The organism is Chryseobacterium sp. YIM B08800, from assembly GCF_026163565.1.
In the GTDB taxonomy this organism is placed as follows: Bacteria; Bacteroidota; Bacteroidia; order Flavobacteriales; family Weeksellaceae; genus Chryseobacterium.
This window is the reverse complement of sequence record NZ_JAPDKN010000051.1, coordinates 1-41470: the sequence shown is the minus strand read 5'-3', so window position 1 is coordinate 41470 and position 41470 is coordinate 1. Positions and strand designations below refer to the sequence as shown.

Annotated in this window: 38 protein-coding genes, 1 tRNA gene and 1 pseudogene; 20 read left to right on the top strand and 20 right to left on the bottom strand. The window is 33.8% G+C overall.

Translation table 11 applies throughout. From position 1 onward, the window contains the following. Together OEW74_RS16870 and OEW74_RS16865 are read left to right on the top strand one after the other, a co-directional pair. Positions 1-262: pseudogene (locus tag OEW74_RS16870) on the top strand (hypothetical protein); the annotation flags it as partial. 77 nt (positions 263-339) lie between these two features. Next, the gene (locus tag OEW74_RS16865; RefSeq protein ID WP_265429585.1) at positions 340-873 is read left to right on the top strand and encodes a hypothetical protein; all 534 of its coding nucleotides are present in this window, start codon (positions 340-342) and stop codon (positions 871-873) included. Between the two features lie 316 nt (positions 874-1189). On the opposite strand, the gene OEW74_RS16860 is transcribed toward OEW74_RS16865, so the two are convergent. Beyond that, a tRNA-Gln gene (locus OEW74_RS16860) sits at positions 1190-1260 on the bottom strand. 99 nt (positions 1261-1359) lie between these two features. On the opposite strand from OEW74_RS16860, the gene OEW74_RS16855 reads away from it, so the two are divergent. From OEW74_RS16855 to OEW74_RS16835, 5 genes are all read left to right on the top strand, one after another. Then, a complete protein-coding gene (locus tag OEW74_RS16855; RefSeq protein WP_265429584.1) occupies positions 1360-2388 on the top strand; it encodes an AMP-binding protein in 1029 nt (342 codons plus the stop codon). Between the two features lie 97 nt (positions 2389-2485). Next, a complete protein-coding gene (gene arfB / locus OEW74_RS16850; RefSeq protein WP_265429583.1) occupies positions 2486-2878 on the top strand; it encodes an alternative ribosome rescue aminoacyl-tRNA hydrolase ArfB in 393 nt (130 codons plus the stop codon). 56 nt (positions 2879-2934) lie between these two features. Beyond that, positions 2935-3579 (top strand): hypothetical protein, encoded by a 645-nt coding sequence (locus OEW74_RS16845; protein ID WP_265429582.1) that lies wholly within the window; start codon positions 2935-2937, stop codon positions 3577-3579. Positions 3580-3605: 26 nt separating this feature from the next. Next, positions 3606-4577 carry a deoxyhypusine synthase family protein gene (locus OEW74_RS16840; RefSeq protein ID WP_066680555.1) on the top strand — a complete coding sequence of 324 codons (972 nt, stop codon included), beginning with the start codon at positions 3606-3608 and terminating at the stop codon, positions 4575-4577. A gap of 242 nt (positions 4578-4819) precedes the next feature. Beyond that, positions 4820-5911, top strand: coding sequence for an acyltransferase family protein (locus OEW74_RS16835; protein WP_265429581.1), 1092 nt, complete (start codon positions 4820-4822; stop codon positions 5909-5911). Between the two features lie 279 nt (positions 5912-6190). Here OEW74_RS16835 and OEW74_RS16830 read toward each other — a convergent pair whose 3' ends face one another. After that, on the bottom strand, positions 6191-6337 hold the full coding sequence (locus OEW74_RS16830; protein WP_265429580.1) for a hypothetical protein: 147 nt from the start codon (positions 6335-6337) through the stop codon (positions 6191-6193). Between the two features lie 193 nt (positions 6338-6530). After that, the gene (locus OEW74_RS16825; protein WP_265429579.1) at positions 6531-7343 is read right to left on the bottom strand and encodes a glucose 1-dehydrogenase; all 813 of its coding nucleotides are present in this window, start codon (positions 7341-7343) and stop codon (positions 6531-6533) included. Between the two features lie 146 nt (positions 7344-7489). Between OEW74_RS16825 and OEW74_RS16820 the strand changes: the two genes are divergently transcribed. Both OEW74_RS16820 and OEW74_RS16815 read left to right on the top strand, forming a co-directional pair. Further along, complete coding sequence (locus OEW74_RS16820; protein WP_265429586.1) at positions 7490-7786, top strand: MGMT family protein; 297 nt, start codon at positions 7490-7492, stop codon at positions 7784-7786. A 139-nt stretch (positions 7787-7925) separates the two neighbouring features. Continuing rightward, complete coding sequence (locus tag OEW74_RS16815) at positions 7926-8723, top strand: alpha/beta hydrolase (RefSeq protein WP_265429578.1); 798 nt, start codon at positions 7926-7928, stop codon at positions 8721-8723. A 109-nt stretch (positions 8724-8832) separates the two neighbouring features. On the opposite strand, the gene htpG is transcribed toward OEW74_RS16815, so the two are convergent. Together htpG and recA are read right to left on the bottom strand one after the other, a co-directional pair. Beyond that, entirely contained in the window at positions 8833-10725 is a 1893-nt protein-coding gene (gene htpG / locus OEW74_RS16810; protein WP_265429577.1) for a molecular chaperone HtpG, read from the bottom strand. A 189-nt stretch (positions 10726-10914) separates the two neighbouring features. Continuing rightward, positions 10915-11919, bottom strand: a complete 1005-nt coding sequence (gene recA, locus OEW74_RS16805; protein ID WP_265429576.1) for a recombinase RecA — start codon at positions 11917-11919, stop codon at positions 10915-10917. Positions 11920-12057: 138 nt separating this feature from the next. Here recA and OEW74_RS16800 point away from each other — a divergent pair, with 138 nt between their 5' ends. After that, complete coding sequence (locus tag OEW74_RS16800) at positions 12058-12210, top strand: hypothetical protein (protein WP_265429575.1); 153 nt, start codon at positions 12058-12060, stop codon at positions 12208-12210. Positions 12211-12244: 34 nt separating this feature from the next. Here the strand turns inward: OEW74_RS16800 and OEW74_RS16795 are convergent, their stop codons facing one another. Continuing rightward, complete coding sequence (locus tag OEW74_RS16795; RefSeq protein ID WP_265429574.1) at positions 12245-13441, bottom strand: oxygenase MpaB family protein; 1197 nt, start codon at positions 13439-13441, stop codon at positions 12245-12247. Positions 13442-13578: 137 nt separating this feature from the next. Further along, positions 13579-14769: an ADP-forming succinate--CoA ligase subunit beta gene (gene sucC, locus OEW74_RS16790; protein ID WP_074230142.1), complete on the bottom strand. Its 1191-nt coding sequence runs from the start codon at positions 14767-14769 to the stop codon at positions 13579-13581. Positions 14770-15157: 388 nt separating this feature from the next. Between sucC and OEW74_RS16785 the strand changes: the two genes are divergently transcribed. Genes OEW74_RS16785 through OEW74_RS16775 form a run of 3 tightly spaced genes read left to right on the top strand, consistent with a single transcriptional unit; the run spans position 15158 to position 19534 of the window. Then, entirely contained in the window at positions 15158-16822 is a 1665-nt protein-coding gene (locus tag OEW74_RS16785; RefSeq protein ID WP_265429573.1) for a peptidase domain-containing ABC transporter, read from the top strand. 11 nt (positions 16823-16833) lie between these two features. After that, complete coding sequence (locus tag OEW74_RS16780) at positions 16834-18147, top strand: HlyD family secretion protein (protein WP_265429572.1); 1314 nt, start codon at positions 16834-16836, stop codon at positions 18145-18147. Next, a complete protein-coding gene (locus tag OEW74_RS16775) occupies positions 18131-19534 on the top strand; it encodes a TolC family protein (RefSeq protein ID WP_265429571.1) in 1404 nt (467 codons plus the stop codon). The genes OEW74_RS16780 and OEW74_RS16775 overlap by 17 nt, the downstream gene beginning before the upstream one ends. A gap of 254 nt (positions 19535-19788) precedes the next feature. Here OEW74_RS16775 and OEW74_RS16770 read toward each other — a convergent pair whose 3' ends face one another. The 4 genes from OEW74_RS16770 to OEW74_RS16755 form a co-directional block, all read right to left on the bottom strand. Beyond that, the gene (locus OEW74_RS16770) at positions 19789-21066 is read right to left on the bottom strand and encodes a chloride channel protein (RefSeq protein ID WP_265429570.1); all 1278 of its coding nucleotides are present in this window, start codon (positions 21064-21066) and stop codon (positions 19789-19791) included. A gap of 367 nt (positions 21067-21433) precedes the next feature. Next, positions 21434-21820, bottom strand: coding sequence for a DUF423 domain-containing protein (locus tag OEW74_RS16765; RefSeq protein ID WP_265429569.1), 387 nt, complete (start codon positions 21818-21820; stop codon positions 21434-21436). A gap of 1 nt (position 21821) precedes the next feature. Next, positions 21822-22892: a hypothetical protein gene (locus OEW74_RS16760; protein WP_265429568.1), complete on the bottom strand. Its 1071-nt coding sequence runs from the start codon at positions 22890-22892 to the stop codon at positions 21822-21824. Between the two features lie 166 nt (positions 22893-23058). Then, positions 23059-24387, bottom strand: a complete 1329-nt coding sequence (locus tag OEW74_RS16755) for a hydroxymethylglutaryl-CoA reductase, degradative (RefSeq protein ID WP_265429567.1) — start codon at positions 24385-24387, stop codon at positions 23059-23061. A 198-nt stretch (positions 24388-24585) separates the two neighbouring features. Here OEW74_RS16755 and OEW74_RS16750 point away from each other — a divergent pair, with 198 nt between their 5' ends. Then, complete coding sequence (locus OEW74_RS16750) at positions 24586-25842, top strand: putative DNA modification/repair radical SAM protein (protein WP_265429566.1); 1257 nt, start codon at positions 24586-24588, stop codon at positions 25840-25842. A 7-nt stretch (positions 25843-25849) separates the two neighbouring features. Here OEW74_RS16750 and OEW74_RS16745 read toward each other — a convergent pair whose 3' ends face one another. After that, positions 25850-26974 carry a P1 family peptidase gene (locus OEW74_RS16745; protein WP_265429565.1) on the bottom strand — a complete coding sequence of 375 codons (1125 nt, stop codon included), beginning with the start codon at positions 26972-26974 and terminating at the stop codon, positions 25850-25852. Between the two features lie 110 nt (positions 26975-27084). Here OEW74_RS16745 and OEW74_RS16740 point away from each other — a divergent pair, with 110 nt between their 5' ends. Then, positions 27085-27843, top strand: a complete 759-nt coding sequence (locus OEW74_RS16740; protein WP_265429564.1) for a TIGR03915 family putative DNA repair protein — start codon at positions 27085-27087, stop codon at positions 27841-27843. Between the two features lie 189 nt (positions 27844-28032). On the opposite strand, the gene OEW74_RS16735 is transcribed toward OEW74_RS16740, so the two are convergent. The 3 genes from OEW74_RS16735 to hutH are packed head-to-tail and all read right to left on the bottom strand — an operon-like array spanning position 28033 to position 30464. Next, positions 28033-28479, bottom strand: a complete 447-nt coding sequence (locus OEW74_RS16735) for a GNAT family N-acetyltransferase (protein ID WP_265429563.1) — start codon at positions 28477-28479, stop codon at positions 28033-28035. Positions 28480-28481: 2 nt separating this feature from the next. Continuing rightward, positions 28482-28964: a DUF2059 domain-containing protein gene (locus OEW74_RS16730; RefSeq protein WP_265429562.1), complete on the bottom strand. Its 483-nt coding sequence runs from the start codon at positions 28962-28964 to the stop codon at positions 28482-28484. Between the two features lie 9 nt (positions 28965-28973). After that, positions 28974-30464: a histidine ammonia-lyase gene (gene hutH, locus OEW74_RS16725; protein ID WP_265429561.1), complete on the bottom strand. Its 1491-nt coding sequence runs from the start codon at positions 30462-30464 to the stop codon at positions 28974-28976. Positions 30465-30646: 182 nt separating this feature from the next. Between hutH and OEW74_RS16720 the strand changes: the two genes are divergently transcribed. Beyond that, positions 30647-31408 (top strand): hypothetical protein, encoded by a 762-nt coding sequence (locus OEW74_RS16720; RefSeq protein WP_265429560.1) that lies wholly within the window; start codon positions 30647-30649, stop codon positions 31406-31408. Positions 31409-31496: 88 nt separating this feature from the next. Next, a complete protein-coding gene (uvrC, locus tag OEW74_RS16715) occupies positions 31497-33290 on the top strand; it encodes an excinuclease ABC subunit UvrC (protein WP_265429559.1) in 1794 nt (597 codons plus the stop codon). 57 nt (positions 33291-33347) lie between these two features. Here uvrC and OEW74_RS16710 read toward each other — a convergent pair whose 3' ends face one another. Beyond that, positions 33348-34172, bottom strand: a complete 825-nt coding sequence (locus tag OEW74_RS16710) for an anti-sigma factor (RefSeq protein ID WP_265429558.1) — start codon at positions 34170-34172, stop codon at positions 33348-33350. A 1-nt stretch (position 34173) separates the two neighbouring features. Then, entirely contained in the window at positions 34174-34647 is a 474-nt protein-coding gene (locus OEW74_RS16705; protein WP_265429557.1) for an RNA polymerase sigma factor, read from the bottom strand. 286 nt (positions 34648-34933) lie between these two features. On the opposite strand from OEW74_RS16705, the gene OEW74_RS16700 reads away from it, so the two are divergent. Beyond that, a complete protein-coding gene (locus tag OEW74_RS16700) occupies positions 34934-35503 on the top strand; it encodes a fasciclin domain-containing protein (protein WP_265429556.1) in 570 nt (189 codons plus the stop codon). Positions 35504-35590: 87 nt separating this feature from the next. Here OEW74_RS16700 and OEW74_RS16695 read toward each other — a convergent pair whose 3' ends face one another. Genes OEW74_RS16695 through OEW74_RS16685 form a run of 3 tightly spaced genes read right to left on the bottom strand, consistent with a single transcriptional unit; the run spans position 35591 to position 38349 of the window. After that, the gene (locus tag OEW74_RS16695; protein WP_265429555.1) at positions 35591-36349 is read right to left on the bottom strand and encodes a hypothetical protein; all 759 of its coding nucleotides are present in this window, start codon (positions 36347-36349) and stop codon (positions 35591-35593) included. Between the two features lie 25 nt (positions 36350-36374). Beyond that, positions 36375-37457: a PorV/PorQ family protein gene (locus tag OEW74_RS16690; protein ID WP_265429554.1), complete on the bottom strand. Its 1083-nt coding sequence runs from the start codon at positions 37455-37457 to the stop codon at positions 36375-36377. A gap of 13 nt (positions 37458-37470) precedes the next feature. Then, on the bottom strand, positions 37471-38349 hold the full coding sequence (locus OEW74_RS16685) for a DMT family transporter (protein ID WP_265429553.1): 879 nt from the start codon (positions 38347-38349) through the stop codon (positions 37471-37473). A gap of 453 nt (positions 38350-38802) precedes the next feature. Between OEW74_RS16685 and OEW74_RS16680 the strand changes: the two genes are divergently transcribed. Both OEW74_RS16680 and OEW74_RS16675 read left to right on the top strand, forming a co-directional pair. Continuing rightward, positions 38803-40431 carry an acyl-CoA carboxylase subunit beta gene (locus OEW74_RS16680; RefSeq protein WP_265429552.1) on the top strand — a complete coding sequence of 543 codons (1629 nt, stop codon included), beginning with the start codon at positions 38803-38805 and terminating at the stop codon, positions 40429-40431. A gap of 191 nt (positions 40432-40622) precedes the next feature. Next, a complete protein-coding gene (locus OEW74_RS16675; RefSeq protein ID WP_265429551.1) occupies positions 40623-41093 on the top strand; it encodes a VanZ family protein in 471 nt (156 codons plus the stop codon). The last annotated feature ends 377 nt before the right edge of the window (positions 41094-41470 follow it).

Here is a 41470-nt window from a genome sequence, read left to right as displayed (position 1 = left end):
ACAGGGGATCACTTCACTGCAAAGAGCAGGAGCAGATAACGAGAACTGGCCAATGGTAAGAAAAGGAGCATGGACTGCTTTGGAATCTAAAACCAAAGGATTTGTACCAAACAGATTAACAATTACGCAGATTAATGCAATTCCTGCGGCTAATCTGAGAGAGGGAATGATGGTGTACAATATCACTTCAGACTGTTTATACGTTAACACCGATGGAACACCAACAGGCTGGAAATGCTTTAATACCCAGACTTGTCCTTAAATAATAGAATAAGTAATTACAATCATTATAATCAATCATATATTTTGAAAAAAATGATCACACAAAACAACATAATCATGGCATCAGCAGTACTCTTTATGGGTACTCTGCTGATCCCCGCTCAGGTAGCAATAGGAAAAGAAGCTACGTTTAATACTTCAGTTTCTTTAGAATTTGGAAATGAAAACCGGGGAATAATTCTACCCTGGGTAACGAGTACAGGAGCTGTTGCTGGAGCAGTAAACGGTACGGTAGTTTACGATCTTTCAGATCATAAAGTGAAGACAAAATATGCATCAGGGTGGAAAGATCTATCTGTAGATAAAACAGGAACCACAGTAGACCCCATTACATTGGTAGATGGAGTATCGATTCAGGATCCGCATACAGAAAATACGAATGCTGAAGTTACCGTAGGAACTACCCAAACTTCAGATACCGGAATTTTGATTTTGGAAGACACAGATAAAGCAATGATCCTTCCTAAGGTGGCAAGTCCGCATCTTAATATCATCAATCCCGCACCGGGAATGATGGTGTATGATACCACAGCAAAACAGCTTGCTGTTTTTAATGGTAAAATGTGGAGCTTCTGGAAAGCTAGTAATTAAATATCTACATCAATCTTTTCATTAAAATTCCAAAATGTTTTTAAACATTTTGGAATTTATTTATTAAATATTTTAGAAATTATTCTTCCTCAAAATAGCAAAAAACATTGATTCAATTTTAAGATAAATAAAACTTCCAAAGTTTTCTGGTTATAGAAAAATTCAAAATGTAAATTCCGCTCTCCTCGTTATTAAAAAAAATAATCAAAAGTATGAGAACAAGTATTGCAATTATAAAAACAACAAAAAAGCAATAAAGCAATTAGGACAAAAAAAAGCAATCTTCTGATTTTCAGAAGATTGCTATAATTAAAAGTAGACCCACAGGGATTCGAACCCCGAATGACGGTACCAAAAACCGGAGTGTTACCGTTACACTATAGGTCTGTTTTATTTTGGTGATGCAAATTTAAAGCTTTTTTCTTTATTTGCAAATCATTTTTTAATTTTTCTTTAAATTTACACTTACAATTTAACCCTCTGAATATGCTGTTCGACTTCAATAATCTCGAAATTAATAATTTACATCCTCAAACTGATTTCGAGAAAAATGTGATTTTTTTTCTCAAAGAATGGTTCTCGGATTCAAAAACGGTAAAAGTGCAGACTTCAGGTTCTACAGGGGTTCCCAAGGTTATTGAGATCGAAAAAGAAAAAATGCTGAATTCGGCAAAAATGACTTGTGATTTTTTAAACTTAAAAAAAGGAAACACAGCTTTAATTTGCTTACCTATAGAATATATTTCAGGAAAAATGATGGTTGTACGCTCAATTTCCAGAAAGTTAAGACTTATCATTTCAGATCCATCTTTAAAGCCGTTAGAAAATTTAAATGAAAGCATTGACTTTTGTGCAATGACGCCATTACAAGTTGAAAATTCATTAGAAAAAATTCATTTCATAAAAAATTTAATTATTGGGGGAGCATCTGTTTCTGAAAGTTTAAAAAAGAAAATCTCTCAAACACTTCTACCCTCCCACTCTCCTACTCAAATTTACGAGACTTATGGAATGTCTGAAACCCTTTCTCATATCGCATTAAAGAAAATATATCCTAGTCAGGATGAATATTTCAGTATTTTTGATGGTATTGAAATTTCAACAGATGAAAGAAATTGTCTGAAAATTTCAGCTCCTCAACTTAATTCCGAGTTATTGCAAACGAATGATTTGGTTGAAATCAAAAACCAAAATCAGTTTAAATTTTTAGGAAGAATTGACAATGTAATCAATTCAGGAGGTGCCAAAATATTTCCTGAACAGCTTGAAGCTTTGGTAAAAAAGGAGATTCCGAATGAGGTAGTATTTTTAGGAATAAAAGATGAAAGTTTAGGGCAAAAATTAATTTTGGTTGTAGAAGGCAAAGAATCTGAATTATTAAACCATCAACTATCAACCATCAACTATCAGCAAAAATTCCATAAGCCGAAAGAAATTATTTTCATTGAAAAAATTCCAAGAACACCGAATGGAAAAGTAAATCGTTTGGAATTAAAAAGTATTTTTGAGGTTTAAGAATTATATTTTAATCCGTTTAAACCACCCCGTCAAAAATTCTTACTAATTTTTGCCCCCCAAGAAGGGGAATTTGAGTCATTAAAAAATATTATTTATGAAAAACTTTACCACAGAACTCACTTACAAAACTTCTCGCAGCAGCGGTGCAGGTGGACAAAACGTGAACAAAGTAGAAACTTCTGTAACGGTAATGTGGAAAGTCTCAGATTCTGATTTTTTTAATGATTTTCAAAAAAAATTAATTAGCGAAAAGCTTAAAAACCGAATTAATCTTGATGGAATTCTTCAACTGACTGTTTCAGAATCGCGAACGCAGTTACAGAATAAAAAAATCGCTACCGAAAAAATTTTGGAAATCGTCAATGATTCTATCATTATTCCTAAAACGAGATATAAAACAAAACCTTCTAAGGCTAAAGTTCAGAAGAGATTAGATACCAAAAAGAAGCTTTCAGACAAAAAAGAAAACAGACGTTTTAAATATTAATTAATTCTTAATTCTCTCATTAAGGAAAAACAGTATTTTTGCTAAAAATTTACTGAATGATTAAAAAAGTATTCGCATTAGGATTATTCTCAATATCTGTAATGTCATTTGCGCAAAAAATTTCTATAGCACCATCTTTTGGTTATGCATGGAGAGTTAATAAAATCGCATCCTCTTTATCTCCTGAAGAACGCAACTACATCAAAGGTCTTAAAAATGGAACCAATTTCGATATTGCCCTTCGATATGAAGTTAAAAATGGAATGCATATTGGGTTCAAATATTCCAATTACAGCGCTTCTCATACGGGAAGATTTAGCGCACGAGACAATATGGGAAATATCGTAAGCGCAGTAGTAAGTACTAAAGATGCAATTAATTTTTATGGTCCATCTTTTACAGTTACCAATTATGACCAGCCCACAAAGCATAAATTCATGATGGATGCAGCATTAGGAGCAATGAGCTATACTACCAAGACAGGAAATGTGAAAGGAAAAGGCAATACTTTGGGAGCTGAAGTCGATTTTGCTTACCAATATCAAATCAATAAACATCTTTTAATTGGTCCTAAAGTTGGGCTTTCCGGAGGAGCACTTAGAAAAATCTCTTATAACGGGCAGGTTGTTGATCTTGGGGAAGACAACAGAGAAGGTTTAAGCAGAGTTTCTTTAGCAGCATCCGCTACATTCCGTTTTTAAGTTTTATCTTTGCAAAAAATAAAAAAATGAGCAAACCGATTACTGAGTTCATAGAAAAATATTATCTGCACTTCAACGCAGCAGCTTTGGTAGACGCATCAAAAGGATATGTTGCCCACCTTAAAGAAGGCGGAAAAATGATGATTACTTTGGCTGGAGCAATGTCTACTGCTGAATTAGGAAAAATTTTGGCTGAAATGATTCGTCAGGATAAAGTTGATTTTATTTCTTGTACAGGGGCAAACCTTGAAGAAGATTTGATGAATCTTGTAGCGCACTCTCATTACGAAAGAGTTCCTCATTACAGAGACCTTACCGCTCAGGATGAGTGGGACTTGTTGGAAAGAGGTTTAAACAGAGTTACAGATACTTGCATCCCTGAAGAAGAAGCTTTCAGAAGATTACAGAAACACATCGTAGAGATCTGGAAAGATGCTGAAGCAAAAGGTGAGAGATATTTCCCGCACGAATTTATGTATAAAATGATCCTTTCTGGAGTTTTGGAGCAGTATTACGAGATTCCAAGAGAAAATTCTTGGATGATTGCTGCAGCTGAGAAAAACTTGCCAATTGTAGTTCCGGGATGGGAAGATTCTACAATGGGTAACATTTTCGCTTCTTACTGTATTAAAGGTGAATTAACGGCTACAACAATGAAATCTGGTATCGAATACATGACGTATTTAGCAGATTGGTATACTAAAAACTCTGCAGGAAAAGGTGTTGGTTTCTTCCAGATTGGTGGAGGTATCGCTGGAGATTTCCCAATTTGTGTTGTACCAATGTTGTATCAGGATATGGAAATGCACGATATTCCGTTCTGGTCTTATTTCTGTCAGATTTCAGATTCAACGACTTCTTACGGTTCTTATTCAGGAGCAGTTCCTAATGAGAAAATTACTTGGGGTAAATTAGACATCACAACACCGAAATATATCGTTGAAAGTGATGCTACAATCTGTGCACCATTGATGTTCTCTTACATTTTGGAAAACTAATTTTACAATTAAAATTAATTATATTTAAAAGGCTTATTTGTTAAGCCTTTTTTAATTTATAACAATTTCATTAACCGCAAAAGAGGCAAAAGAATTCATTGAAAAAATAGAAATTCAAAAGTTGACAAAATATGAATGCATTATTTGTGTGATGTTTTGTAAGCTATTGAAATACTTCTTACATAAAAATCTTTTGATTCTTTTGCGGTTAAAAAAAACTAAAAACTTTTATTGTTTATCCTTTGGAAGCTCTTCAGAAAAATAAATTCGATGCTTTAACTGGAATGCGCGCCATTGCCGCAATCATGGTTTTTGTCTATCACAACCGAAAATATTGGCGTTACGATTTACCTTTTGAAGTGATGCGTTTCATCAGCGAATGGCACATCGGCGTAACCGTATTTTTTGTTTTAAGTGGATTTTTATTGGCTTATCGCTATGAAGAGAAACCTTTAGAATCAAAAAAATCTTATTTAAAATATATCCTTCTCCGGATTGCAAGGATTTTTCCGTTGTACTGGATTTTACTGAGTTGTTATTTTATCGATACTTCATATTCCAAAGATGTTGATATTTATTTTCTGCAATACTCATTGTTTTATTCACTTTTTGAAAGATATTCGATTTCAGGAATTGTACAGGCTTGGTCGTTGACAGTTGAGTTTTTCTTTTACATTTTAGCTCCGCTTTTATTTCTATTATTAAAGAAAAGCTGGAAGTACTGCATTCTCTTTTTAATCGGATTTTTTCTTTTAGGATGGGGAATAGGTTTTGGGCTTAAAGAATTCAACGGAAATCCTAAAGGGTTTTTATATCCGCTACAATTTATGATTGGAAGTACATTCTTTGGCAGAAGTTTAGAATTTTTCTTCGGAATGTTGCTCGCTTATTTAATGAAAAAAGAAAAAGGAATTCAATTTTTAAACAAGATTAAAAAGCCAACACTTTGGGGTGGAATTGGTATTTTAATTTTAACGGTTTCTATTGCATTTTTTGCCAGAAATAATTTTGTACATGGCGTAGAACGTTGGGAAGGAAGACTCATTCATGAATTTTTTCTACCTGTTGCAATTGCTGTTTTCTTTTGGGGATTAATGCGCGAAAAGACCTGGGTTTCAAGAATACTTTCTACTAAATTTTTTATTCTTTTAGGAAACGCTTCTTTTGTTTTTTATTTGATTCACCTCAGCTATTTTAATATGAAGCTGAAATCCTATTTTTATTTACCCGACCGTAACTTTGTAGCGTTGTGGATTTGCTCAATTATTATTTATTTGTTGATTGAAAAGCCTTTGTATGAGGCTTGTAGAAAATTGATCGCTAAAATTAAATAGTTTTTTCTCTCGCTGATTTAGCTGATAATGCAGATTTTTTTTAAACCATTAAGAATTCATTCACTTAAATAAAATCTGTATAAAAATTTAAACACATAAGTCATTTAGTTTTTTTAATACCTTGAAAATATTTTAGAACACATAAGTTTTAAAAATCAAAGATTTTCTTTGCTTGTATGATTCATTTTATCTTTGATAAAATCATTGCGCCTTACAGTTTTAGGCTGAAAATAAATCTTGCGTCTTCGCAATAACCAAAATTTAAAACTGCCCCCTAATTCAGTCCAAAGAATTTATCAAAACAAAATATCTGTAAGCCAAAATTCCTTTCTGAAGTTTGGTCAGTTTCAATGGATCCTTATCACTCAATTTCGGTAAAATTTTCTTGTTGATTTTATTTAAAAATCTAAATACTGACTTTTTCATAGTTTAAGATTTAGTGATTTCCGAGATTAAATCAAAAATTGTGCGATTTAGAATTAAGGTAGAAGCTAGATGTTAGAAACTGGAAGTTTTTATCAGTCAACAAAAAGCAAAAAATTGCCTTCAAAAGAATGAAGACAATTTTTCTGCAATTTCTTGTAAAAATTACTTATTGCATATTACTCATTACCCATAATTATGGGTTTCCGTACATATTAGATTCCCCACCGTCGATGGCAATTACCTGTCCGGAAACGTATCCGTTTTCATCACTTAAAAGATAGGCAACCAAATTACCAACATCTTTCGGATCACCCAATTTTCTTGTGGGATTTCTAGAAGCATATTCTTTCTCTGCAGCTTTTGGATCAGAAGGATTTACCTGATTAAAAGCTTCGGCAACCATCGGTGTTAAAATAGCACCCGGAGCAATTGCATTCGTAAGAATATTATCTTTGCCATATTCTAAGGCTGCATTCTTCGTCATTCCGGCTACAGCGTGCTTTGTAGCAACATACGCAGTTTGGTTTAGCACTCCTCTGATTCCGCCAACTGAAGCGACGTTTACGATTCTTCCGCCTCCGTTTTTCTGCATTTCAGGAATTACATATTTCATTCCGTAATACACTCCCAAAAGATTGATATCAATTACTTTTTTGAAAACATTAATATCATAATCGATCAATGGAGCTTGCTTTCCTTCAATTCCGGCGTTGTTGTACAAACCATCAATTTTCCCGAATGCTTTTACGGTTTCGTCTACATAATTTTTCACATTTTCTTCAACAGAAACATCAGCAGTGATTGTAATAAACTTACTCTCAGTATATTTTGAGGATAATTCTGCTTTTGCTTTTTCCAAAGCCTCTGCATTATAATCTACTAAAGTAAGATCTGCACCTTTTGAAGCTAAAGCTTCTGCTGCAGCCAATCCTAATCCCATTGCAGCACCTGTTACGATTACTGCTTTTCCTTTAAAGTTTGACATAATATTTATAATTTGTTTCATTGCTTCAATTTACAACAATCATACCTTTCAGTCTCTTGATGTATGATAACATTTCATTAATTCAAAAAAAATTCACAAAATAAATACCCGTTTAATTTTAAAAAATATAACCAAATTTCTTATTTTTGATTGTAAATATTCAGGAAATGAATGAAGTTTTCAAGCAACAAGTCTGGGAAATTACCAAATTAGTTCCCAAAGGAAGGGTGACAAGTTATGGCGCAATAGCTAAAGCTGTAGGCTTTCCGAATCATTCACGTCATGTTGGGAAAGCAATGGGCGGTTGCCCTAAAGACGTTCCTGCTCATCGTGTAATTTCAAGCTCAGGAACATTATCTGTTCCGGAATTTCAGGAAAGATTGGAAGCTGAAGGAATTGAAGTGGAAAACTTCAGAATAAAAAATTTAAAAAAACTATTTTGGAATCCTATGGATGAATTATAAAATTTATCGCTTCAAAGAAAATGTAATATTCATTTATTTTTAAAACAACAGTTCAGCAATAAAAAGTAACAGTTCGGTGATTTAATATTGCATAAACCTCCTATCCTCTTTATATTTGCTTCATAATTAAAACAATTCTATGAAAGCAAAAACTACCCTCACATTTTTATTCATTATCCTTACTCAATTTTTCTATGCTCAAATTGATGACCAATTTTATCAGCCAAGCAAGACATTCAAACCTATCGATCTAAAGTTCGAAGACATTACCATTCCTGTTGAAAAAGACACAATCACTGCAATTTTATTTAAACCTAAAACTTCAAAACCCAAAGCTACAATCTTGTTTTTTCACGGTGCAGGCGGAAATGTTTCTACTTATTTTTTCATGGTAAAACCTTTGATTGAAAACGGATTTCAGGTTGCAATGGTCGATTTCAGAGGTTATGGAAAGTCAACAGGAACTCCTACTCACATTAATGTTGCAGCAGACGGACAAAAGTTTTTTGATTTGATGACGGAAAGAAAAGATGTAAAGAACACTAAAATCATTATTTATGGAGCTTCTCTGGGATCTCAGGTTTCTACACATTTAGCGAGAGCCAACAAAGATAAAATCTCAGGATTGGTAATTGATGGCGGAATGTCTTCATTCGCAGATATTGCTGCGGTTTTTGCTCCACAATTTAAAGATGCGCTTGCCAAAATGTTATCTTCTGTCTATGCTGCGAAAGAAGATATAAAATATACAGAAGGACTTCCAAAGCTTTTTATCTATAGCAAAAATGATAAGACCGTTCCTTTTTCTCAGGGAGAAGAAATTTATAAAAATGCTTCTGAACCGAAACAGTTTTTTGAATTTACAGCCGATCACTTGAGTGCCGTAACCGAAAAGCCTGCAGAAGTTGTAAAAGCAGTTGAAGCTTTAATTAAGTAAAACTTTAGATAGTTAATGTGTTTTCGGCGGCGGTTTTGCCGCCGCCGAAAACACAAAAAAATCGGGCACAGCTTTGCTGTGCCCGATTTACAATATAAATTAGTTAAAATTACTTCTCCAATTGCTTGTAACTTCTCTGAATAAAGTCTGTTAACTCCTTTCCTTTCAACAGATTTTGAGAAAGTTTAGCTAAGTCTAAAGCGTGTTTAATTTGAGAGCTTTTCTCCTCAGCGTTTTCATTAGCAAGAATTTTAGTTGCAAATTCGCTGTTAGAATTTACCACCAAATTATACATTTCCGGGAAACCACCCATTCCAAACATTCCACCACCTCCGGTTGCCTGCATATCTTTCATTCTACGCATAAATTCTAGCTGGGTAATGGTAAAAGGCGCATCAGTACTATCTAAATCTTCAAGCTGAACAGTGAATTTTTTATCATTAATAAACTCTTCCACATTTTTCTTTAATGATTCTTTCTCAGTTTCATTTAATTTAGAAATTGCCGGTTCGTCTTTTTTAATCAAATTATTGATGTGATCTGCATCAACTCTTGCAAAAGAGATTTTCTCTTTTGAAGTTTCCAGTTTTTGAATTAAATGCGGAACGATCGGCGAATCTAAAAGAATAACTTCATACCCTTTATCATTAGCAGACTGGATGTAAGAATGCTGTTCGTCTGCATTGGTAGCATAAAGAATAACTAAATTCCCGTCTTTATCGGTTTGACTAGGTTTGATTTTTTCTTCCAATTCATTCCAAAGGAAATATTTTCCGTCAGTTGTTGGATAAAGTGCAAATTTGTCAGATTTTTCAAAGAATTTATCTTCGGAGATCATTCCGTATTCAATAACGATTTTAATGTCGTTCCATTTTTTGTCGTAATCTTCACGGTTTTCATTGATTAATGAAACCATTTTATCAGCCACTTTTTTCGTGATGTAAGAAGAAATTTTCTTCACTGCTCCATCAGCTTGCAAATAAGAACGAGAAACGTTCAACGGAATATCCGGAGAATCAATAACCCCTCTCAACAACATCAAAAAGTCAGGTACAATTCCTTTCACCTCATCGGTTACGAAAACCTGATTTTGGTACAATTGAATTTTATCTTTTTCGATATTTAAATTATTCGCCAATTTCGGGAAATATAAAACTCCCGTCAGGTTGAACGGATAATCAACATTCAAATGAATATTAAATAGTGGCTCTTCAAACTGCATCGGGTACAACTCGTGGTAGAACGCTTTGTAATCTTCATCCTTTAATTCGCTTGGAGATTTCGTCCAAGCCGGAGTTGGATTATTAACAATATTATCAACCTCAACTGTTTCAGCAACTGCGTCTTCTGCAGCATCTTCTGGTAAAGGAAGCGTTTCAGTTCTTGTTCCGAACTTAATTGGAACCGGCATGAATTTATTGTATTTCGTCAACAATTCACGGATTTTTCCTTCTTCCAAGAATTCTAAAGAGTCTTCGGCGATGTGAAGAATAATTTCAGTTCCTCTGTCGGTTTTTTCAGTCGTTTCTTCTAAAGTAAATTCAGGACTTCCGTCGCAGATCCAGTGAACGGCTGGTTCGTCTTTGTAAGATTTCGTAATAATTTCCACTTTTTCTGCAACCATAAATGCAGAATAGAAACCAAGTCCGAAATGTCCTATAATTCCTGAATCTTTCGCAGAATCTTTATATTTTTCTAAAAATTCTTCAGCTCCGGAAAATGCAACCTGGTTGATGTATTTTTCTACCTCTTCTGCAGTCATTCCCAAACCTTGATCGATGATGTGAAGTTTCTTGTTTTCCTTATCGATTTTCACCTCGATTTTCGGATTTCCGTAATCTACTTTTGCTTCACCAATGTTGGTTAAATGTTTTAATTTTAAAGTAGCGTCTGTAGCGTTTGAAATTAATTCTCTTAAAAATATTTCATGGTCGCTGTAAAGAAATTTTTTAATCAACGGAAAAATATTTTCCACCGAAACATTGATATTTCCTTTTGTCATTGTATTTAATTTTTAAATTTGAATATCAATTCTCAAAAAAAATACCATTGAACGGAAAGTGACAGATTGGCATTTTTATTTAAAATAGTAATTCGTTTATAAAAAACCTAACAGGTTTTAAAACCTGTTAGGTTCAAACAAAAAAGACAGCCATTCAGCTGTCTTTCATATTTTACTTAGAACAAAAAATTACTTTTTGTTAGCAATTTCTTCTTTTACTTTATTTTCTAGTTCTTCTGCTAATTCAGGATTGTCTTTCAACAAATCTCTTACTCCATCACGACCCTGACCAAGCTTAGTTTCACCGTAACTAAACCAAGAACCGCTTTTCTTCACAATTCCCATATCAACAGCAGTATCCAAGATTTCTCCGGTTTTAGAAACTCCTTCACCGTACATAATGTCAAATTCAGCCATTTTGAAAGGTGGAGCTACTTTGTTTTTTACAATCTTCACTTTTACACGGCTACCAACAGCTTCGTCACCATTCTTAATTGGCGCACTTGCTTTTCTGATATCTACTCTTACAGAAGCGTAGAATTTCAAAGCATTTCCTCCAGTCGTCGTTTCCGGATTTCCGAACATTACACCGATTTTTTCTCTCAATTGGTTGATGAAAATCACTGTACATTTTGTTCTTGAAATTGTTGCCGTTAATTTTCTCAAAGCCTGAGACATCAATCTTGCGTGAAGACCCATTTTAGAATCTCCCATTTCACCTTCAATCTCTGCTTTTGGAGTTAATGCTGCTACAGAGTCGATTACCACAATATCGATTGCCCCTGAACGAATTAAGTTGTCAGCAATTTCCAAAGCTTGTTCACCGTTGTCTGGCTGAGAAATAATCAGGTTTTCTAAATCGATTCCTAATTTTGCAGCATACCCTCTGTCGAAAGCGTGCTCAGCATCAATAAAAGCTGCTATTCCGCCCGCTTTCTGAGCTTCAGCGATCGCATGAAGCGTTAACGTTGTTTTACCTGAAGATTCCGGTCCGTAGATCTCAATGATTCTTCCTCTTGGATAGCCACCAACTCCTAAAGCGATGTCTAATCCTAAAGAACCTGAAGGAATTACCTCGATAGTTGTATCTACTGCATCATCCCCTAAAGTCATTACAGTTCCCTTACCGTAGGTTTTATCTAATTTGTCAAGCACTAAAGCAAGCGCTTTTTTCTTATCGTCTATATTGCTCATTTCGGTTAATTATAATTTCTCAAAAGTACAGAAATTTAATCTCAAAAACCAATATTTTGATCATCGTGATTTGTAAAATTTGTTAAAGTTTTCATTAATGGTTTTGTTATTTTTAAAGAGTAGATCAAATTTTCAACAATGTCAACTTTTGAGAAACAGACAGATGTTTTAGCCCCGATTGCAGCTTTGTTTGAGCTCATTTCCGGGGATTTTGGCGGCGGCTTTGCCGCCGCCAAAATCCCCGGAAATAGCGAGTGCGGAAAGCGGGAAATAGCTACTGAATATTGGTAGTTGGTGACTAGTGACTAGTGGTAACTTGTAATTTTTAATGGAAATTGGAGTTTTGGGTAATTCTCAGGTAATCTTCCAAAACTTTCATCTGATCTTTATTTCCTTTTTTTATTCTGGCTTCACGGCTTACCGTAGAATCGTATATTTTATTGATGATTTTTTTTGTGATTGGGAAACCTTTTTTGAAAGGAACATCAGGAATTTGAAGCCTTTTGCAAACCTCATCATCCAGCAAAAACCAGGTGCAACAAATATGTAAATAGCGCAGATTTTTTCTTTGAAATTCATATTTCAAAATCGGATTTTCTAAAGATTCGTTTAATAAAGAATGCGCTAGCAAAATCGAATCTTTGTCTGAAGAGGGCTGAACGGAAGTCCATAAATAAAAATATTCTGTTGCCTGTTTTTTATCATTGGGAAGAAGATTCTCGGGAATTCCGAGTAGATATCCTACGTATTTCCAAAGGTGAAAAAGCCCTTTCTCTTCCTCTTCTGAAAAAGTATTACCAAATTTATGAAGGCTGTGCATGAAAACGAGACTAAAACCAATGTAGGTCGCCATCATATCCCAAGAATTGATGGGTTCTCCCCAGTTTTTAGTGTCCCAACTTTTATAATGTTTTTTGATTGAAAGTCTTGCGTAAGAATGAATGAGTCGGGTTTTTATCGCAAATTCATATCCTTTTTGATGAATTTTAAGCGCGTCGTATCTTGTTACATTCACCCAAAAATCCAGTGTTTCCGAAAGTCTTTTTACCGCTCCTTTTTTTAAAGCTTCGGTGGCAACCAACGGTTTGTTGAGATAAGCATAATCATAACCGCCAATTAAACAATAATCTCTGAGCGAAATTAAAGAATCGAGATTGCTTCGCATACAAAGCTCTGCTCCTGCTTTTATTAAATTATAATCTAACCAATATGGAAGTTTCTGCGTTTGAGCAAAAAGCTTTTTTACACTTTCCGGAACTTCTTCATTTTCTGCAACTCCATTTCTGATATGCTGCTCAATCTCTCGCGATGCTTCACTATATTTTTTAGTAAAATAAACCTCTTTTACAACTTCATCTCCTATTTCATCCACATGATAAAAGAAAGGAGCAAATTTGTCAAAATCTTTGAAGCTCACTTCCGCACCTGAAAAATCAATCAGTTGTTTTCCGTTTCCTTTCGTCCAAAAATCTTTGAAGTGAGGAGAATCTTTAAATCTTGGCTGTAAATTGTAGTCATCCATCAATGATAAAGGTACAAGTTTTACGCCGAAAACAGGTTGTGAGATTTGTCAGTTTAGATTTCCAAAATTCTAGTCTAAATAAAAAATCCGCTCTCATCAAATGAAAGCGGATTCGTATTATTTTAGATTAACTTAAATTAAGCTAAAACTTCTTTTACTTTGTTTGCAGCTTCTTCTAAAGTAATTGCAGAGTGTACCGGAAGACCAGACTCGTCAATTAATTTTTTAGCTTCTACAGCGTTAGTTCCTTGCAATCTTACGATCAATGGAACAGGAAGGCTTCCCATCGCTTTGTAAGCATCTACAACACCTTGAGCAACTCTGTCACATCTTACGATACCTCCGAAGATGTTGATCAAAATAGCTTTTACGTTTGGATCTCTCAAAACGATTTCGAAAGCAGTCTGTACTCTCGCTGCATCTGCAGTACCACCAACGTCTAAGAAGTTAGCCGGGTTACCACCAGATAATTTGATGATATCCATAGTCGCCATTGCAAGACCAGCTCCGTTTACCATACAAGCAACGTTACCGTCTAGTTTTACGAAGTTAAGACCTGCTTCACCAGCTTCAACATCCAAAGGATCTTCTTCTCTAGTGTCTCTCAACTCAGCAAGATCTTTGTGACGGAACAATGAGTTACCATCCAAAGTTACTTTAGCATCTACAGCGATAATTTTGTTATCAGAAGTTTTCAAAACCGGGTTGATCTCGAAAAGAGAAGCATCAATTCCTACATAAGCATTGTAAAGAGAAGAGATGAATTTTGTAAATTCTTTGAACGCATTTCCTTCAAGACCAAGGTTGAAAGCAATTTTTCTAGCCTGGAAACCTTGAAGACCCAAAGTAGGATCGATCAATTCGTTGTGGATTAAGTGAGGAGTTACTTCTGCAACGTGCTCAATATCCATACCACCTTCAGTAGAATATACGATTGTATTTTTACCTTCAGCTCTATCTAAAAGAATAGAAACATAAAATTCTTTAGTTTCAGATTCTCCAGGATAATAAACGTCTTCTGCAACCAAAACAGAGTGTACTTTTTTACCTTCAGCAGAAGTTTGTGGAGTTACCAACTGCATTCCGATGATGTTTTCAGCATTTTCTTTAAGCTTATCCATATTTGGAGAAAACTTTACACCACCACCTTTACCACGACCACCTGCGTGAATCTGCGCTTTTACAACCCAAGCCTGAGCTCCGGTTTCAGCAGTCAATTTTTCAGCAGCTGCTACAGCTTCTTCTACGTTGTTTGCAACGAAACCACGTTGGATAGCTACTCCATACTTTGATAAAATCTCTTTTGATTGATACTCGTGAAGATTCATATTATTTTTATTATTTTATTTTAATATTTAAAGGTTGACAAATTTAATAAAAATGAACAAGGTTAAAAAGAAAATTATCGAACTTTTAACTATTTCAATCACATTCACCTAGATCTGTACAAAATTTAACGCTGCGAATGTATGAATAATCTCTTTTACATTGATTCAATATTAAAAATCCTCCCATTATTCTAATCACATTTTAATATCATTCTAATTCTATATAAGAGCATTAGAAAATTGCATGATTTATCTTTGCAGCTTCTGATAAAATGTAGATTATCTCACGATTTTCAAGCATTTTACAATCTCATTTAATTGAGATCAATCACCAAATTTCACGAAAACCATCACCTATTTATAACATTTAAACTTAGGATAGTAAAAAATGGCTTTAATAACAGCAAGCGAGTACAGTAAAAAACTCTTTCGCTACATTACCAAAGAAAAAAAAGATGTTACCAATATCTACTTTTATGCGATCATCAACGGATTGGTTTCTTTAAGTATTCCATTGGGAATACAGTCTATCATCAGTTTTGTAATGGGTGCAACGATGGCAACCTCCATTTATATTCTTATATTTTTTGTGGTTTTGGGAACCTTTTTGGTTGGACATTTCAGGCTGAAAGTTTTACAGATCATCGAAAAAATTCAGCAGAAAATCTTTGTTGAATTTTCAATGGCATTTGCTGATAAACTTCCTAAAGTTGATCTATCCAATACAAGGAAATATTACCTTCCGGAATTGGTGAACCGTTTTTTTGACGTACAAAACCTTCAGAAAGGCATCTCAAAAATTCTTTTGGAAATTCCAACCGCATTGATTCAAATCCTTTTTGGGATCCTGTTGTTATCATTTTATCATCCGTGGTTTTTAGCTTTTGGTGCTTTAGTTATCGTTTTGGTTGTTTTAATTTTCATTTACAGCATGGAAAGTGGAATTAAATCAAGCCTGGAAGAAAGCGATAAAAAATACGAAACAGCAGCTTGGCTTGAAGATATTGCAGCTTCGGTAAAAACATTTAAAATGCATTCTGAAGAAGGAACTCATCTTCAGGGAACCGATTCTAGAGTTTTGGAATATCTTGACCATAGAACTCAGCATTTTAAGATCCTTGTTTTTCAATATAAAACGATCATCGCTTTTAAGGTCATTATTACATTGGCAATTTTAGCAATCGGAACGTATTTGATGATCGATCAGCAATTAAATATTGGTGCATTTATCGCGGCAGAAATTGTCGTTTTAACGATCATGTCGGCGGTTGAAAAACTGATCGTAAGTCTTGAAAGTTATTACGACCTCATCGCTTCGTATGCTAAACTGACAAAAGTAACCGAATTAAAAGAGGAAACTCAAGGCGACATCGAGCTTTCACAAAAAGAAAAAGGAATGGAAATAGAATTTAAGGAAGTCGATTTTGCATTCAGCGACACTCCTGCGATCTTATCTGATGTTAATTTTAAATTGAAAGAAAACAGCATCACCGTTGTAACCGGAAAAATGGGAACCGGAAAATCGCTTCTCCTCAATATGTTGGCTGGCTTTTACGAACCTAACTCCGGAACTATTTTATTTGATAAAATTCCTCTAAAAAATTTAGACAAAAAACATTTCAGAAATAATATCGGGTTATATCTTGAAAATATGAAGGTCATTCAGGGAAGTATTTTAGAAAATATTCTTTTGGGAAATGTGAACAGCAACACAGAAAATATTCTTCAATTGTCTGACAAATTAGGAATTGAAAGTATTTCCAGCTCATTCAGCCAAGGCTTTACCACAGAAATAAGCGAGACAGATTCTGAACTAACCTTTAGTTCAAAAAAGAAAATCTTAATGCTTCGTTCTCTTTTAGGCAAAAAAAGATTGATTTTACTTGAAAATCCTCTTGCCGGAATGTCTGAAACTTTTCAGAAAAAATTGCTTGAATATTTAATCGAACTTAAGAAAACGACAACCATTATTATTGTGTCTCCTGACAAAAATCTTATCTACAACGCCGACCACCACATTCATCTGGAAGACGGAACTTTAAGGATCATCTAAACTCTGTAAAAATGCAAGTACAATCATACGATAAAATATATCAAATTCATAAAAAGTCTAGGGTAAAGCGATGGTTTTTATTCATCTTCATTGCAGGAATTATTACGCTTTTTCTTCCCTGGACGCAGAATATCAAAGTAAAAGGAAATGTAACTTCCTTGTATCAATCTCAAAGACCACAGCAGCTAAATTCGCCAATTCCCGGAAGAATTATCAAATGGAATGTAAAAAATGGAGATTATGTAAAAAAAGGCGACACTCTTTTACAGCTTTCGGAAATTAAAGACGATTATCTTGATCCTTTATTGGTACAAAGAACTGAGCAGCAGGTTGATGCTAAAAAAGGCGTAAGAGATTATTACGAAGCTAAAGTTGAAACCACAAAAAACCAACTCGAAGCGCTAAATGCTTCACGAGATTTAAAATTAAATCAGGTTAAAATTAAGATTATTCAACTCAACAGTAAACTTATTGGTGAACAAGCAGAGTTGGAAGCTGCTAAAAATGAACTAAAACTTTCGGAAGACCAATTTGCAAGACAGAAAAAAATGTATGATGAAGGCCTAGTTTCTTTAACTCAGTTTCAACAGAGAAGTATTTCTTATCAAAATTCAATTGCCAAAAAAACTGCTTACGAAAATAAGGTAGCCCAAACTCAACAGGAAATACTCAATACTCAAATTGAGCAAAATTCTGTTACTCAGGATTACAACGAAAAACTGAGCAAAATTGAAGGCGAACGTTTTCAAAGCATGGGACAAATTGAAGGAAGTGATGGAGATATTGCCAAACTCCAAAATCAGGTGGCCAATTATAAAGCAAGACAAGGTTTGTACTTTATCATCGCTTCTCAGGACGGACAAATCGTTTCATTGAACAAAGCAGGGATCGGTGAAGTGTTGAAAGATGGTGAAAATATAGGAACGGTAGTTCCTACAAACGTTGATTATGCAGTAGAAATTTATATCAAGCCTGTCGATCTACCTTTGGTAAAAGAAGGACAGCGCGTAATGAGTATTTTTGACGGATTTCCCGCAATTGTTTTCTCAGGTTGGCCAGACTCCAGCTACGGAACTTTCGCAGGAAAGGTAGTCGCAGTTGAAAGCAACATCAGCGCAAACGGAATGTTTAAGGCGTTAATTATTGAAGATGAAAAGGAAAAAAAATGGCCGCCAAAGATCAAAATGGGAACCGGAGTTCAGGGAATTGCTATCTTAAATGATGTTCCGATCTGGTATGAATTATGGCGAAATATCAACGGTTTCCCTCCCGATTATTATGAAGTAACCAATGCAAAACCAGCCAAAGATGAAAAAACAAAATAGAATTTTCATTCTCGCTTTTCTGCTGTTGTCCAGTTTAAATTTTGCACAAGATTCATTAAAAATATCTGCTGCAGAATTTATCAATGTTGTTAAAAACTATCATCCTTTAGCTTTAAAATATCAGCTTCAAAACAAAATTGCTGAAGCAGAAATTACCAGAGCAAGAGGTGGTTTTGATCCTATTTTAGCAGGAAAATTAGGCGAGAAAAATATTGACGGAACAAATTATTACAGACAGAAAAATCTGGAACTCGGCATTCCAACATGGTACGGAATTGATGTACATGGAAGTTATAATCATCTTGACGGACAAAAACTGAACAACAGCGACACAAAAGGCGGTTTATACCAATTCGGAGTGACGGTTCCTTTAGCCAAAAATCTGTTGTATGACAAGAGAAGAGCGATGCTTGATCAGGCAAAATTCGGTTTAAAAATGACCGAAGCCGAACAGGCTGTTCTCACGAACGAACTTCTTTTGAAAGCCGAAAACACCTATTGGGAATGGGTTCAGAATTATGAAATTTATAAACTGAAATCTGAAATTGTTGACATCAATAAAGAGCGTTTAAAATTAACAAGAAAAACTTTTGAATTTGGTGAAAAACCAGCAATTGACACGATTGAAGCACTTTCCCAGCTTCAAAGTTTTGAATTGCAGCAACGTGACGCTTTTTTAAGTTTTGTAAAAAGCACACAGCAACTTCAATTGTTTCTTTGGAAAGATAATCAGCAGTTTTACGAACTTTCGGAAATGATCTATCCTTCAGAAAATCTAAATGAACATTTGGCGTATTCTGATTTTGAATTTCTCATTAATGATATCAATTCAAGACAAATCAATATGCATCGATCGATTTTATATTATAATCAAAAGCAAAATATTCTCGAAAGCGAAAGACGTGTTAAATGGCAAAGCTTTCTTCCGAAAGTAGATTTCACTTATAATTTTTTCAACAAAGAAAATTACTCCGCAGATTATCTTCCATTATTTGATCATAATTTTCAATATGGTTTAAAGCTTGAAATCCCTATTTTTCAAAGAGAAGCAAGAGCCAATTATCAGATGGCGAAGATCAAATTAGATCAAAATCAGCTAGACATCAATATGAAAATCAGAGAGCTCGATGTAAAAATTGAAACTTACAAAAACGAGATTCAAAACTATCATACTCAAATTGATCTGTCGAGAAATAATTTACTGAATTATAGAAAACTGCTTTACGCTGAAGAAACGAGATACAGCAATGGTGAAAGCTCGCTTTTCCTAATCAATTCAAGGGAAAATAAAGTGATTGAAGCGCAGGAAAAATTTATTTCAATCAGAACAAAGTTTCTGAAAAGCTTTAATAAGCTGAAGTGGATGAAGGAGAATTTCACACTGTAAAATATTTTTTTAACCATTAAGAAGATTTAAGCAGTTAAGGTTTATTAAGGAAAATCAAATAGATTTTTTAAGTGATGCGCTTAAAGTGAAGCTCAACTTAATTATTCTAAACTTCTTCATAAATCTTAATGTTAAATTTTCTCTCGCAGATTTTTCAAATTGAGCAGATAAAAAAACTACATAATCTCCGAAATTTGTGAGAAAACAAAAAGTTCAGGCATAACCTGAACTTTTTTAATGTATTTAATCTGTTTTTATTCTTCAGTCAATTCTTTAGCCTGTGAACCGATGAACGGAATTTTCGGAGCTAGAAAATAACCCGTTAAACTTGCAAAAAGTATCGGTACGAAATAGGTAAAGCCTGTTAAAGTTCCCAAAATAATAGTGGTACTCATCGGCGTTCTCGTAACACATGCATTGATCGCAGCCATACAGCTTACAATTGCTAGAGTGGTGTCAACTGATGGAAATAAATGATGAATAATCAACCCCAAAGTAGTTCCTACAAAAAACAACGGAATGATGAAACCACCTCTCCATCCTGAAGTTACAGTGATCGCAATGGCTAAAATTTTAAAAATTAAAATGATAATTAAAAAATTCAGGGCGTAATTTCCGTTGATTAACTGATTGATTTCATTGTGTCCAAAATATCTCGTCAATGGAAAATAGAAAGCAATGATCCCCAATAAAATTCCACCCACTAAAGTTTTGATGTAGATTGGAAATTTTCTGTATTCAAAAGCTTTTTTGAAAAATTTAACAACGAAAATAAAAATCCAGCCAAACAAAGTTCCTACAATTCCGAAAGCTGTTGCATAGGCAAAATCGTAAACTCCTGTGTAATGATAGGCTTTCAAATCCCATGTCGCTCCGATTCCCAAATGAATAATCAAAGCAAACATCAGATAACTGAAACAGCTCGCTACCAAAGCCGGAATAATCGCTTTATAATATTCTACAGCATGTTTGTGATGAAGAATTTCAAGAGAAAATAAACTTCCACCAAGTGGAGCACCAAAAAGTGCCGTAAAACCGGAAGCCATTCCTGCAATACTTAAAGAGCGTAACTCTTCTCCTTTCAGCCTAAAAAGTTTCCCCAAATAAGTTCCCGTAGAACCAGTAACCTGAACCAAAGGTGCTTCCGGACCAAGACTTCCACCCGATGCCACACAAAAAAGTGACGACAAGATCATAGAAGGATTATTTTTAGGTTCTAATTTTCCTTTATTAAATCTGATGTTATTAACGATCAAATGAATTTCTCCCGGATCGCCAATAAAATGAATGACCAAACCTGCCAAAAGACCTGAAATTGCCATTGTTGGAATTACCATCCAGCCTTGGAAGTGATGTAAAAACTCGGTAAAATGTTCGAGAACAATCCAGTATAATCCAGCGATAATTCCGCCAACTAAACCTGTAATTGCCCACATAAAAAAAGTACGGCTGAATACGAAAGGATTAAACTTTATGGGTTGATCCAAAAGATTAAAAGTTCGTATTAAGCGACGTCTTCTGTTGATTTTCATTTTAATTTATTTTTTAAAATTACGATCATCATTTGTAAATGTTTTGAGAAATGCTTCAACTTCGCTAATATCATATGGAATCCGTTGTGCATTTTGAATCTTTGTCTTTCGAAAATAAGTGAAACGGCTCTGTTTACCTTTATTTCAGTATTTTTATTAAACTCTTTGTATATCCTTGCGTTTTTTACCGCCAAGGCAAACAAAGTTTTTACAATAAATGCTTTTTTTAAGATAAACAAAGGCATTTCATTTAGCCAAGAAATACAACTTTAAATACCGATCATTAAAGATATTTACAAGATGCACAACGCGTTACATGTAATATTTAACAGTGTTAGTCTGAGCGAAGTCAAAGAATTTTTTATAATTAAATCTTATTCTTCACAAAATAAAAAATAAGCATTAACCAAGCTAAAATCATAAACAATCCTCCAAGTGGAGTAATTGGTCCTAAAAATTTAAGGTTTGCTCCTAAATAATCCTGCAGACTTAAAAAATAAATACTGAAAGAAAAAAGCATTGTTCCTACAATCATCAGAATAGAAATCCATTTTTGAGATGAAGTGTCAAATTTTAAAATATATCCTGCAATCAGCAAAAAGAACGCAGCGTACATTTGATATCTTACTCCTGTTTCAAAACTTTCAAGTCTTTCCACAGACAAAATTTTCTTTAAAGCATGAGCTCCAAAAGCACCTAAAATTACGGATAACATTCCGTAAACGGCACCAAAGACTAAAGTAATTGTTTTCATTTTATAATTCTTCTAATTCTAGTTTTAAATATTTCTTTGTTTTATGATCCTGCCAAGTTCCGGAGATCTTATTCCCTTGTAAATCTGCTTCAACCAACGCTCTGAAAATCCACTGATTTGTTTCTTCGCTGTAATAATCATTTTCAATAATAGAAATATGGTTACCTTTTAATTTACCGTTCCACTCGATCAGTTTTTTATTTTTATCGTACCAATATTTTGCAGAAAAAGAACCATCATCATATATTTTATCAATCAAAACAGTAATTGGATATTTTCCGTCGATTTTTCCATGATACAGCTTATTATCAAGACTTGTTTTATCAACTTTTTCAGAACCTGAGAGTAAATTCTTTGCATACGAGCTCCAATATTTTTCCAAATCTTGGTAAGGAAATTCCACAACATGACTTCCCAATTCATCTAGCGCTCTCATCGCATGATTAGAACATCTTCCGGCAATGAATCTGATTTTATCCTTTGCAAAATAATATTCAATCCCATCTAAAGTAAAATTGGTAAAACAATCTTCATAAATAGCGATTTGGTCTAAAACTTCCTCCGAAGGATTTTTCTCAGATTTTAATGCTGCAAGAAAATCATTGACTTCTTTCTTAATATTTTTCTGAATTAAACCTTCAACAGTTTTTATTGAATTAGGTTGAAATAAATCTTTAGCGTTGATTACATTTCCCGTTCTCAAATCGAAATTCTTCCAAATATCAAAACCTTCAGGATAGGCTCCTGAAGCTTCTCCATTAATGGCAATACTTAAAATATTTTTAGGCGTTTCCAGTTTTTCCCAACTATAAAAATAAACGTAGTTGGAGTAAGAAGTTTTTCCTGTAGATACCAATTTAGAAGGACTTCCTACTGAACCGGGAATATATTCAAGCTGATTGACCTGCAAGAATGTATTGATTTTGTTTTCAACCAAAGGTTTTTCAGCATACGAAACTTTAGGGAAAGCAAAATCTTCAGATTTAGGTTGTAAATCAGTTATTTTTAAATTTTTCTGTTGCGAAAAACTTAAACCGGAAATCAAAAGGAAGAATAAAAATTTCTTTTTCACTACAAAGGATGTAAAAAATATGAAACCAACCTGCTAAGCAAGATTACACCTCCCAAAATAACAAACATCTTCCAAAATTTTTTTGAACCTCTAAAACCGGGGTGATTTGTTTGTTTAAGAAAGAATCCAAACACAACAAATAAAACAGCCAAAATGATTTGTATCATTATTTTTCTCTTAATCTGTTAAATTCGTTGATAACTTCGTGATGCGTCACTGTTTTATCTTTAAAATACATCACAAAATGTTGTTTTTCTTCCTCTGTTGCTCCCATCTGGTTTAAAATATTCAACAAATGCATTTTCATGTGACCTTTCTGAATTCCCGTAGTTACCAAAGAACGAAGCGCTCCAAAATTCTGAGCCAATCCTGAAACCGCCAAGATACTCATCAATTCCTGAGCAGAAGGTTTTCCAAGAAGTGCCAAAGAGAATTTTACCAAAGGATGAAGATTCGTCAAACCACCCACAACTCCTACAGAAATCGGAAGATCGATCCAGAATCTGAAAACTCCATTATCAATTGTACAATGCGTCAACGAAGAATATTTTCCGTCTTTTGAAGCATAAGCATGCGCACAAGCTTCAGTTGCTCTGAAATCATTTCCGGTTGCAATAACTACAGCATCAACGCCGTTCATAATTCCTTTATTGTGAGTCGTCGCACGGAAAGGTTCAATTTCAGCAATCGTAACTGCCTGTTTGAATTTTCTCGCAAACTCTTCGTTTGAAATTCCACTGTCGTCTTTTAAATCTTCAATTTTACACGAAACTTCCGCTCTTACCACACAATCCGGAGTGAAATTGGAAAGAATATTCATCACGATCTGCAAAGAATTTTTCTCTTCCTGAGTAAAATCTTCACTGATGACAATTTCCTGCTTCAACGTTTTTCCAAACTGCTCCAAACATGAATTGATAAAGTTGGCTCCCATAGAATCTACCGTATCAAAACTTGCTTTCAGCTGATAATAATTGGGCATTTCAGAAGTTTTGTCAATCAATTTTATATCTAAAATTCCACCGCCACGATTTCTCATGTTTGCCGTAATCGCTTCTGTTGCCTCAAACAGTTTTTTCTTTAAATTGAAATTAAAAAAATGTTGCAGTTTGTGAGATTCAACATCGATGATAAAATGCGTGTGTCCTAATTTTTCGGTGTTAATAATGGTCGTTTTAAAACCTCCTTTATCGATCCAGAATTTTGCTGCTTTTGAAGCCGCCGCAACTACCGAACTTTCTTCCACCGCCATTGGCAAAGCAAATAATTTTCCATTGATTAAAAAATTAGGTGCAATTCCGTAAGGCATATAAAAATTGGAGATTGTATTTTCAGAAAACTCATCGTGAAGTTTCTGTAAATCTGCATTTTCGTTCCAATATTGATTGAGTATATTTTGATAATCCTGGTTTCCTTCGAGATATTCGTTAACAAGCCAGTCTATTTTTCCCTGTTTGGTTAATTTAGAAAAACCTTCTACCGGTTTATGATTCATATGGATAATATTTTTTATGTCTTGTATGTCATCGTAATTTTTACGATTTCACTCATAAATTTAATGACCGTAAATATACTAATTTTGCTTTGGAAATATGTGGATAAGTTTGTTTTAAAAACACTGACTTTTCTCAATTTTGGACTTAATTTTGCTTAAAATCTTACTGAATTTTCCAATTTTAAAATATTTATTTAAATGAATTTTGACCGCATAAAAGAGAAACTGGAAATACTTGCAGATGCGGCGAAGTATGATGTTTCATGTTCATCAAGCGGCGGAAAAAGAAAAAACAACGGTGGTTTAGGCGACAGTTCAGCAAGTGGAATTTGCCACACTTATACTGAAGATGGTCGCTGTGTTTCTCTTCTCAAAATCCTTTTGACCAATCATTGCATTTACGATTGCATTTATTGCGTTTCCAGAAAATCGAATGATATTAAACGTGCTGCTTTTACCGTGGAAGAAGTGGTTGATTTAACCATCAGTTTTTACCGCAGAAATTATATTGAAGGTCTATTTTTAAGTTCAGGAATTTTCAAAGATGCCGATACAACGATGGAACGTCTGGTAAGGGTTGCCAAAAAACTGCGAACCGAACACAATTTCAACGGATATATTCATTTGAAATCAATTCCGGGAGCAAGTGATGATTTGATGAATGAAGCAGCACTTTACGCAGACCGATTATCTGTCAATCTCGAAATTCCGACAGAGTCTGGCTTAAAATTATTAGCTCCGGATAAAAATCGTGAAGATATGCTTCAGCCAATGAGGATTGTTCAAAAAGGAATTCAGCAATATAAAGATGAAAAGAAAATCATCAGAAGCATTCCGAAATTTGCTCCGGCTGGTCAATCTACACAAATGATTGTGGGAGCAACCAACGAAAACGATTTACAAATCATTAAAGTTGCCGATCATTTTTACAAAAATTACGGAATGAAACGGGTTTATTATTCGGGTTACATTCCGGTTACAGTCGATAATCGTTTACCGGCAATAACTTCAGAAGTTCCTGTTTTAAGAGAAAACCGTTTGTATCAATCAGATTGGTTAATGCGTTTTTATGGTTTTAAAGCAGATGAAATTTTAGATTTTAATATGCCTTTTCTGGATTTGGAAGTCGATCCGAAATTAAGCTGGGCTTTGAGACACTTGGATCAGTTTCCTGTCAATCTTCAAACTGCAGATTATAAAATGATCTTAAGAATTCCAGGAATTGGTGTGAAAACTGCACAGAAAATTGTAAGTGCAAGAAAATTTCAGATCTTGAATATCGATCATCTTAAAAAATTAGGAGCCGCTGTAAATCGTGCAAAATATTTTATTGATTTTACCTATGGAAATCCATTTTTAAAACATTTGACTGATTTGAATTTAAGGAAGTTGATCATTGGCGGAAGTCAGTCGAAATTTCAGAATCAGTTTTCGCAGCAATTGACGCTTTTTTAAACACGAATTAAGGAATACGATTATATTTTTTCAACAAGTCCATTAATTTATCTAAAGGAATTGATTCAACCAGATGTCCTTCATTTCCCTTCACCGTAGTTGCCATTGTAAGAGAGTTTAATATTGCTTCTTCTGTTGCTTCAATGGCGGCAAGAAATAATTGTGATGTATAATCGTTATGCAGATTTGGAATATTCTTCACCGAACCTTCCGGCTGATGTTGAATTCTAGATTCTACATCTGTTGAAAAAGCAATTGCATATTCCCCACTTCCATGAGACATTATTCCCCCAGTTCTCCCTACTCCAATTATTGCTCGTGCCGCCAATCTTTCCAGATTACGACTATCTAAAGGAGCATCTGTCGCCACAACAATCATACAAGAACCATCAACATTATTCAATAATTGATTACTAAATGAAAACTTTTTCATTTCTTTTCCAACAGGAACACCATCAATTTGTAAAATGCCCCCAAAATTGGTCTGAACAAGAACTCCAACAGTATAACCACCTAGACTTTGAGGAAGCTTGCGGGATGAAGTACCTATACCACCTTTGAAACCAAAACATGTTGTACCTGTACCAGCTCCAACATTTCCTTCTCCAACTAAGGTATTGGCTTTTTGAATTGCTTCCAGCACATCACTTTCTTGAACGTGCCGACCACGAATATCGTTGAGCCATCCATCATTTGTTTCTCCTACGACAGCGTTTACAGACTGAATTTTTTCATTCCCTTTTTGCTGAAGAGTATAATTAATTAAAGCATTTATTCCCGTACTTACATTTAAAGTATTTGTAAGTATTATTGGAGTTTCAAGATTTCCTAATTCCATTACCTGAGTAAATCCTGCTAGTTTCCCAAATCCATTACCAACAAATATAGCAGCAGGCACTTTCTGCTGAAAAAGATTTTCGCTGTGTGGTATGATAGCTGTAACTCCTGTTCTTATATTTTCACCTTTAAATATTGTCTTATGTCCTACCAAAACACCAGCAACATCTGTAATACTATTTTGTTTACCTGGTTGTAAAACTCCCGGTTTTAATCCCAATTCGCGAATTCTTTTTTGAGCAGGCACACCAGTGAATAAAACAACAAGTAATGAAATAATTATTTTTTTCAACATTTTATCTGAATTATATTAAGGTAATTTTTTAGTATTTGTACATTTGAATAACAATATTAAATATAAATTTTAATTGAGTATCTCTTTTTAGAAGTTTTATTTTTTTTAAAATGACAACAATCCTATACGATGGCAGTTTCGATGGACTTTTCACAGCGATATTTGAAGTTTTTGAATATCGTTATCAAGATGTAGAAATTTTTAATAGAGAAAATTTCCAGCAGGAAAATATGTTTGCAGAAATTCATGAAGTCATCACTCAACAGGAAAAATCTGAACGCGTTTTAAATAAATTAGAACAAAATATTGGGAAGTCGGGAATCCATCAATTATTACAGGTTTTTCTTTCAGAAGATCAGGAAATGGAAAAATTGATTTTATCCGCCGTAAAACAGTCTATTAAACATCCTGAAGAAAATATATTACAAAATTTTGCAGATAATGATATTTTGAAAATTTCAAAAATATGCAAATCTGTAAGCAGAGAAAGACACAGAATGACAGCTTTTGTACGGTTTGAAAAAATGCAGGATGATATTTATTTTGCGAAAATAGATCCTGATTTTAATGTTTTACCTTTAATCAGAAAACATTTTAAAGACCGTTATGCAGACCAAAAATGGATGATCTATGATTTGAGAAGGCATTATGGGTTATTTTATGACTTGGAAAATTGCGAATTCTTTTATCCTGACGAAAAATTAGACCTAAACCAATATCAGCAGAAATTTCACGAAGAAGAAAAAAAATACCAGACGCTTTGGCAAAGTTATTTTACCAAAACCAATATTAAAGAAAGAAAAAATACAAAATTGCACATTCAGCATGTCCCGAAACGATATTGGAAATATTTGACGGAGAAATGGTAAATAATTTTTTATTAAAAAAACATTGGATAAGATTGAACTCCTACGGAGTTCTAATTGTTGGTTTTACTGTTATCTACAAAGGTATCGCTCCTCCGGAGCTGTTCTTAATAAAGAAAGAAAAAGTTTTGGTGAAAGCCAAATTCATATCACAAAAGAAAGTCGGGCTAAAGCCCGACTCTATTGATATTTTTATAAAATTTTCTCAAAACAGACACTGTCTTCAATTTCTGCATATTGCCCGTAATTTGGAATAATAGTGTAATTGCATTTTTTATAAAGAGCAACAGCTTCTATCTGTTTTTTACCTGTTTCTAAAACTGCTTTTTCATAACCCAATTCTTTTGTCCAGATTTCCAATTCTTTTAGAACTGATGCTGCCAAACCTTTTCCACGATATTCAGGAAGTGTAAACATTCTTTTGACTTCCATTGTGCTTTCGTCAATCGATTTTATTGCTCCGCAAGCAACCGGTTTTTCATTTTCAAAAATAACGATACAGTTTTTCAGCAAATCAATTTTATTATACTGATCATAAAAAGCATGATCTTCACCATCCATTTCTGCTAGATAAGCGTCTAGTTTTTTGACTAAATTTTGAAAATCGATATTTTCTGAAGTTGTTCTGAAGATTTGCATTGTTATTTCTTTTTTGGAATCATAGGAGCTGGTGGATTTGGAGAAGGCGGTGGAGGTGATTGTAAATAACCTTTGTCTTCTAAATCTTTATTAACCAAATCATTTATATTTTTAGCCCAATCAGCTGTAGCATTTTGTACTTCAGTCATAATATCTGGGCTGTTTTTAATAAATTTTTGCCCTAATTCCGAATTATAAAAAGTCAAAAGCTCATCAATTTCCTTCTCTGTGAATTTGTTTCCATAAATACCGATTACTTGGTTAATTAAATCATCAATATTGATTTTAGGTTCTAATGAAGACCAAACAGAATCAGGAATATTTGTATATCTTTTTTTAAAATTTAAGAGTACATCTTTTTCTATCTCCTTTGAAAGTTTAAAAGCACCACTCAACGATATAAGCTCTTTAATCTTATCATGTTTTGTTTGAGAATAAGAAAAAACAGAAAATAAAAAACAACTAATACAAAAAAATTTTCTCATTTTTTACAATTAAAAATTCACCACAAACTTTCTATCATTAATCAGCTCTGCAATAGCCAACATATCTTTTCCGATCAATCGGTCATCTTCCAGTTTATCAACTTTTGAACGAAGAATGGTAAAGTTTTCTTCAATGATTTTTGAGCATTTTGCAGGTCTTCTGAATTCTAAACCTTGAGCTGCAAACATTAATTCAACAGCTAAAATATTCACCAAATTCCCAAGAACCTGATTGAATTTTCTTCCTGAAATACTTCCCATCGAAACATGATCTTCCTGACCTAAACTTGTCGGGATAGAATCTGCAGAAGCCGGGAAACAAAGTGTTTTATTCTCAGTAACCAATGCTGCAGAAGTATATTGCGGGATCATAAATCCCGAATTTAAACCTGAGCTTTCTGTCAATAATCTTGGTAAACCGTATTTTCCTTCTAATAATAAATAACTTCTTCTGTCTGAAATATTTCCTAGTTCAGCTACAGCCAAAGTTGCGTAATCTAAAGGCATTGCCATCAGTTGTCCGTGAAAATTTCCTCCTGAAATAGATTCTTCAGCACTTAAAACGATCGGATTATCAGTTACAGAATTCAATTCCGTTTCGGCCATCATTTTAAGATGTTCAAAAGCATTTCTACTCGCCCCGTGAACTTGAGGAACACATCTCATCGAATAAGGATCCTGTACTCTTTCGCACTCTTCGTGAGCTTGTAGGTTTTCAGAATTCTTTAAAAATTTCAGCATTCTTGCCGCCACTTTTTTGCTTCCTTCAAACGGTCTAATGTCGTGCAGTTCTTTTTTAAACGGACTTGCTGAACCTCTGTATGCTTCAAGACTCATTGCAGCAGTCATATCTGCTAAGTCTAATAAATACTCAAATTTCTCTAAACCTTTTATCGCATGAGCCAGAATAAACTGCGTTCCGTTGATTAATCCCAAACCTTCTTTCGGTCCTAAAACCAATGGTTCAAGATTGTTTTTTTCTAAAATTTCAGCCGTTTCAAAAATTTCGTTTCCTACCCAAACCTGCCCAAGTCCTAAAAGTGGTAAAACTAAATGTGATAAGGGAGCCAAATCTCCTGAAGCTCCCACAGAACCTTGCTCCGGAACTACAGGAATAATATCTTTTTCAAGCATCAGAATAAATCTTTCGATCACTTCCAGAGAAACTCCCGAAAAACCTTTAGACAAAGCATGAACTTTCGCAATCATCATAATTTTTGAAAATTCTTTATCAATCGGTTTTCCTACTCCTACTGCGTGAGAAATAATTAAATTGTATTGAAGCTGCGCCGTTTCATCAGCTGAGATCTTAGTATCACAAAGTGGTCCGAATCCTGTATTGATCCCATAAACACATCGATCAGACTCTACGATCTGTTTTACATTATTCTGAGATCTTAAAATTTGCTCTTTCGCTTCTTTATTTAATGTAGCTTTATTTGGGTCTTTACAGATTTCCAAAACATCGTGAAAACTGAAAGTATCTATACCGTATATCATTTCAAAAAAATTTGCCTAAAAATACACATTTTGAATCATACTTAAAAAGCCTATTAAAGTAAAATATGGTATCCTTAAATAAGACAATATTCCGATTTATAAAAAACTTTGACATCATTAAAATATTTTATCAAATCATCAATTATTTAGTTATTTTTACCGAAATAATTAAACTAATATTTATGAAATTTAAAGCTCTATTATTGGCACTTTCTATGACGAGTGCGTTCTCATTCGCTCAAGACAAAGTGAAGTATTCTAAGGAAGACATCAAAAAAATGGAAACCTATCTTTTCAATGAAGGATTCAATATTCCATCTCCAAAGAAAATATCTACCATTATCATGAAAGACGGAACTGTAAACAAAGGATATTGCAGTAAAGTTGATTCTAAAAAAGGACAGATCTACGAAATTGCCATTAAAGACAGCGCAACAAAAAAGCAGATGACTTTTAATGCTGAAAATGTAAGCGAGATGTACATTTATCCAAGCAATGTCGAAAAGATTGCAAAAGTTGGAAAATATTTTGGAAACATCAGAAACTTCGGAACCAAAAAACTGACAAAAAATACATCCGGCGAAAACATTCACTTTGTAAATCAAACCGTTTCTTTAAAGAATAAAAAAGATGATAAAGAATTTTTGATGCAGCTTATCAATCCCGAATTCAGCGACATTATCTCTGTTTATTATGATCCAAGAGCTAAAGAAACCGGTGGTGTTTCTTTTGGCGGACCTCAATTAGGAGGCGGAGTTATTAAATCATATTACGTGAAAAAAGGCGACAAAGTAATGTGGCTGCACAAAGATGATTTTGAAGACAACTACGATTTCTTATTTGGCGACAATGCAGAATTCATGAAAAAATATCCTAAAAAATCTGTAGAATGGGATTATTTCAGCTTTTTAGTAAGCAAATACACCGAAATGACAAACGGATAAAATTATTTTAATCATAATCTGAAGCTGTAGAATTTCTGCAGCTTTTTTTGTTGGTTTAAAATACATTGAGAATGCTTAATTTTGTGATATGAATCCGTCTTTAGAATTACAGCTTAAAACTTTACCTTCAGAACCCGGCGTTTATCGATATTATGATAAAAACGAAAATCTGCTGTATGTAGGAAAGGCTAAAAACCTAAAGAAAAGAGTACTTTCTTATTTCAACAAAACGCTTTCCGGGTACCGTACCAGAATTATGGTCGGAAAAATAAATCGCCTTGAAACCACGATTGTCAACAGTGAATACGACGCTCTTTTATTGGAAAACAATCTGATTAAAGAACATCAGCCTTTCTACAATGTGATGTTGAAAGATGATAAAACTTATCCGTGGATTTGTATTAAAAATGAAGATTTTCCAAGGATTTTTCTTACAAGAAATAAAATAAAAGACGGTTCAGAATATTTTGGACCATACGCAAAAGTTCGTCCTGCAAAGATTTTGTTGGATACGATTAAACATATTTATAAACTTCGTACCTGTAATTTAAATTTATCTCCGAAAAAAATTGAAGAAGGAAAATACAAAGTCTGCCTGGAGTTTCATATTAAAAACTGTGAAGGACCTTGTGAAGATTTGGAAAGCAAGGAAGATTACGACGAAAAAATCGATGCGATTCGTGGGATTGTAAAAGGAGATTTCCGAAGAGCAAAAGAATATCTGATTAATCAAATGACGAAATATGCATCTAATCTTCAGTTTGAAAATGCTCAGCTCATCAAAGAAAGACTTGATATTCTGGAGGATTATCAGGTAAAACATACGGTAGTAAATCCGGATATTGATGATGTAGATGTTTTCGGAATGACGAGCGATGAAACTGCGGCTTATGTTAATTATTTCAAGATCAGAAACGGAAATATTATTCAAAGTTTTACGACAGAAATCAAGAAAATGCTTGAAGAAACCGATGAAGAGATCATGGAAGAAGCTTTGATTGAAATCCGCCAAAAATTTGATTCTGATTCGAAAGAAGTTTTACTCCCTTTTCATTTAACCCTTGAAATTCCTAATGTAAAGCTGATTGTTCCGAAAGTTGGTGATAAAAAAAGAATCGTTGAACTCTCTGAAAAAAACGCCAAAGAATACCGTTTAGAAAAATTAAAACAGGTACAGATCATAGATCCTGAAAGACATTCGAACAGAATAATGGCAGAAATGCAAAAACTTCTGAGAATGCCTGTAGAACCAAGGCATATCGAAGGTTTTGACAACTCAAACATTCAGGGAACCAATCCGGTTTCGGCATGTGTTGTCTTTAAAAACGGAAAAGCGAGCAAAGCAGACTACAGAATTTTTCATCCTAAAACAGTTATTGGCCCCGATGATTTTAAAACCATGGAGGAAGTCATTTTCAGACGCTACAAAAGAATGTTGGAGGAAGGCGAAAGTTTACCCCAATTAATTCTGATTGACGGTGGAAAAGGACAGTTATCTTCTGCTGTAAAAAGTTTAAAACTTCTTGGTCTTTACGGAAAAATTACCATTGTGGGAATTGCCAAAAGATTGGAAGAAATTTTCTTTCCCGAAGATCCTATTCCTTTATATCTCGATAAAAAATCTGAAACGCTTAAAATTTTACAGCAGGTACGTGATGAAGCTCACCGTTTTGGCGTAAAACATCACAGAACAAGACGTACCAATTCTACGATAAAATCTGAGCTTGAAGAAATTCCGGGGGTGGGTGAAAAAACAATCGAATTGCTTTTATCTAAACTAAAATCAGTCAAAAGAATAAAAGAAGCCAACCTAGAAACTTTAGAAGAAATTTTAGGAAAATCTAAAGCAAAAGTAATCTGGGAATTTTTCAATGCTGAATAAAACAAAAAATCTCTTATCGTCGATAAGAGATTTTCAATTTATTGTTAAAGAAAAGTTTTAAACTCCTCCCATTACATACATATTTTCCATGGTAGGAATTGTGCTTCCGCCTTCTTTTTCTAAAGTAATCGCAAAAGCTTGTGCATTCGGAATATTGGCCAAAGCTATTTTAGCATCTTTTTCGTCAGTGTACATTCCTGCGCTCACTGGTTTTCCGTCTGCAATTGCCCAAAGTTGGTACTGCATTCCTTCAGGAGCTTTTGGCAAACTATTTGCAGTCAGATAAACATCTTTGGAAGTTTTATCCCAATATACCACAGCGTTAGACTCGGGATGTTTTTCAACGCCTGCCAAAACAATTTTAAGCATATTCGGATTGGAAGTAACCTGCAATTTTTGTTCTAAATTTTGCATCGCAAGGTTATGAGCCTGTTTTTCAGATTTTAAAATAGCAATTTCATTTTTAATCTCTTTTTGACTGTTCATCCAATAGAGATTTCCGGCAATACTAACCAAAAACAAGACTGATGCTGCAACTGCATAGTTTTTCCAGTTGTTATTCTTTTCAGTTCTTATTTCTGGTCTCGACTGTTGAACTTCCACTTTTGGCTCAACATGATTAATCGAAACTACAGGTTTTTCATCAACAACTTCCTGTTCAAGTTGTATTTTATCCCAGATTTTTGATTTTAAATCATTGGGTGGCGTTACTGCTTGCGCTGTTGCAAGCATCTCGAAAGTTTTCTGCGCTTCTTCGTAAGCGGCTTTTACTTCAGCATTATTCTTCATCACACACTCCAAAATACCTGCTTCCTCGGGAGAAGCAAGACCTAGAATGTAAGATTCTAGAATTCCGGATGATATGTATTCTTTACTATCCAATTTATTGATAATCTTTTAACAAGTCTTTTAATTTAATCAATGCATTACGCATTTTTGTTTTAACAGTGCCTAAAGGCATATTCAGTTTTTCTGATATTTCACTCTGCGTAAATCCTTGATAATAGGCAAGATCAATGAGTTCCTGCTTATCAGACTCCAAACTTTCAAGCACTTTATTAAACCCAATAAAATCTGAATTATTGGTGGTTGTAAGTTCCGCATTCTCATATACGAAATCTGGTATGGGTTGGTTTTTAAGTTGATTTTGAAAGCTTTTAGATTTAAGATAATCAATTGCCGTGTTCCTTGCAATATTAATCATCCAAGTATAAAATCTACCTTTCGTAGCATCATATTGATGAATGGAATTCCAGATTTTCACAAAAACATCCTGAATAATCTCTTCTGTATATTCTTTAGACTGAACAATTCTGAGGATTACACCATACAACGCACCAGAATAGTTATCATACAAGTGATGAAAACCAGCTTCGTTTTTCTGTCTCAGTAAAACGATAAGTTCTTCTTCTGAATAGTTTGTTTTTATGGTGAATATTTTTCATTTCAAATGTAATAAAATAAAATAAATAATGAGAAAAAACTTTTAAAAATTACATACCACACAGATTTGATTAAAAAATAATCCATTACAGTTAATTATTGTTAAAATTTAAATTCTTAAATCTAAACGAAACTGATCTTCGTAGATGATGATAACAAACAAAAATACTTACTCAATAATAATTTAAAAAATTAAAGAAATGAACACAAGATCAAAAATCGCAGTATTTGGAGTGGTGGCTTTATCATTCGCATTCAGTGGAAATGCAGCTGCTCAGCAAATGAAAGAAAAAACAGTAATGGTAGGTGGAGCAGCAATGTATCCTTCGAAAAACATTATTGAAAACGCAGTAAATTCTAAAGACCACAAGACATTGGTTGCCGCAGTAAAAGCTGCAGGTTTAGTAGAAACATTGCAAAGTAAAGGTCCATTTACCGTTTTCGCTCCTACCGACGCAGCATTTGCAAAATTACCTGCAGGAACGGTTGAAAATTTGGTAAAACCAGAGAATAAAGCAATGCTTACAAAAATTCTTACGTATCATGTTTTACCCGGAAAATATAGCGCAAAACAAGTTTGGGCAGCGGTAAAAGCAGGAAACGGTAAAGCAATGATGAAAACAGTACAAGGTGAAGAACTTACATTCTGGACAAAAGGAAAAGATTTATACGTTACCGATGCAAAAGGTAACAAAGCGAAAGTTACGATTGCAGATGTTAATCAGTCAAATGGTGTGATACACGTAATTGATACGGTGTTGATGCCTTAATTTTAGTTTTTATGGTTTATTTTAAGGAAGGCTTACCTGAAATTTTCGGGTAAGCCTTTTTTATATTTTTCTGGAAAAGTTTTAAAGCTATTTTACTGGAGCAAATACTTCTTTAGAATATTCGTCGTTACTTTTCGGAATTTCAATTACTAAATTTCCATTTTCATAATATCCTGTTGTAGATTCGCCTGAACCTAATTTAACTCTGAAAACATCTTTTTTGGTCGTTTCTTTGAAAGTAGCAAAAGGAACAGAACTGTTTCCGTCTACCAAAATAAATTGAGCGGCATCAATCTGAATTTTCTGAAGACTTAATTTTCCGTTGCTGTATTTTTCTGCCTTTGAAGTCTGAGATTTTTGTTCGCTTACTTTAGGAGTTTCCTGTGTTGTTTCTTTCACAACTTGAACTTCCTGTTTCAAAGTTGGATTTTCAACAGGTCTTGAGATAGGAATATTGATCAAAGCTTTAGACAAAGCATCCTGAAAACCTTCTTCAAACTCTTTTATTGACGAACTTCCTTTTTCAGAAGAAACTACTTTGCTGTTGCAGTCTTTAAGTTCTAAAATAACTTTATTTCTTAGAAAACCACTATCATTCAAAACATTTGCATTCAAAACACTACATGGGTTGACATTGGCTTCTTCCGGCCATTGACCTCTATTTTCAGAAATTATTGTATACTGTTTAGATTTTAAGTTTTTAGTTAAAAACGCACTAAGTCCGTAATTGTCTTTTTTAAAACTTTCAAAAGCTGACGGAACGACTACATATTTATAATCTGAAACTTTCTGTGCATACGAAAGCATTACACAAAAAGATGATATTAAGACTGATAACTTCTTCATACAATTTATTTAAATAAAATAATAATTAATCATTTCTAAATTCTCCCATATCTAGTTTTAATGAGAAGAAATTAGAATAAAAATTAGAACCTCCGATTCCGGAATTACTGATGGCATAATCAAGTGTTAAACCTCTGTAACGGATTCCGATACCTGCACTCGGCTGAAAAGAAACTTTTCTCTGAAGATCTTCAATATCGGTAATCGACTGAAATCTGTTAACTCCCAATCTCACAAAAATCATTTTCTGATATCCCAATTCAGCTCCTGCATAAGGTGTGATACTTGCAAAATCTGTTGAAAGAAGAGCAGCCGTTTTAGCAAAATCTACATTGATTCCTGCTTCCGGTAAAACATACAGACTGCTGTTAATATTAAATAATTTACTTGCTCCTGCATTTAGCTTTGGCATTGTCAATTCCATTTTATCGGTTGGAGCAGGGTTAAATTCTTCACCGTTTACAATGGTAGACAATTCTTTTTGATTGACAGACCAGAAGTTGACGGTAGTTGTAGCATCACGAAGAACCCCACCAAATTTCCAGCCGTTATCTGCTTTATAAATAGCACCCACATCAAAACCAAAACCATATCCGTTTGCAAATTTCCCTACATTTCTGTAAACGATTTTAGCATTTACACCGACATCCAACTTCGGATTTCCTCCAGGATTGAATGCATAAGAAATAATTCCGGCATAATCTGACTGTGAGAACTTCGTAATTTTATCGTAATCAATATTTCCTTCCGTATCGATTAGCTGAGTTGTATTTAAAATATTATCAACCCCTAAACGAACAACAGAAACTCCGAAAACTCCTGTTTCCAAAACTTTTGCGTAAGCCAAATAATCATATTTTGCGATAGATTCAAAATATTCTGCGTGCATTGCCGCACCTTGCCAATCTCTTGTAATTCCGTTCAAACCTGCAGGGTTCCACATTGGTGAGTATACATCGTCCTGACTTGTCATTACGGCACCTCCCATCCCGATTCCTCTGGCTCCGGCTCCGATATTTAAAAATTCATTGGAATATTTTCTGATAATCTGAGATTGAGAAAACCCAAATAAAAGGGAAAATACTAATAATAGATATTTTTTCATCATGTAGAATAGATGCTTAGTTAATGTTTTTTTGTTTTCTAGTTTTTATCAGCGCATTTACAACAATTGCCAAAATCATAACCAAAGATGCAACATAAAATACCGGGCTCATGTGTTCTGATTCTCCAAAGATAAAAAAAGCTAGTATAATTCCGTAAACTGGTTCTAAATTAACTGTTAAAATTAAAGTAAATGGCGAAATATATTTCATCAGCTTCACAGATTCAAACATAGGATACGCTGTAAATACACTTGCCAACAAGCCTATTAACGCAAGATCTCTATAATTTATTTCATCCATCTGCATGATTTGTCCTGTTGCCAAATAAAATAGCATTAAAATAAACCATCCTGAAAAAATTTCATAGAAAATAATATTTCCTGAACTGGTTTTTCCGAAAAGTTTTCCATTAAAAACTGAGAATACGGTTCCGAAAATTGCGCACAAAACTCCGTAAAAAATGCCTTCTTTGTACTGAAACTCTGTTTTAAAAATAAGTAAAATACAGGCTACAATCACCGCTCCCATCACCACTTCAGAAATATCAACTTTCCGTTTAAAAACAATCGGTTCCAAAACTGAGGCAAACAAAGTAGATAACGAAAGGCAGCTTAAAGCAATAGAAACATTGGAAACTTTTATCGAATAAAAAAAGCAGTACCAATGCAGCGCCATAAAAAAACCAACTCCCGATAACTGAAAGAATAGTTTTTTTGAAACTTTAATGCTCTCTTTTTTATAAATTCTTATAAATGCATAAAGAAATATCGCAGCAAAAAGCATTCTGTAAAAAACAAGAATTTGGGCATTTGCGGTAATCAGTTTACCTAAAATTGCTGTGAATCCCCATAAAAAGACAATTAAATGTAATCTGAAAAGTGCTAATTTCTGCATAAGATCCTCTGAATTTTAAACAGACAAATTTACAAATAGCTTTTCATTAAATTTAAAAAAATATAAGATGAGTATCATTATTTCTAATGATAACATCAACTTTCTTGTCAAGGATAAGTTTTTATTTAATTTAGCTTCTCAATATTAAAATTTGGATATTAAAGAACTAACAGAAATGAGTATAAGAATCCAAAAACCCTGAAAATCTATAAAACTTTCAGGGCCTTCAAATAATAAACTATTAAAAAAATAAACTAGGAACTTAGAGTATTTATATAGAAACTTTCATTCCTATTACTCTACTGTAAAGTTAGCAAAATATGCACCAAAAAAAACATATCATTTGTTAAAAATATCATAATTTTCTGATTACCAAATCATTAAAATAAAATAAACATATTTTATCACTTTTTCTAAAAATAGTATCTTTAGCCAGATTAAAATATAAATTTCATGGATATTGAATTTAACAAAAGAGAAGATCAAAATAAATTAAAATTATCTGAAATCAATCGTTTGCTTACAGAAATTAAAAAAGGCGGTGGCGAAAAAAGACTTCAGAAACTTCGTGACGAAGGAAAAATGACGGCAAGAGAAAGAATAGAATATCTTCTTGATAAAAATTCAGATTCCATAGAAATTGGTGCTTTTGCAGGTTTTGAAATGTATGAAGAGCACGGCGGTTGCCCAAGTGGTGGTGTTGTGGTTGTAATGGGATATGTTTCCGGAAAGCAATGTTTAGTTGTAGCAAACGACGCTTCGGTAAAAGCTGGAGCTTGGTTTCCAATTACAGGAAAGAAAAACCTGAGAGCGCAGGAAATTGCCATGGAAAACAGACTTCCAATTATTTATCTGGTAGATTCTGCAGGAGTTTATCTACCGATGCAGGACGAAATTTTCCCTGATAAAGAAATGTTTGGTAGGATCTTTAGAAATAATGCTAAAATGAGCGCTGCAGGAATTATTCAGATTTCAGCAGTAATGGGAAGCTGTGTTGCAGGTGGTGCTTATCTTCCGATTATGAGCGACGAAGCGATGATTGTGGATAAAACCGGATCTATTTTCTTAGCAGGAAGTTATTTGGTAAAAGCTGCAATCGGAGAAACTATTGACAACGAAACTTTAGGTGGAGCAACAACGCATTGTGCAATTTCTGGAGTTACCGATTATAAAGCTAAAGACGATAAAGATGCTTTAGACCGTATTAAAAATATTATGAAATCTGTAGGAAGCTATGACAAAGCAGGTTTCGACAGAATAGAAAGTTTTCCTCCTAAAGAAAAAATAGATAATATATTCGGAATTATGCCTGTTTCCAGAGCAGAGCAATACGATACTTTAGAAATTATAAAATGTATTGTTGATAATTCTGAATTTGAAGAATACAAAGCAGATTACGGTAAAAGTATTATCTGTGCAACGGCAAGAGTTGACGGTTGGTCTGTAGGAATTGTTGCCAACCAAAGAAAATTGGTAAAAAGCGGTAAAGGCGAAATGCAGTTTGGTGGAGTAATTTATTCTGATTCTGCCGACAAAGCGACGAGATTTATTGCAAACTGTAACCAAAGAAAAATTCCTTTGATCTTTTTACAAGATGTAACAGGATTTATGGTAGGTTCAAAATCAGAACACGGTGGAATCATTAAAGACGGTGCAAAAATGGTGAATGCAGTTTCTAATTCTGTTGTTCCTAAATTTACGATCATAACAGGAAATTCTTATGGTGCCGGAAACTATGCAATGTGTGGAAAAGCTTACGATCCGAGATTAATAGTAGCTTGGCCTTGGGCAGATTTAGCTGTAATGGGAGGAGCTCAGGCAGCGAAAGTTTTAGCACAGATCCAAGAATCTACTTTGAAAAAACAAGGAAAAGTAATTACTGAAGAAGAGCACCAGGAAATTTTAGATACCATCACAAAAAAATATCAAAAACAGACGGAAGCAACTTACGCAGCTTCAAGATTGTGGACTGATGCAATCATCAACCCTATCGATACCAGAAAATGGATTTCTATGGGGATTGAAGCAGCCAATCACTCTCCGATTACTGAAAAGTTCAATTTGGGAGTAATTCAAGTGTGATTTTACTCGATTTTACAATATTTGGCCTCACTTTTAGAAGTGGGGTTTTTTATATTATGTTAAATAATCCTAAAGAATTATAAAGTTTCAAAACACCATACTATTAAGGTAAGATTTTTGTTAACATAATATATCTAAAAACTAATAAGCACTACAACCTCTTTTTAATTACTAATCCCAAAAGGAAACCTATGAAAAGATATTTTGCAGTATTTATTGCCTTATATACCGTCGTTTTATTATACATGATGTTTTATGCATCCGGAAGAGAACCTTCTGAAATTTCTTATATTCAGCATCAGCCGTTTATTACTATTCAGCATTTTTTTAATGATAATAATATAGACAATCAGGCTTTTATTATTAATATTTTCGGAAACATATTCTTGTTTAGTCCGTTTGGTTGGCTGGGATTATTCATCAAAAAATTCAACCATTTTATCCCAATTACTTTCTTTTTTTTAATTGCTATAAGTATGATCGAATCAGCACAGTATATTACTGGAAGGGGCGTTGCAGATATAGATGATGTTTTTTTAAATACTTTGGGAATGCTAATCGGTTTTTTTCTATTTAAATATGCAACCTGGAAAAATATTGCGAATATTCAGTTTCATTTTCAATTATTAGAAAATAAAGATTCTACTGTAACTGCTTCTTAAATGTAAATTTTAAGGTATTGTAAATATATTTTTATGTGACGTTGAAATAATTTAGTTTAATAAATATATTTCTTAGAAGCTTCTTCCGGCTATCCGCTCATACTCCTCACGCCGTTGCTTTTCCATCTCTAAATGCATCCAACTCTCCAACGCAAGTTCTGGGGTAACCGCTTCTATCCTGGCTAAGAAATTAAGTATACAATAAAGATGGAAGATAAACAGAGTTTTTAGTAATTTTTTCATTCAAAAATTTACTTAACTAAATCTTTCAAATTCTAAAATGAGCTTGCTATCATAACATATTTTGAAATTAAAGAAAATAAAAATCTGCAAAAAAAATAGAAACTACTGTTTTAGATAAGATTATTCGTTACAGA

Coding starts and splice junctions, on each gene's coding strand:
- OEW74_RS16685 (WP_265429553.1), bottom strand. CDS start 38,349: ATGCAGAAATTAGCACTTTTCAGATTACATTTAATTGTCTTTTTATGG.
- OEW74_RS16735 (WP_265429563.1), bottom strand. CDS start 28,479: ATGCAAATCTTCAGAACAACTTCAGAAAATATCGATTTTCAAAATTTA.
- OEW74_RS16775 (WP_265429571.1), top strand. CDS start 18,131: ATGAAAAAACAAAATAGAATTTTCATTCTCGCTTTTCTGCTGTTGTCC.
- OEW74_RS16680 (WP_265429552.1), top strand. CDS start 38,803: ATGGATATTGAATTTAACAAAAGAGAAGATCAAAATAAATTAAAATTA.
- OEW74_RS16840 (WP_066680555.1), top strand. CDS start 3,606: ATGAGCAAACCGATTACTGAGTTCATAGAAAAATATTATCTGCACTTC.
- OEW74_RS16740 (WP_265429564.1), top strand. CDS start 27,085: ATGACAACAATCCTATACGATGGCAGTTTCGATGGACTTTTCACAGCG.
- OEW74_RS16750 (WP_265429566.1), top strand. CDS start 24,586: ATGAATTTTGACCGCATAAAAGAGAAACTGGAAATACTTGCAGATGCG.
- OEW74_RS16825 (WP_265429579.1), bottom strand. CDS start 7,343: ATGAAACAAATTATAAATATTATGTCAAACTTTAAAGGAAAAGCAGTA.
- OEW74_RS16695 (WP_265429555.1), bottom strand. CDS start 36,349: ATGAAGAAGTTATCAGTCTTAATATCATCTTTTTGTGTAATGCTTTCG.
- uvrC (WP_265429559.1), top strand. CDS start 31,497: ATGAATCCGTCTTTAGAATTACAGCTTAAAACTTTACCTTCAGAACCC.
- recA (WP_265429576.1), bottom strand. CDS start 11,919: ATGAGCAATATAGACGATAAGAAAAAAGCGCTTGCTTTAGTGCTTGAC.
- OEW74_RS16745 (WP_265429565.1), bottom strand. CDS start 26,974: ATGTTGAAAAAAATAATTATTTCATTACTTGTTGTTTTATTCACTGGT.
- OEW74_RS16755 (WP_265429567.1), bottom strand. CDS start 24,387: ATGAATCATAAACCGGTAGAAGGTTTTTCTAAATTAACCAAACAGGGA.
- OEW74_RS16780 (WP_265429572.1), top strand. CDS start 16,834: ATGCAAGTACAATCATACGATAAAATATATCAAATTCATAAAAAGTCT.
- OEW74_RS16800 (WP_265429575.1), top strand. CDS start 12,058: ATGTCAACTTTTGAGAAACAGACAGATGTTTTAGCCCCGATTGCAGCT.
- OEW74_RS16785 (WP_265429573.1), top strand. CDS start 15,158: ATGGCTTTAATAACAGCAAGCGAGTACAGTAAAAAACTCTTTCGCTAC.
- OEW74_RS16855 (WP_265429584.1), top strand. CDS start 1,360: ATGCTGTTCGACTTCAATAATCTCGAAATTAATAATTTACATCCTCAA.
- htpG (WP_265429577.1), bottom strand. CDS start 10,725: ATGACAAAAGGAAATATCAATGTTTCGGTGGAAAATATTTTTCCGTTG.
- OEW74_RS16795 (WP_265429574.1), bottom strand. CDS start 13,441: ATGGATGACTACAATTTACAGCCAAGATTTAAAGATTCTCCTCACTTC.
- arfB (WP_265429583.1), top strand. CDS start 2,486: ATGAAAAACTTTACCACAGAACTCACTTACAAAACTTCTCGCAGCAGC.
- OEW74_RS16765 (WP_265429569.1), bottom strand. CDS start 21,820: ATGAAAACAATTACTTTAGTCTTTGGTGCCGTTTACGGAATGTTATCC.
- hutH (WP_265429561.1), bottom strand. CDS start 30,464: ATGATATACGGTATAGATACTTTCAGTTTTCACGATGTTTTGGAAATC.
- OEW74_RS16700 (WP_265429556.1), top strand. CDS start 34,934: ATGAACACAAGATCAAAAATCGCAGTATTTGGAGTGGTGGCTTTATCA.
- sucC (WP_074230142.1), bottom strand. CDS start 14,769: ATGAATCTTCACGAGTATCAATCAAAAGAGATTTTATCAAAGTATGGA.
- OEW74_RS16865 (WP_265429585.1), top strand. CDS start 340: ATGGCATCAGCAGTACTCTTTATGGGTACTCTGCTGATCCCCGCTCAG.
- OEW74_RS16690 (WP_265429554.1), bottom strand. CDS start 37,457: ATGATGAAAAAATATCTATTATTAGTATTTTCCCTTTTATTTGGGTTT.
- OEW74_RS16730 (WP_265429562.1), bottom strand. CDS start 28,964: ATGAGAAAATTTTTTTGTATTAGTTGTTTTTTATTTTCTGTTTTTTCT.
- OEW74_RS16770 (WP_265429570.1), bottom strand. CDS start 21,066: ATGAAAATCAACAGAAGACGTCGCTTAATACGAACTTTTAATCTTTTG.
- OEW74_RS16720 (WP_265429560.1), top strand. CDS start 30,647: ATGAAATTTAAAGCTCTATTATTGGCACTTTCTATGACGAGTGCGTTC.
- OEW74_RS16820 (WP_265429586.1), top strand. CDS start 7,490: ATGAATGAAGTTTTCAAGCAACAAGTCTGGGAAATTACCAAATTAGTT.
- OEW74_RS16815 (WP_265429578.1), top strand. CDS start 7,926: ATGAAAGCAAAAACTACCCTCACATTTTTATTCATTATCCTTACTCAA.
- OEW74_RS16675 (WP_265429551.1), top strand. CDS start 40,623: ATGAAAAGATATTTTGCAGTATTTATTGCCTTATATACCGTCGTTTTA.
- OEW74_RS16845 (WP_265429582.1), top strand. CDS start 2,935: ATGATTAAAAAAGTATTCGCATTAGGATTATTCTCAATATCTGTAATG.
- OEW74_RS16830 (WP_265429580.1), bottom strand. CDS start 6,337: ATGAAAAAGTCAGTATTTAGATTTTTAAATAAAATCAACAAGAAAATT.